This window comes from Algibacter sp. YIN40 (assembly GCF_057219435.1).
Window position 1 is genome coordinate 807,397 of the sequence record NZ_JBXVVC010000001.1, and the last position, 57,671, is coordinate 865,067.

A 57,671-nucleotide genomic window follows, 5' to 3' on the forward strand; every position below is an offset into this window, starting at 1 on the left:
ACGTTCAAACAACGCATTTGTGCCAATAATTGGCAATGCTATAAATACACCTGTTAAAACACCATGGAGTGCCCCGTGTTTAAAAGTTCTAAAAGCTTCTCCGTAATCTGCCATAAGGGTTTCATAAGACGGTAAGGCTACTGAAGGGTCTCCACCTACAAGGCTAAATACACCCATTTGATGAATAACAATTCCTGGAAGTGCGGTTGCTAATAAAAAAGCAAAAAGTAGCGCTAATCCAAAAATCTTAGCCATATTACCTCCTTTTACTTGCTCATCGGTCATGCCTGCGGCATGCATCCAAGCATTTCCAAAAACTTTAGGATTGTACCAAATGAAGCCAACAACTAATGCTGAAATTGCTGCAACTAACATTGCAAGCGGGTTTAAAAATTCCATAATAAATAGTTTTAGTTAGAAGTTAAATATAACTAAAATACAAACAGCGGTTGTTTTTTTAACATTATTAAAGGGTTCTATACTGGCTAAATAACGCTAACCTCAGCAACCAACAATTCGTTTTTATCCTGTAAGGCTTTATTTATAAACGCATTAATTTCATCGTTTTTCGGTTGTCCGTTTTGCAACAATACATTTAATGTAAGCGCCACAGCAATACGCGTTCCAACCTTTTTTACAGCCGTATTAAATAAAGGCTCTAACTCATTATAACTTACATCTTTTGCAAGTTCTTGTATTTCAGTTTTTACTTTTTGTTGTTTTGCCTCAGGTAAGTTTGTGTATTTCTTACCTAACTTCTGAATGATATCAATAGCCTTTCTTTGTGTTTGTTGGTGGTGTTTTTGTTGATTATTATTATGGTTTGGCTGTTGTTTTGGTTTAACCTTAGCCCATGAATCTCTAAGTCCAACTGTTTTATTGAACACTAATTTATCAGAAGATGAATCATTATCCATATTAAAATATCCTAAACGTTGAAACTGAAACCTTTCGCCAGCTTTAGCATTCTGTAAACTAGGTTCTACAAATGCTTCAATAATTTTTAAGGAATTCGGATTAATAAAATCCATAAAGTCCTTGTCTTGATGGCTATCAGGAGCTTCATCCATAAACAATCTATCATATTCTCTAACTTCAGCTTTTATGGCATGCTTAATTGACACCCAATGCAAAGTCCCTTTTACTCGTCTTGAGGTATCTTCAGAATAGGTACAGTGAACTTCCTTTACTTCTCCTTTTTTATCCTTTACAACGCTTTCAGCTTTTATAATATACGCGTTTTTCAACCTTACCTCTCCTCCTAATTTCAGCCTAAAAAACTTATTACCAGCTTCCTCTTTAAAATCTTCCTTTTCAATATATAACTCGCGTGAGAAAGGTACTTTTCTAAATCCTGCGCTTGTATCTTCCTGATTATTTTCAGCTTCTAACCATTCTTCTTTGCCCTCTGGATAATTAGTGATAACCAATTTTACTGGATTTAAAACCGCCATAACACGTGGCGCCGTTTTATTTAAATCTTCACGAATACAAAATTCTAAAAGCGATACATCTATTACGTTATCTCTTTTCGCAACACCAACGGTTTCAACAAACTTTCTAATTGCTGTCGGTGTATAGCCTCTGCGTCTTAAGCCAGAAATTGTTGGCATTCTCGGGTCGTCCCACCCAGTAACAATACCATCTTCTACAAGTTTTAACAACTTACGCTTACTCATAATCGTATAGCTTAAATTTAAGCGCGCAAATTCACGTTGCTTAGGTCTAAGCAGAATTGGATCAATAACTTGGTCTAAAAACCAATTATATAGCTCTCTATGAGGTTTAAATTCTAAAGAACAAAGCGAATGTGAGATTTGCTCAATATAATCGCTTTCGCCGTGTGTCCAATCGTACATAGGATAAATGCACCAGTCGTTTCCTGTTCTATGATGGCGCTTCTTTAAAACACGATACATAATAGGATCTCGCATCAACATATTGGTGTGTTGCATATCAATTTTAGCGCGTAGAATATGTTCTCCTTCGTCAAACTCCCCCTGCTTCATGCGTTCAAATAAATCTAAATTTTCAGCAACACTTCTGTTTCTAAATGGTCCATCAACCCCTGGTTGGGTTGGTGTTCCTTTTTGTATAGCCATAGCCTCACTTGCCTGTGAGTCAACATAAGCCTTTCCTTCTTTTATAAGCTGAATCGCCCAATCATACAACTGTTGAAAATAATCTGAAGAAAACAGCTCTTTATCCCATTTATATCCTAACCAAGCAATATCACGTTTTATAGCATCAACATATTCTTGTTCTTCCTTTGCTGGGTTGGTGTCATCAAATCTAAGATTTACAGGAGCATTATAGTATTCACCTAAACCAAAACTAATTCCGATAGCTTTTGTATGCCCTATATGCAAGTACCCGTTTGGCTCTGGCGGAAATCTAAAACGTAATTCGTTTTTAGACATTCCGTTTGCCAAATCTTCTTCTATAATATGTTCAATAAAATTTAATGATTTTCTATCTTCAGACATGCTATTCTTTATTTCATCAAAATAAGTCTCAAAATTACGGAAATTCCATTTATTTTATCCTAATTACTTGAATAAGCGTAACAAATAATAATTGATAATGACTTATAAATTAAAAGTTACAAATCTTTAAATATATATAACATGCAAAAAATAAAATATGTTTGCCCTAAATGTGCTAATACAACATGTGACATAGGTGAAATGCGTGCAACAGGCGGTACGCTTTCTAAGATATTCGATGTTCAAAATAAAAAATTTACTTCGGTAACTTGTTTAAGATGTACTTATACCGAATTTTATAAAACAAAAACTAGCGCTATTAGCAATATTTTTGATTTCTTTACAGGATAATGGGAACAATTAAAGTTAAAAATATTCGCGTATTTGCTTATCATGGCTGCTTAAAAGAAGAAACCAAAATAGGGAGCGATTACCGTGTTGATTTAAAGGTGAAAGCGAACTTACAAAAGTCAGCTAAAAGTGATAGGTTAGGGGATACTGTTGATTATGTTTTTCTTAATCGAATTATAACCGAGGAAATGAGCATCGCATCTAAACTCCTCGAGACAGTTTGCAGGCGTATACTTGATAGAGTTTTTAATGAAGATGATTTAGTTACAAAAGCTACTGTTTATGTTAGTAAATTAAACCCGCCTATTGGTGGTGATGTAGAACGTGTAACTATAAAAATGAGTGATAAGCGTAAAAAATAGTTTTAAGGCTTAAAAAGTGTTATTTTTTTTTACATTTGCACAAAATAATGGCGTCATGGCCGAGTGGCTAGGCAGAGGTCTGCAAAACCTTCTACAGCGGTTCGAATCCGCTTGACGCCTCTTAAAACCTTCAAGTTTTCTTGAGGGTTTTTTTTGTTGTAATTTTATGTAAAAAAGGAGGAAAGTCTCTGTAATATATTATTAGTGTGTTTTAACACAATCTGAAGCCGTTATTTAATTGGAGTTATTTGTTCTAATTTTTCCTTATTCTTTTCATAAGCCTCTGGAAATAGCCCTTGCACAAACAGTAGGACACCAAAACCAAGTATTACCATAGCAATTACTTTTTTTGTTTTAAATATAAGCCTAGGGGTTAATTGTGCTTTAAGCTTTTTTGCAGCTAGTATTTTGAATAAATCTGTAACAAAATAAGCTGCCAACATAGCAACTATAAATATGATGTCACCATTTTTTGAAGTTGTAAGCGAGTCTCCAAGAACCATAAAACCTAACCAACCTAACAAAACACCAATATTTATAAAATTGAGTAGAAAGCCTTTTATAAATAGTTTCCCATAGTCCTTTTGTATTTCTACCTTATGGTATTCTTTTACAATGGCTCGAAACGATTTTGAAGTTTTTATAAATGAAATAACGCCATATACCATTAGCAAAACACCACCAAAAATTAAAAAACTAGGGTCGTCACCAATTTTACCCCTAAGGTTATTGGTACTATAAAACGCAATAATAATGAAGATAATATCTGCCAGAATAACACCCAGATCGAATATTATAGCACTTCTAAAGCCTTTAGTAGCACTGGTTTCTAAAAGCACAAAAAAGACTGGACCTATTGTGAATGCTAGAATAATACCAAAAGGAATGGCTGTTAAAATATCGTCAAACATAAATTTGTGATGCTTTTCACAAAGTAAAGAAATATTTTAATTAGGAGAGAGTCTTTATAAAGTAAAAAACCTCGGAGCAAGCCTCGAAGTATTTGACCTGAGATCCCTCTATAAAAGTGGGATTAGTTCAAATAACTATTTTAAACTTGTTGCTTTGCAACTTTTTAAAACAGAGTTTCACTAATAAAAAAAGGCACTTTTATAATAAAAGCGCCTTTTGCAAACAACTAAACTAAACAGTGTTACTGCTTAATAAGTTTTAAACTACTTATACCAGATGCTGTTTTAATTTGGGCAAAATATAAACCTTTATTTAAACTTGTTCCATCAATGGTTGCTTCGTTTCTGTTAGGTGATAATGATAGGACATTTTTACCCAATACATCGAAAACTCTAATTGAAGATATGCTAGCGCTTTGTGTCTTAACCGTCCAACTATCTTGGGTTGGGTTTGGATAGGCTTTGAATGATGTTAATGCGAAATCATCTGTTCCTAATACAGCCAAATTTACTATATTATCTACCCAAATGGTTATATCGGGAGAACTATTTGCTCCTCCATCAAAACATCCAACATTACAAGCACCGGTACTATTCCAAGGAAGAAAAAATAAAACTCTAGTGTAAGTATCTGAGGCTACTGCGCTGCCGTCTTTATTTTGAGTAAAATCAAAATTAAGAGTTGCCCAACCTCCTCCTGGATGCACAGCATCAGTGGCTGATTCTGTAGCAGCGCCACCTGCACCATCAACAACCTTAACAAGAATAGGTGTACTAGGTGTAGAAAACACATCAATTTGAAGCGTTTTATTGCCTTCCGTTAAGTCTATTGAACGATTAAGTAGTTGGTGACTTTGCCATGGCTGTCCAGCCACGTCAGTGATTAATTCTATGGCGTTATTTGAAGTGTTAATGCCAGTATTATCTGGGTTAGGTTTCCAGAGGATTGTTCCGCCACTAGCGGTATTCCCTTCACCACCATTATCCCATACTAAGTCACCAGTAACATCCGTTTCAAAATCGTCAATGACAACTTGTGAATATCCTAAAGACACAGCTAAAAGGATAAATAGAAAAGTAATTTTTTTCATAAATTTAAGTTTTATTTTAGTTATAACATTTCGTAACAAATTACAAATATTCTTGCACTATCTCTAATTTTTAGCACTACAAACATTATACATAGCAAAAAAAATTAAATTTATTTTCATATTTCGAAATATATTTCGTTTTATCGATAGAAATACGCATTTAATCGATTAAAATTAGGCCTTGTTGTAAACTATTGTTAACTAAGCAAGAAATCAAAAATTAAACAAATACATAAATGTTGTGGTAATGTTGTGGTAAAAAAAGAAATGTGTGTAAGTTTTTATGGGTTTAAACTAAAAAAACACGCTTAAAAGGCTATTTGCTAGTAAGATAACGGTTAAAACCATCTAATTACTATTTGTCCTGAAAACATCAAATGTTGTATTATTGTTTGTTACTACAACTAGATAATTATTGCTGCTTTGCTTAATTACTGAAATAAATCTACTATCGTGTGGTGTATAAAAACCGCTTTCCTTAGGGGGTAAAAATTCAAAATTGTTCTCTCCATCGCCTAAAAGTAATGCGCCATAGCCTGCATCGTATCGTGTAGTTTCAACTTCTACGCCATAATGATTACCAACAATTAAAATGTCTTTGAAGCCATCACCATTAAAATCATTCACTAAAGATGACTTAATAGGGCTAATTTGGGCCTCAATTGGTAACGGTTTGGGTATTAATTTTCCATTCTCATTTATTAAAATAATGCTTTCAAAATTAGTTATCTCATATACCACGGCACCCCCTAACGTATCCTCTGGTAAAATATCCAGTAATTTAGAAGATGCAAAACTATGGTAGTCCTTAAATTTTTCAGCTACGTAAGGCATTTGCTGGCTGGTACACTCTCTTCCTCTTAACGGCACATAATCGTCTTTATAAAATTTAGCCAATACAACATCGTTAGTTCCATTATTATCAAAATCATTAGCATATACCTTAAATGGATGCTCTTCAGACGCCTTGAATTTATTGTTTTTACCCAGGTTTCCAATAATATAGTCGTCATCTCCATCATTATCTATATCACTACCAGTAATAGACCACCACATACCCCTTGTTTTTTCTAAGCCATAGTCCTTGGTCTTGTTAATAAACTTCCCACTATCATTTAGTAGAATCGTAATATTCATCCATTCTCCTACAACAATTAGGTCTTCATCATTATCCAAATCAATATCCGTAAAAACAGCGTCTGTTACCATGCCAATATTTACTAAGTCTGGTGCTATACTTTCTTGAGCCCTTTTAAAAACTCCATTTTCATTAAATAATAAATAACTACTTGCTGGAAAAGGATATTGGCCTGAAATTAGTCTATTACCAATAAATAAATCTAAATCGCCATCATTATCTATATCTGATGCTTTCACGGTTTGTGTACTTTCATAAATATTAGGAATGGCTTTATTGCTTTTTTCAAAAACTCCAGATCCATTGTTTAAATAAAGTCTATCTTTTAGTACAGGATTACCACTCTTAAATTCATTCCCACCACTAGTCACATAAAGATCAATATCATTATCACCGTCTGCGTCAAAAAATAAAGAACCCAAATCTTCAGATGCTTTATCTAAGGCCCAAGGTTGAGACTCGCTCTTTATAAAACCCCCTGCGCTTGTTTGTATATATAAAACTCCTGATTGACTAGCAGCACCCCCTACAAATAAATCATCAAATCCATCATTATTAACATCTTCTGCAACAGAGAATGGCCCATTAATTGATAGTTTATGAGGCAAAAGGATTTCCTCTTTAAAATCGTTATATTCATTCTCTTTATGAACAAAATCAAGCCCAATACTTTCTGACTTTACTTTTGTTATTACTGTTTTTATATCTTCTGTTTTTGACGATATTGAACTTGCATTATTATATTTAGCAACAATAGTTTTATTCGCTTCTATATTTTTAAAGGTATTCACTTTTCCATCATGCCAAATCACTTCAACCTTATCAACTTCAATATCATTACCTAGTCCAAAAAACAAACCTGGTTCTACAGAAGATATAAAGCCTCGCGTTACACTACTTTCTGCAACTTGTACTTTACCATTATAATAAATAATGGCTTTTGCACCATAGCCAAAGGTATTATTATCTGACCCCTCCAAGCTAATTTTTAAGAAATTACCAGTAGCATTATTTTTGTAAATAAATGCAGGGGCATCCATATTATTCGTTATCACGTCTAAATCGCCGTCATTGTCCAAATCACCATAAGCCATGCCGCTTGAAAAACTTAGAGTATTAAAACCCCAATCTTCTGTTACCTTTTCAAACTGTAAACCACCCGTATTTCTAAATGCATAATTAGAAATAGCTTGAGATGGCGCTTCTTGACTTATGCGAAATAACTCTTCAGCTGTTGTTTTTTTTGGATTAAGATTCTGTAAAATTGCCAAATAGTCATTATTGTCTACATCCTTTTTAATCCCGTTTGATACTATAATATCTTTCCAGCCATCATTATCCAAATCTACTAACAAGCTCGCCCAACTCCAATCGGTATTTGAAATCCCTGCCATGTTAGCTATATCAGAAAAACTACCTTCCCCAGTGTTTATTTGTAAGGCATTTGCCATATATTGGTAATGGGCACCAGCTTCTACTAATGTATTAAATGATTCTGTGCTCATAGAAGCCATATTGGTTTTAGAACGGTAATGATCTTCTGGCGTCATATCGGTAGTAATTAAATCTATTAAACCATCATTATTAACGTCTCCAGTATCTGAACCCATACTCAAATTCGTTATATGTTTTAGTTGTTCGTTTATTACATTTCTATAAGTACCATCACCATTATTTAAGTACATAAAATCCGGTTCAGCATAATCATTAGCTACATATAAATCTATCCATCCGTCATTATTAAAATCAGAAGCATTTACGCTTAAACCATAGGCTAAATTTCTTGAAATACCAACTTCATTTGAAACATCTATAAATCGTCCATTTTCATTTCTATATATTCTATCCATATAAAATTTATAGCGATCTGCTGGAATATTATTAATTAAAAATAATTTTTTGTCAGCTGGCTGATTCACCTGATACATATCCAAATCACCGTCGTTATCCATATCGAAAAACACAGCTTGGGTAGAAAAACCAACATCTGCTAATCCATATTTCAAAGCAGATTCGGTAAACGTTAAATCTTGATTATTTATATATAGCTGGTTTCTTCGGTCTTCAAGATTTAAAGAATTCCCATTTCTGCTCACGTAAATATCAAGGTATCCATCCGCATTAACATCTGCCATTGTTACACCCCAAGTCCATCCATCATGTATAGCAACGCGAGATTTTTTTGTAATATCATCGAATTGAAAATTTCCTTTATTGAGATATAGTCTATCTGAAACTTGATTACCTCCAAAAAACACATCCGATAAACCATCGTTATTTATGTCTCCTATTGCCACCCCAGAACCCACATACATTTGACTATAAAAATAATGATTGAATGTTTTTGATTCGGTCATTGTATTACTAAAATCAATACCTGTTTGCTCTGGTGGTAATAATTCAAAACCGCCTGCTAAGAGCCCTTTTGACAATGGGCGATTAGAATCTTGGCAAGAACTCATCAAGTAAAACACAGCTAGTAACAGTCCAAAAAAAGAAATATTTATTTTCATAATTGCAAAAACTTACACGTTTTCAATATAATAAAAAACTGTAAGAAGGTTTTAATGGTTATTAAAAAATATTGTTTGAGCAGAATTATTATTTGTTATAATTATTTTCTGTCCGCTATTCTACGTTTGTTAGATACTTAAGGACTTGTATTCGTCATTCGCAAGAAGTGAACAATATAATTTTGAGTACACTAATTTTAGAATACATGGAATTTACCTTCATTTCATTCGTTGTATTTTAATTGAAAGCAGAAAATTTTGTATAAAAATTTATAATACTAAAAGTATCAAAAAAATCAGAGCATACGACATAAACGGAATTTGATTATTGCGTTTTACATGAATAATTTGTTCTTCTTAAATTTTAGTGGATTCGAGTAAAACTTTGGCTTTTCATTCATATCCCATAAACCCCAGTATGCACCAACATCTCCTTCGGCACCGACTTTCCATGATTCGTCAAATGAAGAAAAGTAAAAGATGTCGATATCATCTTCTTGTGACCAATGTTGTGAGTTGATGAAATATTTGATTGCATTCTGATAGGAGGGAAGCGCCCCATTTAAGCCTTCACCATCACTAGGCCATCCTGTTTCAGTAATTATTACCTTTTTACCCATTCCTGCCTTTACCGCCTGATTATACATATCCTTCATGTAAATTAAAGAATACTCAATACTGCATCCTTCCCAATAGGGATAGCAGTTTGCCAATATAACATCACATGCTTCAGTTATTTTAGGCCTGTGCACAAATTCATAGTAAGCATCTACATAGCCCATGGGTACATTAGATGGCAATTCCTCTTTAACATGACGCATAAATCCAAGCAATTCATCTTCAGTAAGGTCGCCTCTGTACATGACTTCATTTCCAACAGCTGCTACATCAACATGACCTTCGTTAGCTAATTTTATTAAGCCCTCCACCTCTCTTTTATTAATTTCAGCATCGTCTCCCAACCAAGCACCTACTAAAGTTTTCATTCCCATTTCCTTAGCAATAACAGGAATTAATTCATTACCATCTGTACATGAAAATGATCGAACCCATTTTGTATAAGGTTGAATAATTTTTAATCTGCGTTTTATCTGTTTTTCTGTTAATTGATCTCCTGGTTCCTGACCTTCTTGATAAGGGCTAAAACATAAACCGTGCATGCCACTTTTAAGCATGCGTTTATAAATATTTTGTAATCCCTTTTTCGTCTTATTGTCCAGATTCAACCCAGAAAGCGCTAATATTTTATCCCTTCTAAACGACATTATACTTCTTGTTTACTCTATATATTATAATTTCTATTGTTTTTTTCTTTTATCAAGCTGTGCTCGAATTTGGTTTGCCTTTTCTTCTGTAACATCATAATCTCGCATAATATACATAGCAACTAGAGTACCTGCCATAGGGAAAAAACAAAAGAAAGCGTGTAGCCCATCGACAGCCGATTGTTGTTCTGTAGTAACAAGCTCTGGGTTAAACCCAACAAAAGCAATAATAACGCCGCTTAATCCTCCTGCAATTGCAAAGCCAACTTTAACCATCCACCAATAAATAGCGCCAAAAATACCTTCTCTGCGCAAACCGGACTTTAATTCATCAATGTCAATCACATCTGCAGTCATTGACATCATTATTGTAAATAAGCTCCCGATACCGAAAGAAAAAAATGGTAACGCGATAATATACAACCACGGTTTACCCGGCACAAATAGGAACCACAGCATAATATATCCTATAACCGAAATTCCTTGAGATATTAAAAAAGCATTTTTCTTTCCAACAGCCTTAGACATCCAAGTTACTATTGGTATAACGATAAACGTCGTCCCTAATGCTCCCAAACAACCAAATAACGAAACCCAGATACCGCTAGCAGCTGTATCTCCATTAAATAATTTATATACTATAACAAAAAAAGTAAGTGCCGCAACTGTATTAAAAGCATTAAACACTAAAAATGTTGCAGCGCATAATTTCCTGAATTCCTTAATCTTAAATGCTTCGATAAAACTAATATATATGTTTTTCAAACTGCTGCCTACATTTGCCATATTTAACGGCTTATAGTCTTCATTTAAGGTGGATTTACTCTTTATGAATATTGCAGGAACCATAGCGCAAATGGCACAGGGTATCGCAACCCATACTGCCAACTGTCTCACAGCTACTTCTGCGGAAGGAAACCATTCTGGGTCATACATGATAATCCAAAATAATGGTGCTATTACCCAAGCCCATTGGCCAATCCACTGAGCTATAGCCATAATATTAGTGCGTTCATGAAAATCATCGCTCATTTCATAACCCATAGCTACATATGGCACACTAAATAACGTAAGGCCTAAATAAAAGACAACAGACCACAAAAAGAAATACCAGAAATTAAATTGTAAGGAATTTTCTTTAAAAAGTTGCCACATGAATATGTAGGCAATACCCATCATTATTGCGCCAAAAAAAACATATTGTCTTCTCCGACCCCATTTTGATTTTGTATTATCCGAAATATAACCCATTATGGGATCTGTAATGGCGTCGAGTATTCTTGGAAAAAAATAAATAAGAGACCACATCCAACCAGGAAAACCAAGGTCTTGTACTAACACTACCATAAAAATACCAAGAATAGCAGGAAACATTTGGTTGGCGAGCATGCCAACACCAAAAGCTACTTTTTGCCCAAAGTGGACTTTATTTCTGGATACTGCCCTTGTTAGTGCCATTAATTTGTATTAGTTAATCAAATCTTCATATTATGCATTTGGCAACATTACGTTTAAGCCATATGTTCATATTTTTATATAATAAATCTTGTCAAGATATACACTTCAAAATTTTCTCTTAAAATTTTAAGTTCTCATGCTTATCCCATAATCCCCAATAGGCACCAACATCTCCCTCGTCTCCCGTTTTCCACGACTCATCAAATGATGAGAAATAAAACAGGGGTATTTCATTCTCTTTGGTCCAACGTACGGTATCTATAAAATACTTCATAGCGGCATCATCGGCAGCAACAGCTCCATCTAGACCACCGCCTTGACTTGGCCATCCCGTTTCAGTAATAATTATAGGTTTTCCTTGTGCTGCATCTACAACAGAGCCAAACATGGCCTGCATGTGTCCTAAAGCATACTCTATTGGACAGCCTTCCCAGTATGGATATAGATTAGCCAAAACAACATCTGTACTTTCAACTAAAATAGGGTGTCTTGAAAATTCGTAGTAGGCATCCACATAGCCTACGGGAATGTCTAATCCGGCTAAAGCTTCTTTTACACGATTTATGTAACCGACTAATTCATCTAAAGTCAAATCATTGCGATACAATACTTCGTTGCCTACAGCTGCAACATCTACATTACCTGCTTTAGCGAGTGCAATTAAGCCTTCTATTTCCCTTTCATTATCTTCTTTATCATTACTAAGCCAAGCGCCTACCAAAGTTTTAAGACCATGCTTTTTAGCCATCATTGGCACATACTCGTTTCCTTCTATACATGAAAACGATCGGATTGCACCTGCATAAGGTTTTATTATTTTAACACGTTGCTCAACTTGTTCCATGCTAATATCATCACCTGGTGATTGCCCATCCTTGTACATACTAAAGCATATTCCATGAAAACCATCGTTCATGGTTTTATGCCATAACGCTTTTAATTCTTCTAACGAATAATCTGAAAGGTTAATACCCTTAGTTGCTATTTGATTATATTTTGATCTATAATATGATTCTTCTCTATAAGACATCTTCTTGTTTTTATTTGTTTATTTCTTTATTTTACAATCTAATTAGTTACGCGTACTTGATTTAATTTTTTTAAACTCACAGAATGTATCACTAAAACACCCCTCTACAATTCTTTCTAGTATATATTTTGATTCTATCTACTTCTTTTGCGCCGGCAGGTAATTCTTCAAGTTCTAATCCTGGATAGTTGTCTTCTTCTTTCCATTTTGCTATAGTGGAACTAAAAAATGCTGAAGCGGTGGATTCTGTTTCATAAATAATCAAATCATAGGCTTCGCCTTTATCTCCACCAAAACGTGTAACAACTTGCCATTCGCCGTCTCTTTTGTATGAAGTATTCGTATGATCTGATTGTGGGTAATATCGATCATCTGTTGGACGAATCAGTACCCAAATATCGTTTTCATTTGATTCTGGATAAACACCCATTGTCAAAATTCTACAATCAACAGAATCCTTGTCTACAGGAGAAATTACTTTAGTCGATTTTATCTTGCCTTCGATTCTTAGCCTATTTCCAATTGAAACCTGTTCAATTTGTCTATTGTATTTAACCAAATCTGATGAATAACTCGCGTAAATCATCATTAAAACTCCTATTATTCCTGCAGGCACTCCAACTTTAGTACTAATAAGTCTAGAACCTGAACTTCTGTTTATGCTACTAAGGATTGCAATTAATATAAGTACAACTCCTATTATTATGATTATGTTTGCTGACATTTTACTATTTTTTTAATTATATCTTTTACTTTACAATTTAGCATTGTTATAGTACACCTCTTCTTTCTTCTAATTGCGCTTTAATATCTTTTGCTCTTTCTTCAGACAGACCGTATTTCCACATAATCCAAATAGCCAAACCTGCAGTTACAACTGGAATAACTATATCGGCGATTCTTAATTTTGTCATTGTATCAACCGTTTGCGTTGCTGCATTACCGTCGAATCCAATTAACTTTAATACTAAACCACCTAAAACTAGAGCTAATCCTTGACCAAGTTTAACAACCCACCAGTATAATGCACCGAAAGTACCCTCTTTCCTTGGCATTCCGTTAACAAGCTCATCCAAATCACAAACATCAGCAGTCATACTCATCATCAGAGTAAATAAACTTCCTAAACCAAATGACATTAAAGGTATTGGAACAAAAGAAAGCCAAATATTATCAGGAGTAAAAGCCCACCACTTCATAGCATATCCAACTATAGAAAGGGCGGTTGAAATGATGAACGCATTCTTTTTTCCCCATTTTTCAGCCATTTTTGATACGATTGGAATTACTAAGAATGCTGAGACTAATGCTCCAATTGAGCTAAACCAAGCTGGCCAAGTAGACGTAGCCTCATAGCTTCCGTTAAAAATGTAAAAAACGAAAATGAAAAAACTAAAAGACGCCACAATTTGATAACCATTAAATATTAAAAAAGTAGCACCACATAATTTCATAAAAGGCTTGTTTTTTACGGCTTCTTTTATACTGACTAATAAATCTTTTAAATTGCTAAATACAGTCTTAAAACTTAATTTCTTTCTATTGTCCATATTGGCAGAGTCCATACCTCTACAAAAAATAGCCGGCAAAAGGCCAAGGAACAAACAAACTATTCCAACATACATAGCCATTGTTCTCACACCTTCAGCTTGATTACTAAAAAAATTTGGGTCTGCAATAATTACCCAAAACCAAGGTACAATTACCCAAGCTAATAGACCAACAGTTTGTGAAAATGCCATTAAACGAGTTCGCTCGTTATAGTCAGAAGTCATTTCATAGCCTAAGCCAACCAAAGGTGTAGCAAACATGGTGTTTCCTATGAGAAAAACCATAGACATAATTAGGAAGTACCAAAAATTATAATCTGCAGAATTGTTTTCATCAAGTTGCCATAGAAGTACAAACGTAATGGCACTTAAAATACCTCCCACTAAGATATATGGCCTCCTTCTTCCCCATTTAGAGCTAGTGTTATCGGAAATAAACCCCATAATTGGATCGGTTACTGCATCAAAAAATCGAGGCAATCCTCCTAAAAGTCCTGCTAGAAATGGATCCATCCCAAAAGCTGTTAATAAGAAGAACATAAAGAAACCTAAGGCTCCAGGATATAAGTTCAAAACTAAATGTCCAGCACCAAAGGCAGCTTTTTGACCTAATGGCACTCTACTTGTTGCGGCTGTTTTTACGTTTGGCATAATTTAATTTTTAGTAAGTATTAGTTAAGGTATTGGAATTACAATAGTTTGAATTGCTCGTGAGTCTATCGAAAATTCAATATTCTTTTCATTTAGTGATAGGTCTATCTTTTTTGGGGTATCATGTTCATTAAAAAGGACTATAGCAATAGAGCCATCAAGGTTCTTTGCTGCAGTTGCAAGAAGCTTATCATCAGAATTTTCTAATCCAATAACTTTAGCTTCAGGTCGAATAAACTTACTAAAATGAGCCATGGTATGATAAAGTGGTGTAAAATACACTTCATCCTTATCTGGGTCGACAATTACTGGGGCAATACACCAGTTTTTAAACCAGTTAGGGCCTCCTTTTGTGTCAAGAACCATATTCCAATCTACCCAGCCATCAACCCAATTATTTAAGCAGCCAATAATATCTCTAGCATATCGATTAACGGGTGCATACTTAGGATGCATATGCCTGTCTTTTTCGGGCGCCCATTCAAAGCCCCAGTCTGTAGCTCCTTTTTTCCAGTACCAAGCATCATCTTCCCAAACAGGAACTTCCGCGTCTACGCACGCTTCAGATTGTATTAAAAGCTTATTTGGTGCTTTATTATGTGCATATTGCAATTCTTCAGGAAATACTTCAAACGTACTTGCATACCAGTGAATGGCCGTGCCATCAAAGTACTTGGATGTTTCTTCATTTTTAAATTGAGAGTCTATCCACTCTTTTAAGTGTTCTCTGTTTTGATCGTAACCCAAAATTTTTAAGTCCCCTTTACCATCAGCTTCTAATTTCGGTCCTAAATGATTCTGAACAAAATTGGTCATTTCATCTGGCGTATAATGCATGCTCTCCCAGTTGTTACCATTACCTAGAGGTTCGTTTTCAACGGTAAAGCCCCATATATCAATACCCTCCGCTTTATAAGCATCTACATACTTTGAGAAAAACAGAGCCCATGTGTCATAATATTCTGGTAGTAATTTGCCTCCAACCCAATTATTATTATCTTTCATCCAAGGCGCAGCTGTCCATGGGGAACCAAAAATTTTAAATCCATCTGTAGATGCCGCCATGGCATCTTTAATGAAAGGGATTAAATCATCTTTATCTTCCTTAATAGTAAAATGCTCAAGCTCTTTGTCACCTTCAATAGGGGTATAAGAATAATTTGAAACAGAAAAATCGCAGGAATTCATGTGTGATCTTGTTAATGAGTAATGCGCACCTTCTTTACTAAAGTACGCGTCTATAATTTTATTCCGATTTTCTTTACTTAACTTATTCAATAAATATGCAGACGACTCTGTAAAAGCCCCTCCAAACCCAGTAATTGTTTGAAATGTTTCTTCTGGTTTTAATTTAAGTGAAACTTTCAATTCTGAGTTTTGAAACTCTGTTATTTTAGAAAGTTTGTTACCCGCTGCTGAAGTTTCAAAAACTTCAACCACAAGTGTTTTGTCATCATTATTACAACTTATCATAATTAATGCTCCAACGAATAATATTATATTTTTTATAGTGCTCATGTGAATTAATAATGTTAATGATTATTTTGGTTCGCATGCCATTCTTCAGAGGTAGGAGCTACCTCAACATCGTTCATCAAGGCTTCTTTATCACCATCATATGTTTTAGTAATGGGGTTTCCGTTTCTTGTTAGCCCTGTAAAAGTTCCTTTATCCACCTCATTCCAAAGTGCATATTTTGCTTTTCCGTCTACTGTAAATAAACCAAAGTGTTTTTCTGAATTTCCTGAATTATCGCCACCTTTCCAAGGTTCATCAAATCCTTCGAAATAAAAACACGACATTCCTGCTTGGTTAGTCCAATCTCTCATGTGTTTGTAATAAAGAGCTTCTTTGAACTCATCACATGCTTTAGACCCAGTAGCGCCAAAATACCCAGTTGACACCGTTGCCCATCCTGTTTCACCAATATGAATTGGCTTATCGACTCCTAAATTCTTCATATAATCTTTAACCGATTGATATTGAGATATTGCATAATTTTTTGCCCTCAACATAGATGCATCGATTTTTTCGAAATCTGTCATTTTTTTTTGACCTTCTTCTGCTTTTAACCAAAAATCAGGATTATGATGTGTATCATGCATTGGATAGGTATGCATAGAAATAAAATCTACCGCATTGATTAATTTATTTAAATCTTCAACGTGATATTCTTCGCCACCACCGCCCCAAGAAGCAAAATTATCAGAACTTGTAATCCATAAATCTTTAGATAATTTCCCTTCTTTCTTTAAGTCTTGAAGGTAGTTTACCCATTTTAAGATTACCCAGGGTTCTACATAATAAGTTGCAGCCCATTTAACCATAGCCTCATTACCAACGGCAATAACTTTTACGATATCTGGATATTGATTTGCTAATGCAGCTGCTTTTTCAATCTGTGGTTTGTTATCTGCACTTTCTTCATTATGAATAGGTGCCTGATCTGTCCAAGCGTTTTTGCAATCTATCCAAGCGCCAAGCATCACATACATTTCAAAACTAGGTTCTTGTTTTTTTAATTCACTTATAACTTTCAAAAGGTTTTCAGCTTGAGGCAAATGCACTTTATAGGTACGCAGCATCCTAACACCTAGGGCATGTAAAAGTTTTACGTCCTCTTTTAGTTCTTCTAGAGTCGGTTCAATACTATGATCCGCATGCCTATAAGCACCAAAAGACATGGCTAAGTAATCCGGGTTTCCTAAAATATCCTTAGCTGAAACTTCCTTTGTTGAAACTTCTTCTTTCACGTCATTCTTTTTAACTTTAGCACAAGACCCTATAAAACAGATTAAAAAAATCAGTATACAATTTCTTGCGATTGACACATAATTTCTCATAATTAATAATTAATAATTAAAAGTTACTTCTCGTATTAATGGCGGAGCTAAAACCTCTAACAGTAAATCCTTTTTTACACCACCATATGTTTTAGTTATTGATTTACCATCTCTAGTTAGGTTCTTAAAAACGTCTTTATCAACTAAATTCCATAAGCCATATTTTGCTTCTCCTTTAAGGTTTATTAGTCCGAAATGGTTTTCAGAACCCCCATCGTTATTAGCATCTTTCCACTGTTCATCAAACGCTTCGAAATAAAAACATGAAACCTTTTCTTTTTTACTCCATTGTCTCATGAGTTGAAAATACCTGCCAGATTTATATTCGTCTGCTGCTTTTGACCCACTTGCGCCATAGTGCTCATTAGAGACCGTTGCCCAGCCAGTTTCTCCAATATGTACAGGCTTATCAACACCTAAAGTTTTCATATAGTTTACAACACCAGCGTATTGATTTGTTGCAAAATCTAAGGCTCGATGCATTACAGATTCAATTTTTTCTGAATCTGATAATCCATATTCACTTTCAGGCACTAACCAAAAGGCAGGATTATAGTGAGAGTTATGCATAGGATATGTATGCATAGATATATAATCTACTGCCTTAATAAGGTTAGTTAAGTCTTCACAATGATAACTAGGGTCTCCTGCGCCCCAAGATGAAAAATCATCCGAACTTGTAACCCATAAATCTTTAGGAAGCTCGCTCTTCTTTTTTAAATCCTGCAAATGATTTACCCATTTTAAAATAACGTTAGGACGCACAAAATAGCTTGTAGCCCAGCGCACCATAGCTTCATTACCAACAGCTATAATCTTAACAATATCTGGATAAGCTTTTGCTAAAGCAACAGCCCTGTCAATCTCCTCAGCGTTCTGCGCGCTTTCAACTTCATGATTAGGCTCAAATTCAGTCCAAGCGTTGTGGCAATCAATCCAAGCACCTAGCATGACATACATTTCAAAAGAAGGGTCTTCTTTTTTCAGTTCGCTTATAGCTTTCAGTAAGTTAGGAGCCTGTTGCAATTGGACGTTATATGTTCTTAATATCTTAACACCCATAGCAGCCAATATTTTCATATCTTCTTTTAACTGTGGAATTGTAGGTTGTATATCTCTCGACTTCTGCCTATAACCTCCATAGGAAATTGCTAAATAATCTGGGTTACTTAAAATTTCTGCTGCTGTTATATTTCTTTCTTTATTCACGTGTCTTTTTAACTTTTTAACTTTTTTGCCTGTCTTATAATGGCAATCAAAAGTAATTTTAGAATATTATTATAATTTCTAATGTGTCTATTTCTTTAAAGAAACAATTATTTGACTAATCTCTCCTGTTCTTTCAAAAACCTTCTTACTTGTTTGTGAATCCAGCTGTAAAGTATCGTACTCTAAAACTGATTCTTGACTAAACACTATTTTTAAGCCCTCATTCTCAGATAATTTGTAAACAATTGGAATTTGGCAATACGTAAAGCAAAGAGAACCTTCGTTTAACTCGATGCTTTTTATATCCTTATTAACATCAACATATTTAAAGGTTTTTGGGGTTTTCAAAAACTCCCCTATTCTTAATAGTCTTGGGTTGAATAACAATTTTCCTTCAACCACATATACTCCTAGCTCTCCAAACCGACTTAAAATATCTTCTTTCACCTGTCCCGTCATTCCAGGTTGTTGTGCTCCTTTTGTTGCAGGTGTATGTGAATACGGGTCTGTAGGCACCGCTCCATATAACTCTGGAGATTTATGGACACCTATACCCTCATTTATTTCGTAATAATGGTCTAATAGTTTGCCTATTGTAACTTCATTTTCATTGTTTTCAACAGCAAGTAAACAGGTTTCTTGAACCGCAAGCAATAATTTAGAAACCATATGCCAATAAATTGAGCCTAATCCCTCATAACCAAAAAAGGTTCCTGAGCGTCCTGTGAAAGCTTTATGATCAAAAATTTCTTCAAAAACATCTAATATTAATTTCGTGTCTTTTTCAATTAGATCTCCGTAAGTTTCTTGTGGCAAATTCAATAACGCCTCTTTTAAACTATCCGCATTATTAAATGTTCCATTAAAATGATAAAGCCCTTGAACATCTTTTAGAATAATTTGTTTGTTTCCATCTTTAACCAATTGACTTAATAGTAAAGACCCCTCAACTTTATTAGCAGCAATATTGTTTTTAACATCGAAACGCTGTAGCTCCTTATCTGGATAAAGGATATAGCTGTATTGGTCTGGTCTAAACAAGGTGCTAGCCTTAAGAGCATCTAGAACTTCTAACGAGGTGTCTCCTGAAATATAACCAGAACTTAATACAGCCACTTGGCCTTCCAACATTTCTGGTAAATATGAAATAGAAACTTCCGATTCGTTATCAACGGTCATTAAATTATATGCATGGAATAAATTGTCGTCTCTTTTATTTGCATCGATACTATGGTCTAAATACTTCTTAGAAATGTCTAAAAATTGCAATAAATCATTTTTAGAAATAACTGCTTTATCACTTGTAAAACCGTTTTCATAAATATTTAATCTATAATCACTCCCTGCAACTCCTAAGGCGTCTAAAACACTTTTTCTGTCTTTATTAGAAACCTTTCCTGAAAGAATATGGGTGTTTTTATTAAATGTGCTTTGCACCACATTAAAGAATTCAACCAATTCTTTAGAAACTTCATTTTCTTCGAATGATGCCTTTTTAACAACATTTTCGAAAAAATTCAAGAAGCGCCTTAGGTAATATAAAGTAACCATAGAAACTCCATTTCCTACTAAAGCATTATTAGCATCGTTCCATTCAGGTCGTTGTGTGTTCATCCAAATACCACCTTCTGGAATAAAGTTAGAAAGCTTAGCAAGTACAGTAGCTAATAATTTTTCTATAAGGTTTACTTTATAAATAAAGTAAGTTTGATCTCTTAGTAATGCGCCATCAGCTCCTAGCTCTAATCTCTTTTGTTCAATTTTGTCTTGAGATTCCTGATCGAAATCTATGGTATCCTTCGGATTAATTAAAATATCTGAATAACTTTTTATTCTATATGGAACGTTTGCATAAACGAAAATATCTTGATTGAAAGACTTGGCTAATTTATTAGGATAGTGGTTTTCAATAAACTCTAAAAATTTAAGTAAATAAATTATTTGATGATCTCCCCAATATCCAATATAAGACCAAGGGTCGTCTGGTTCAATTGTTTCCCAATCAAATCCGTCTTTTGTAACACGGTAAGGATTATAACCATCGAAAGTAGTAGCATTCAAAAACTTATGAATCATGCTTTCAATAAACTCCGGATAAGAGTGTGCCAAGGCCTCCCAGTTTTGGAATATATCTCTCCAGTTACCTTCGTAATCTAATATTTTTGTACCGTCAATTTCACTTGTTGTGTTAATTGAGAATTTGTTCCATGGCCTACTAGGGTCGCCATGTCTTCGGCTAAACTTAAGCGGCATATATTCTATCGCGAGTCTTTTAAAGTTTTTATCCTCATCTTGCTCAGCTAATCCTTTTAAATGATTAAGCGTGAATTTTTCAGGAAGATTACTAAGAAGCCCTTCCTTTTTCTTAAATACTTTTTTGTTTGCAGTTTCTAAATACTTTACGAAATCCCATTTTTCAATATGGTAGCCATCATCAAAAATACCGCCACGCATAATATTGTATAAGGTGTTAGAGAAGTGTCTCGTATTTCTTAATTTATCAGCAGTTAATTGTATTGCATCTGAAGCTGCATTCAATTCTAATAGCTTTTTAGACCCTAATTCAATATCATTCCGTATTAAGGCGCTAAGGTTTTCTTCATTTTTAATTAGTTGGGAAACCTCAGATATGTTTGTTATTGATTGATTTACATCTGCTACTATAATCCAATCTTGTTCAGATTCGGATTTCAAATTAATATTTGCACATATAAAATAAGCGCCTTTTTCAGCTTTTACATCTACTTCCTGTTTAATTTGAATTCCTTTTCTAAAATTATCAAGCTGTGTAGACGATACTAAATATTTAGCGTCATTAATTCCCACAGACCAAGCAATAGTAGCTTTTAAAGCTTCACTAGGTTCTGCTTTGTCAACAATCATGGAACTTAATGCATAGGTGCCAATACCTGTATTTATATCTAGTTCACATTTCTTATAAGCGTCAACTAAATTGCTTCGTACATTTTGCAAATTTTCAGAAACACCATAAGGAAGCATGTTTTGAATCCCATCTAATACTGTTAGTTCAATATTCTTGTTTGTGTTATTTATAATCGTTGATTGTTTAACAAACCCAAATTGATCGCTAGAATTCCATTGGTATCTATATGTTATCCCTAAGTCGCTATTTACTTCTTCAAAAACAACTTTATTCCCTAGGCTGTTTTTGTATAAATTTCTTTTCGTTTTATAAACACCTTCATATTTATCGGCTAAAGGTTCCCATAAAAACGTTTTTCCTTTGACATGAACTTGGATTATGGTTTTACTTCCTGTAATATCTGCAGATTCGGTTATTTTATCATCTGTATAATATGGAAAAAGTGATGAGTTACTATCTTTTCTACCTGCAGATAATCCGCCATTGCTCGAAATAAACATCCAATGGTTTGAATCGCTTACCACGCTCATAAAGAATGGTCTCATAGCGTCACAATTTGATATTTTATAGTAATTCTCGTTATTAAAGTTTATAAGCTTTCCCTTGATTTCCTTGGTTTCAAAAAATGCTTTTTTATCCCCTATATATATTTCACTATTACTCATTAATTTTAACGTTTGTATTGGTTATCGAATATCGATTCAAGTTAAGCAATATTGTTTTCTTTTTTCTTACAATTAATACCCCAAAAAAATCGAACAGCAATCCATTAATATTTTTGTTATTAGTTTTTTATTAATATTTTCTCTAGTTCTTCCAATGTTTTACCTTTGGTTTCAATTACATATTTGTAAACAAAAATTAAAGCAAAAAATGACAACAATGCGTAAATTGCAAATGTAGTTGTAGGGCCTAAATTCGACAATTCCCAGGGAAATATTTGGGTTACCGAAAAACTAACCAGTGAGTTAAAAAACCCGACTACCGATATGGCTATTCCTTTTATTTTGTTTGGAAAAACTTCCGAAATTAAAGTCCACATTACTGGCCCTAATGAAATAGCAAATGATGCTACATAAAGCAATATAGCAATTAAAACCAAGGTTGCGTTTATGTCTATAAAGTTTGTAATTTCATTACGCTTAAAAACTAAAAATTTATCCTCACTTAATTTAGATTGAACTGCTTGAAACAGTTCAGATTGACTAGTAAATGTATTACCATTAAGATCAATTAAGGACGTCTTTATTTCAGTATCATTAATCTTGCTAATGGTTTCTGAGTTAAAGTTATAGGTAGCATTATTAAAAGCAAAAGCAGCCATTAATAACGCTATTGTCATAAAGGTTGTTCCAATTAGTAAAAGAGGTCTTCTTCCTAGTCTATCAATTAACCAAATAGCAACAAGTGTAAATACTAAATTAGTAAGTCCAACAACAATTGCCTGAAGAAATGATGAATCTGTACTTCCTCCAGCTTGTTCGAATATTGTAGGTGCATAGTAAAAGATAGCATTAATCCCTGTTATCTGTTGAAAAAAAGCAATGCCTAAAGCAATTATCATAATTGTTGCGTACTTGCTTTTCAATAAATCTGCTAATCTTCCTTTCGATTCTTTTTTTGAAGCACCCCTTTGGATTTCATCTATTGTGGTTTGAGCATAACCTTCACCACCAATCTTTACTAGTATTTCTTGGGCAGAGGCTACTTTGTTTAGTTTCGTTACTAACCACCTTGGGCTTCTAGGAACAGTAAATAATGCTACAAAATATATAAAAGCCGGAATCGCTTCAACACCAAGCATCCAGCGCCAACTTTCCCCCTCCATATTTACTAAAAAGTAATTCGAAAAATACGCAACCGAAATGCCTATTACAATATTTAGCTGGTTAAAAGATACCAGACTACCTCGTAATTTAGGCGGTGCAATTTCTGCAATGTATATAGGGGCTATTAAAATAGCGCCTCCAATACCAATGCCTCCAATTATTCTAGCAATAATAAACTCTGTATACCCTGTCGCTAATGCTGACCAAGTCGCCGAAATTGTAAATAATAACGCTACTATTATAAGTATTTTTTTTCTACCATAACGATCACTTAATGGCCCTGCCAGTAAGTTACCCGCCATCGCTCCAAAAATGACACAACCTACCGCAAAACCAAGCATTTCATCGGTCATTTCAAAATAAACGGTTATGCCTTTTATGGCTCCAGAAATAACTGCACTATCAAACCCCAAAAGAAAACCACCTAAAGCCACAATAAGGCTAATTAGTATGGTGTAACTTTTATTCATTTGGGTCTTTTGGTTGGTTTCTTTCATAAACTATATCTCTTTAAAACATTGTTCCAAATTAACCGATGTTTGTTTTTGCTTGAGGTTTAAAAAGACTAGCTAAAATAAAATGAAGCTAGTCTTTTAATGTCTTTTATTAAAAAATTATAACTGTTTAACTACTACATCATCAATATATACAACACCGCCACCATCAGCATTCCCACTTCCAGTTAACTGAAGTAGTAATGAAATACCTTCTACAATATCTCCAGCAGTTACAAATGTACCTGTAAACGTATTCCAAGTATTTAAAGGTTGATCTGTTGCGTTGCCCATATTATGCTCAACAGCGCCTTCCGTTTTTTCTGAAAACGCCAAGACTTGTAATATAGACCCTGTTCCAAGTGCAGTTGTAAACCTATATTTAAAAGTTACTTCTACTGTAGTTCCTGGGGCAATAGTTGATGCAAAACGCTCCCATTTAATATTTGGTGCTTGATTAGCTCCAGTAGTTAATTTTGCAGAATACGTACCCGTGTTTGCTTGTTCGGTACTAACAACAGCAGTACCGCCGTTTAAATTAAACTGCCAACAAGCGCCATCGCCATTATTAGCTTCAAAACCACCATTAGCCAGCAACTCTCCAGAAGGTGGAGCAGGACAATCTCCTGTTCCGCCGCCGCCGCCGCCGCCAGAGCCGCCACCGTCAACTTTAGTAATATCATCTATATAAAGAAAACCAGTATTTGGCTTAAATCCAGTTTGATCTCCTACATCTGGACGAATCAATATTCTGTTCACTCCACCTGGAACGTTTGCTAATGTAAAAGTAAGTTCTACCCACTCGTTGGCAGTAGTAATTTCTTGTACAGCACCAACAGGCTGGTTTGTTCCATCTACTTCTACTTGAAATAATACATTGGTTGGTGCCACAGTAGAATAGAATTTCGCTTTGTAAACGGTAGTTGCTTGATCTAAACCGGCATCAAAAACGAATCCTACACCGCCCCACCAATCGTTAGCAGTGCCATACGCCGCTTCGTATACATTAGGACTCGTATTTATTCCTCCAGAAACTGGGTTAGCAATTAACATGCCTCCTGTGTTAAATTCTGAAGCCGTTACTCCTGCTAGATTGTTCTCAAAATTTAAAAGAACCGTTTCATCAGAACCTCCGCCGCCACCAGACGCTTCAGAAGTTTGAACAATATCATCAAAATAATATATGTCTCCATCGCAATTAGCATCTCTTTCAAAGTATATAATCATACTTTTGTACGTTCCTGTTGTAACATCTGAAAAATCAAAGGTTAATTCTTGCCATTCGCCTACCGCTGTAATCGATGCAACTTTATCAACTGCAGGATCAACATCTGGAGAAGGTAATCGCTCTAAACGCAAGGTAACATCTGTTATTTGAGTTTCAGCTAAAACTTTCATTTTGAATACATTATTAATACGCGCAGTAAAATCTAATGCAGTTGCTAATTCGGTACCCATTCCAGACCATGTTTGGCAAGGATCGGTTTTTATAAATTGCTGTACATTACAACTCGTATTTATCCCTTCTAATAACGGATTGGCTACTATACTAGCTGATGTATTACCGAATGCCTCAAATGTATGTGTTATATCATTGGTTAAAAATGTCCAATTAAGATCTCCATTGGCTGGATCTATATTTTCTACAGTCTCTGGGTCACATGTTATCGCTGTAACAATAACAGTTCTTTGAACTTCTTCTGCTGCATTACCTTGTGCATCAGAGACATTATAAGTGATTACATAAGTACCCTCTGCACTAGTGTCTACCGTATCGCCTCCAACAACTATGTTTGCCGTTATATCACCATCAACCTCGTCAAGAGCCGTAGCGCCAGGATCTGTAAACGTATCCCCTAGTGTTACATTTATTGTTGAGTCTCCTACTAAAGCAATTAGCGGTGCATCTTTGTCCAACACCATGATTATTGACTCAAACGTGTCTGACGCTCCAGCAACATTAATTGCAGTTAATTTTACCGTATAAGAACCAATATCATAAGCAAATACAGGATCAATTAAACTTGAAGTTGTATTGTTTTGATCACCAAAACTCCAAGTGTATTTATTAGCATTCTCTGATGTGTTAATAAATGTTGCCACGCCTGCATCACTTAGCGCAACATTAAAGCCCGCAGTAACTGTTGGTAAAACCGCATCATCGTCTTCGCAACCTATAAAAGCTATCGCTAAAATTAGTATTGAAATTTGTTTAAATTTTCTAAATAATTGTTTCATTGTTCTTTTTTTTAGTTGTTACTGTTTGTATACTCGCACGTAATCTACAAGCATGGTTTGTGGGAATATCTCATCGTCGTCTGGAGCTCCAGGGAAATTCCCTCCGACTGCTAAATTTATTATAATGTAATATGGTTTATTAAATACCCATTCGCCTAGCTTGCCAGTTTCATTTGCTGGTGTTACTATAAGATCAGCAGGCGTTATTTGATTATATAATACATCGTCTACGTAGAAATTGATATATTCTGGACCCCACTCAATACCATATATGTGAAATCCTGCATCTAGACGCTCTCCTAAATCATAACTTTTTGTGATTTGCCCTTGAGGCGTGGTTAAACCTGAATACCCTGGTCCATGAACCGTACCACTAATTGTTGTAGGTTCTTGTCTTCTATACTCCATTATATCAATTTCTCCACATTGTGGCCAAATAACTCCATCTATTGGATCTATGCAAACCTCTTGCTCTTGTCCAGGACAGGTTGCAAGATTTTTGTTTCCATCTGGACACTCAAATTGGGTTTCAACACAACAATTCTCTCCGAGCAACCAAAATGCTGGCCATAGTCCTGAACCGGCAGGTAGCTTTATACGCGCTTCGAAACGCCCATACTGTTGTTCAAATAACCCCTTTGTAGAAAGTCTTGCCGAGGTATATGCAGAATTTTCAAAATTCTCCTTCTGCGCTGTAATAAGCAACATCCCATTCTGCACAGTTACATTCTGTGAACGACTTGTATAATACTGTAATTCATTATTTCCCCATCCATCAAAACCAGTCCCAATATCGTAACCCCAAATTGCAGAGTTAGGTGCACCATCTGTATCAAACTCGTCTGCTATTACAAGTTCTTTAAAAGTAGCCACTGTTTGTGTTTCTTCGGTGTCACAACTAGAGATAACTAAAACCGCTATCAATAGAAAAGACATGAACAGTAAGGTTTTTGTGTTTCTTGTATGTTTCATTGTTTTATTCATATTTTGAATTTTAATTATCTAACTTATTCTTTATAGAAGTAAATATTATCTAAAATAAAATCTGGTCCTCCAGCTAAAATGAGAGCTCCCAAATTGTTCTTCTGAGCCGCAAGGTCTCCATCTAAAGGAATATCTACAGATGTCCAAGCCCCAACCGTTAATCCAGTAGCATCAAATCTTTTATCCTTGTCATCACCATCTGGGAAACCAGTAAAGATATTAGTTTCTATCTCGCCATTCGTTCCAATGTCTCTAATTTGGATGTTAACATTGGTTCCTGGTTTATCAGTAAAAATATCTACATGTAAGTGCGTTAAAGTTGACGCATCCACGGTATTATCAAAAATAATTCCTGTGAAATTATTATTGGTATAAATTCGAACCAACTCTCCTGAGGCACCAACCTCTGTAGTTTCTGTGGTTGAACCACCAAACCCTGGATTGAAGTTACTTCCAGTATCTTCTGCATATGTATCACTAAAGATAGATTTAACATCGGCAGCAGGCCTTATTGGTACTGGGGCTAGAGGTAATGCACCGCTAGAGGTTACGGTTAAAGATCCGAACGCTTTGACACCAGCTAACTCCGCAGTTATTTCAGAGGAACCTTCTCCAATAACACTAGCAATACCAAATTGATTTACAATTGCAACATCGGTGTTTGAAGAAACAAAATTGAAATAAGCAGGCGCCCCGACAACTTCTAAGTTTTCACCATCAACATCGTATTTTATTGCTAGACCTTGAGCCACAATATTTATTTCGCTTCCTGTAAATGTTTGTATGGCTATATCCTGACCATTGAAGGCGACTGGTCTTGGTTGCGAAACAGTACCTAATTTTTCAAATTTTAACTCATCGATCCAGAATGTCCAAGCTATTTCATTTCCATTCGGGCCGTCTCCAAGAGGATCAAAACCGCCCGCAGCAAATAAGAACATTCCCGTTTCTTGAATTAACTTTGAAGGATCTGGTATTGGAATAATATATTTCTTCCATCCAGATGTCATTTGTACAGAGGTAGCAACATCGTAAGAAGGCTCACCTTCCAATGTATCAAAATCGGTTCCAAAACCAACTGCTATGGTTCCAGATGTAGTTCCTTGTGCCCAAAACGTCAGTGCGTCGTATCCCGTCAGATTTCTTCCTGCTCCACGGTCTTCAAAAACACCCCCTATAAAGTTTCCCTCAGGATCATTAGAGGCAGGTACATCAATTCTAATTGACGTGGTTCCTTTGTAGACTGTGTTATTATCCACACCAAAACCACTAGTATTTGCTCCTTCTGCAGGATCAAAAGATCTAAAAAATTGATCGGTAAGTCCTACAGGAGCATCAATAAAGATTTCTGCTGTTGTTGGAAATGTCGCAAAGGATGTATCATCTGAAAGCTCTCTTTCACAACTAAGAACAAGAGCCATTGTACACACTAAAATGAATGTGTACTTAAAATATGTGAATTTTATATTTTTCATTTTCATCTTATTTACCAATGTTAATATGTATATATGTTCTAATCTCCCATTCATTTCCATCGTCGAACCCAACAGGACTTAACACTGGAACTGCTGGAACCGTATTTGGCGGAACTGCCGTAGGCGCGTATCTTGGTGAGTTCTCATTTAAAGAACGCCATATGCCTCTAAGACCAATCTTAGTGCTAGGCAGAATAAACCAATCTGGTTTCCCTATTGAGGTTGAAATGTCAATCATGTTTTGAACAGGAAACGTTAAGTTAAAATCGCGGTGATAATCAAAAGGCCCCCAATCGTTAATCTTAACTTGGTATTCTATTTTCCATTTTTTGTAAATCATTTTGATGTCGCCACCAAAACGTTCTATGGTTCTATCGCTATCACCATTAGCCTGGGCATTACCCCCATAAAAGTTTCCAATAATACCTATATCTGGACTAACTTTGGAAACAACACGAGAACTTATTTCCCATAAATCTTGTGCTGGTGCAGCTTGTGGGAATGCGAAAAACTGTCGATTGGCCAAAAATCCAATATGTGCGTCTTGCGCTGTTGGATGGTGCCTATATACGAAACCTAAATTAAAGGCTATTTTTGCATCCTCCGCACGGTCATTATCCCACTCATAAAACCATGAGCCCGGTGTTGGGTCAAAAGTTAAAAGTAATTCTCCCGCAGTAGTCTCTCTATTCCCTCTTACAGCGAAAGGATCATCAATAAAGTTTCGTAATCTCCCTGGAGCCGTAACATCATTTGGCATGGCGGCTATCAAAGGTTTTTGCCATAAAAAGTTTGGCGCAATTTGCCAGTCGCCCGCTGAGAAAGTAAAACCAGAAAGTATGTTGGTTTGGTTACCGCTTCCCGAATCTTTTAGTTTCCAGCCTGTAAATGTTCTCGTAGCATCTGGTCCTCCATTAGCAACTAAGCCCATGTAAGCTGCTTGCGCATACCAATTAAACTTACCGCCTTTGTAGGTGATTTTTGCTTTTCCACCCCAATTATCATCAGAATTTATTTTGTCTTGATAAACGGTGTAATTTCCTGGTTCTCCTCTCACATCTTGAAATGTGCTTCCATTTAACGGTCTTCCGCCCCAGATACCTCCTAAAGAAATACCTAGTTTACCAAATTCTTTCTCTACAGCCAAGGAAGCTCTTTCCATTGGCCACCCTGGAATTATACCACTGGCAACCTGATTTTGGTTTAAAACACGCTGACCATTTTCATCAAATCTTAGTTCTGTTATAAAGTCTCTATGATATATACCTGTAATGTCCCAATGTTTTAATTTCGTGCTATACTTTAAAAGTGCTGTTGGGTTAGCTCCCCACCATAATTGCGGTCCAAAAGCAGCTTTAAGTCCTTTTAAAGAACCCTTACCGTCTACTTCCATTCCTAGAATTTCACCGTTGTATATGTCTAAATTTGGGCCGTAATTTGCTTCAGGGTATAAACCAAAGAAATCACCCTCATATCCCCAGTGGTAATGACCTGTTCTGTAAAAACCTCTAATATCGGCCACTTTAGTATTCCACTCATATTCTGCGTTATAAACCCTAAGTCTATTGTTATCTGTTATGGTAACTTCTTCACCGTTAGAGTTGACAACTGTAATAGGACGTCCTACGTTTTCATAAAAAATCTCATTTATTGGGTTTTGAGCAACATTACCAATTATATTGAAGTTTACTTCTGCCTTCATCCCTGGCGATGGGCTTCCAGCTACCCCAACGTAATATGATTGCATATGGTCAAACCCTAATTGATTCGGGAATGTTTCTTCATCTGGATTTGCTGTTTCTGGTGTTGTGATTAAAGAACCTCCAGTATTAAAGGTTGTAAACTCTGCTCTTAAATTACTTATTCTAATTTTTCCGCCTGATTGTGCGTCTAATGCTGCTTTGTCGCCACGGGCTTTTAACATGGCTTCTGTTATGTTGATATTATTAAAATAATTGTCAAGGAATTCAGGGGTCATGCCTTCATCGTACGGATTGAGCGCATGTGCGTCCTTAAGTGTGTAATATGACGCACGAGGATACAAATCATAAAGCCCTCTCTCGCTTGTTGGTCCTTTGGCACAAATACCAAACCACTCCTCGTTCATGTTATTTGAACCGTTTTTGGTGTCATGATAATACCCTCCGTTGCTCCATGAAGCTCCTGTTTCGTGAGAATCGGCATTCTCTCTATCATCAAAACCTAATTTCCACCAGCCATCACTAAATTGAAATGTAAAACCTCCAATAGAATTTCCTACTTTACCTAAACCAGCAGCGTTTTCATATATTTCTTTCCAGTTTGATAAATTATAGTGTGCTTGCCAGTATTGGTCTTCCTTATTTTCAAGAGCGTTATAAGCATCTGCACCAAACTCTGTGAACATAAGCGGTATACCAAGCTTGTCTTTAACCACTTGAAAGAAATCTCCAAATGATTCTCCTCTATAAGTATTAGCTCCATATACATCAATGTCTTTACATTCTTCTGCTATGATATCAATGAACAACACATCTCCGTTACAAATTGCAACCGGGTGATTTGGATCCATTGCTTTCATTTTGAGAGCAACCTCGTTCATGAGCTTGTACATAGGGCGTCCACGAAGTTCTCCAACCGCATTAATTTTTTCTTCACCATCAGGAAAATCTTCTGTTTCTGCTCCTTGCCAAAATAGTCCGTAGTTATTTTCATTCCCCATCATGTACATTAAAATACCAGGGGTGTCTTTATAGTCTTCGACTAATTTCATCATTGCAGATACCAGATGTTCTTGAGTTTTTTCATCCGAATAGATTGTAACGGGTGTCCAGACACCATCTAATGTTAGTCCATACCTACCAAATGAATGATTTAACAGAGTATAAACTCCATATTTTTCATAGACATAGGTTACCCATTTAGCTGGCACACCTACATATTGTCTTATAACATTAACATTCATGTTTTTCAAAAGACCCATTTCGGTATCTAATCCTGCTTTGATGATATCATCCGATTGTTCATAAAAATTGGCATTTGTAACATCGGTACCTATGGGAACATAATCCCAGTTTACACCATTAAGCATAAAGTCTTTGCCGTCGACCACCAGTTTCTGGCCTTCTTCACTACTGACAATCTCTACTTTATTTGCCTGAGCAAATATTGAGACCGTAAATAAAAAGAATAATAATCTTAGAAAGTTGTTTTTCATAGTTTTACTTGTTTTGAGTAGTTTGTTCTTAGTTGTTCTCAATTTTTGAGGTTGAGTGCTTTTAATAAATTTCCAGTAGATTTGGGATTAATAAAAATAGGACAACATATTGCGAACTTGGCAAAAAATACCCCAACAAAAAACATACACAACAAAAAAACACTGTAAAGATTAACAAAACCTTAGTAAGGCAAAGGTTTTGTTGGGGTGTTAGCATTATTAAACTGAGGTAATAAATTTGTCAACCATTTAATTTGTATGGGCAATGTATAGGTAACCACCAGTAGTGTTGTGCCTTACTAATTGTGTTTATTTAAACAAATAGCCGAAAACAGTAGGTTTTTAAAAATGAGGCTCAAATATGTAGTGGGGTAAAAAATAATTAATTTTGATGCTCACACTTAATATATTAAATAAAACTAGTTTACCGAATGTCCAAAACCTGAGCGCTTTATTAGTGGCTATGGATAAAACACTAAGAGGCTATGTCTTCAAAATATTATTGATACACCCTTACATAATCTATTTCCATTGCACTTTGGTTAAAAGCAGGATCAATACTAAACCAATCTCCCCCTAAAGCTATATTCAATAAAATAAACTGATTCTTAGAGAATGGCCAATTTACCGATGTCTTAGTTGCTGGATTATAAGTATATAAAAGCTGATCGTCCAAATAAATTTTTATAAAATCAGAGGTCCATTCTGCTGCATACAAATGGAAAACTGAATCGTAATCAGCTACAACTTTCTCGCCTATTTTAGCATCTTGACAATTACTCACCCCTGAACACGCCATAGTATGTATGGCACTAGAAACTATAGTTGGATTGTGTCCCCAGTGTTCCATAATGTCAATTTCTCCACAAGCAGGCCAACCAACTTCATTTATATTAGAGCCTAAGGTCCAAATGGCCGGCCAAGTACCAGCACCTTTTGGCAATTTAGCTTTTACTTCAATTTTACCATAAGTAAAATTAAATTTAGAATTCAATCTTGCAGATGTGTAGTTTTTAGTTGATCCCGCAAACGTATAGTTTTCTTTTTTTGCAACTATTTTTAATGTGCCATTAGACACATAAGCATTATCCAATCTATCAGTATAATGTTGTTTTTCACCATTCCACCAACTTCCATTATTTGGAGGCACTGTTTCAAATAGCCACTTAGAGGAATCGACCCCTCCATCTTGGTCAAACTCATCTGAAAAAATCAACGTATCTGATGTATCTGATTGAAACACCTTAACCGATTGTGTCATGTTTATTGACTCTCCCGTACTTGAATATGCAATAACCAAAACAGCATAAGTATTAGTGCCTTTTTTAGTAAAAGTATGCTCTATAGTTCCATCAGTACTTTCAACTAAAGAACCTCCGTCAAACTTGAATGCATAGCGTACCGCATTATTTGCAGTTGCAACACATGAAATGCTTCCAGAACCATTGCCATTAGGGTTATTAGTGTCAGCCCCCTGAATAATTATAGATAAGCTCAAGTTGGATGGTGACCCAGAAATATCGTCACTTCCCCCGCAAGAATGTACAAAAAAAGGAGACACCATTAATCCTATTATTAAAACAAGAAAGGAGGTAAATTTTTTAACAGAAGTTTTTAATTTTAAGTTCATCTTGATGTATGATATAATTAAGGTTCGATAAAAGATTATTATAATAGAAAAACCCCTTTCTTTTGATTCTATATCGAAAGGGGTCTTAAGTTCTAATTTAACTCTATTAATGGAAATAAATATTATCTAAATAAATAGTTCCATTACCATCGAACTTCATTTGAAAAACATCCGTTAAATCAACAACACTTATGAACTCCGATAAAGGAATATCAACACTTACCCATTGCCCTGTAGTTACTTCAAAAGCATGTGGGGTTTCTGCAGGTCCAGGACTAATTAAGAATGCATTAAATCCTGTAGAATCTGCTGTCCAATAATCTACATGTAGCATAGTCATTCCAGAAACATCTATAGCATCAAATTGAGTGCCTTGATAATTTAAATTCTCGTATTTTAAGGTATTATTTCCTTCAATAGTTTCTTCAGTCACAACTGTAGCTTGTCCCCAGTTTGGATTATAATCTATTCCAGATACAGTTGTATACGCATCGCTAAATAAAGAAATCACATCAGAGTCTGGAAGTGTAGGTGTTGGTGCAGCTACTGTTGGCTCTGTTGGTGGTTGTCCGTTGTGGAAATAAATATTATCTAAATAAATGGTTCCATTACCATCGAACTTCATTTGAAAAACATCCGTTAAATCAACAACACTTATGAACTCCGATAAAGGAATATCAACACTTACCCATTGCTCTGTAGTTACTTCAAAAGCATGTGGGGTTTCTGCAGGTCCAGGACTAATTAAGAATGCATTAAATCCTGTAGAATCTGCCGTCCAATAATCAATATGTAGCATAGTCATTCCAGAAACATCTATAGCATCAAATTGAGTGCCTTGATAATTTAAATTCTCATATTTTAAGGTATTATTTCCTTCAATAGTTTCTTCAGTCACAACTGTAGCTTGTCCCCAGTTTGGATTATAATCTATTCCAGATACAGTTGTATACGCATCGCTAAATAAAGAAATCACATCAGAGTCTGGAAGTGTAGGTGTTGGTGCAGCTGTAGTTGGACCAGTAGGCTGACCATTGTGGAAATAAATATTATCTAAATAAATAGTTCCATTACCATCGAACTTCATTTGTATAACGTCCGTAAGTTCTACAACACTTGAAAATGTTGACAAGGGAATGTCTACACTTACCCATTCTCCAGTAGTTACCGCAAAAGCATGTTCTGTCTCTGAAGGACCAGGGCTAATAAGGAAACCATTAAATCCTGTAGAATCTGCTGTCCAATAATCTACATGTAGAAAAGACATTCCAGACACATCTGTTGAACTTCCCAATACGGTTCCCTGATAATTTAAATTCTCATATTTTAAAGTGTTATTCCCGGCAATATCTTCTTGTGTTACAACTGTTGCTTGTCCCCAATCTGGATTAAAATCTGTTCCTGCAACATCGGTATAGGCATCACTGAATATAGAGATAACATCTGATTCTGGTAATACGGGTGCTGGCGCTGCCATAGTTGGTGCATCTGTATTTCCACCGCCGCCACCAGACCCATCTCCCTCTAAAAGCACAATATCATCAAAATAATGCGTTGTATCTGCATCCTTATCTCCTAAAAAGTTAAAGAATAAAACAGCTCTATCAAATTTAGCATCATCCCCCGGAGAGAATACAAATGAAAGTTCTTCCCATTCATTGGCCACAGTAGTAAGTTCTGATTTTTCATTTTTTATATCACCGTCTTCTTTATCTTCTAATTTTAGCGTAATATTCTGCCCAACTTCAGGAGAATATACTTTTATTTTTATGGTTCTATTAACAGAAAAATCAACTTTCTCTGCTAAATCAAAGAAGAACCCAGCCCATGGCTCTGTTCCTGCTATGTATTTCACTTCCACAACCTTTCCAGATGTGTTAATTCCTCCTGAAACAGGGTTTTCAACAACAGTAATGACGACATCGCCATCTTTTTCTCCAAATATCTCAAACTCCGGATTTGATGTTTCAAAATCGACAGGCACCTCGCTAAAAACAGGAGCTTCTATTGTATTTTCGCCAGGCTCTGGTGGCGGTGGCTCAACATAAGCAGAAACAGGTGGAATATCATCCTCCTGAACACAAGAAGAGAATAGCGCAGTAAAAAGTAGTGATGTTAACATCAAGAAAGACATGATGTTAAATCGCGACAAAAAGCGTGTGGTTATATTTTTCATTTTTTTAATTTTTTTAATTTATATTTTGAGCAATTAGTTATATCCATCATTTTGAGGATAGTCTGGTCCCAATAGTTCTATTTGACCTTGCGGTATAGGCCAATTTTGCATGTACTCACGCAATATATCTTTTGGATTTCCTTCTGGATAAGACTCATTCATATTATCGTTATTCATATGGTCTAATAGAAATTCAAATAATTTGCCTGTTCTTTTTAGCGTAAACCAGCGCTGTCCTTCAAAAGCCAATTCTCTAGCTCTTTCGTCTAAAATAGTTTGTAAATCTAAAGTGGTTTTAGAAGCCGCGTTTGCGCGGTTTCTCACCTCATTAAGATACTCTAGGCCTTTATCGGGCTCTCCTAGCATCAAGTGGGCTTCTGCGCCAATTAAGTATGTTTCGGCCAATCTATAAACCATGATGTTTTTATAATGAGCTCGATCAGTTGGCTCCGCATTTTCATCAAGAAACTTAATTACTCCTGGGTTTTGCCTTCTGTAGTACAACATAAATTGGTTTTGATCTGTTGGGTGGTTTACATACAAATCCAGTGGGTCACCAATATTCTTGCCTGCGGGCAATGACGCTTCATCATTATACAAATACTCAAATATATAATAAGTGCCATCTTTTCTGTCGTCATTAGGGTCCTCATTTAAAAGATTAATTACATAATCGTTTAAAGACAGAAACCCAACTCCAGCCCCACCGTTTTCAACGGAATGAACAACCCCGTCTGCAGCATGAGATTCTGAAACAATATTCCAATTTAAAATATGCTCTCCACCACCACCGATGGTTTCTCTCTCAAAATTTGAAGTAAACAAAGTCTCAGAATGGTTTAAATCGCCCGCGAACACTTCTTTTGATGTAGGCACCAAGCTATGATTACCACTCTCGATTATAGCATCTGTTTGAGCCGCTGCTTCCGCCCAGTCTTCTTCCCACATAGCCACCTTTGCTCGTATATGCCTTGCAGTACCTTGTGTAAACCTACCGAACTCAGGTGTTGTGTAATCTAAATTTGCGATCGCAAAATCTAAATCACTTTTTAAAAGGTCAAATATATCCTCTTTAGGTGTTTTGTCTTGAGGTTTATCAAACGCGTTATCCGGGTTTGTTGGGGTGGTACTCACAAATATATTGTTAAAAAGACGATATAAAGTGAAAAAAGAGTTGGCCCTCATACATTTAGCTTCTGACAAAATTTGATTTTTTCTATTTTCATCAATGCCATCAAGATTTTCCGCTGATTGTATAATAGCATTACTTCTATCTACTATTTTGTAGTAATGAACCCAGTACTTATTAATACCAGATGCGGTTCCAAAATCGCCTAAGCTAAATCCCCATAATAATCTACTGTATAGGGATGCTTCTCCAGTAATACCAACAGCTAAATCGCTTTTAGCCTGAAGTATCAAGGGATATGCGCCGTTTAAACTTCTGTCTTCATACAACTGGCGATTCAATGTGTATAAGCCAACCACGGCCGACTCCAAGCCTTCTGGTGTGGTATATAGGAAATCTACAGAGGTGTCAGAAAGCAATTCGTCCTTTAAAAATTCATCGCTACAAGAAATTGTGAAAAGTAGCGCGATAAAGAGAGCCCAAACGCATCTCTTAGAGTAAAATATATTATATATTGTTTTCATATTTGATTTTATTTTTAATTAAAAACCTAGCTTAACACCAACCGTTAATGCTCTTGTTTCAGGAAATGCACTACTACCGTTTTCAATTGGGTTCTGCTCTGGGCTATAAGATTGGTAGTCCGTAAAGGTTAACAGGTTGGTCCCTGTCATATAAACTTTGGCGCTATTAAGCCCAATTCCAGACAAAGCTTTTTCTGGTAAATTATACCCTAAAGTCAAGGTTCTTAACCTTACGTATGATGCGTCTCTGACAGCAAAAGAAAAAAGGTGCACATGTGTATCTGGTTTAGGTCTTGGGTATTGTGTTGAAGGTTGTTCTGGAGTATAATATTTGGTACGAACGCCGTTAATTGCTCCTTTCCATAGTTCGCCATTGGCTAAAACTGGATTTACTTTTGTAGCACCTTCAACAATATACACATCCGCAAACAACTCAAACCCTTTATAATTTAAAGTGGTGTTAATAGACCCGTACCAATCTGGATCCGCTTCTGTAAAAACATTATCCCTATCATCAATCTGACCATCTTCATTTTGATCTATAACCCTCACATCTCCTGGGCTCGCTAAAGGGGTTCCAGAACCGGCAATATCATCTCCTTCTTGAAAGATGCCATCATACTTTGGTAACCATATGTTATTTATTGATTGACCTATAGACAAACGACGTCCGTCACTCAATGGAATATCAATAAGGTTTCCGTCATTGTCTGTTTCGCCTGTTAAAGAAATTACCCTGTTGTTGTTACTTGAAACTGTTAAGCCAACAGACCATCGTAAATCATTCTTTCTAATAATATTCGTGTTAAGGCTTGCTTCGAATCCTTTATTCTCTATTTCGCCAACATTAAAACGAGTAACCGAAAAACCAGTAACTCCTGCAATAGATCGATCCAATAATAAATCTTTAGTGTTTGATTTGTAATACTCTACAGTTCCTTCAAATAAATTATTAAATAGCTTAAAATCTAAACCTGTATTAAATGTTGTGGTGGTCTCCCATTTTAAATTTGGGTTAGGCAGCCTTGAGGAGGCTACAAATCCAGCTACCGTCTCACCTCCAAATATGTACGGAGTGTCATCAGCTCTTCCTAGAGATTCTAAAGAATTTATACCTTGATTACCTGTTGCCCCATAACTTAATCTTAATTTTAGCTCATTAATATTATCAACATTTTCTAAAAAAGATTCTTTGTGCATTTTCCAGGCAAAAGAAGCTGCAGGGAAATACCCCCATTTATTATTTTCAGCAAAAACCGAAGCCCCATCCGCTCTAGCGGTAAATTCAAATAAATATTTATCCAAATAACCATAACGTAGTCTTCCTAAAAAAGAAACTAATCTTCTCTGTGAAACGTTTCTGGTATCAGATAATAATTTTGTTGCGATACCATTAAAACTTAGAGCGTCATTTGCAAAACCGGCCTTTTGGACTTGTGTAAATTCATTTCTTTGTTCATCAAGAGCATGAACAGCTGTAAAATCTAGGCTATGCTTGTCATTTATTTCTGGTTTATAGTTTATAATATTTTCTATTAAAGATTGTTTATATAATATCCCGCCTATAAAAGCTCGGCCATCAACACCTTCGTCACCGGCTGAGTGAGACAATGAGCGGTATACGCCCCAGTTTGTGTTTCTATTTCTTAAAAAAGTTTTTAATGTATATGAAAGACTCTGGGAAAAATTATACGTTAAACTAAGGTTTAAATCCGTAAGGTTTATTTTAGCTTCATCAATTGATTCTTGTTGGTCCCATAAAGGGTTAACACTTGTGTTTGTGGGCCCTAAGTAGAATTTAAGAAGCTCTCCGTTTTCATCGAAAGGTCTCGCTAACGGTGTAATAGTGGTAAAGTTAAGCCCTCCTGTTTCTCTGTTTTGAGTAGTGTTTTGATAATTTATAATAGCTTTTAAGCTTAACTTATCATTAATCTGTTGGTCTAAGTTTAACTTGAAGGCCCCTCTGTTGAATCCTGAATTTGGTATAATACCATCCTGAGCAAAGTAATTAATACTTGAAAAAACTTTTGTTTTTTCGCTACCAGCCGTAACACTAAGTGCGTGGCTTTGTATGGTTGCATCGCTTAATACTAGATCTTCCCAATCCACAAACTCCTTATTGTCGATGGCTTCTAATTCAAATGGTGTGAAAATATTTTCATCTCTGAGATACTCTCCTGTAAATCTATTTCTATTAGCTTCTCTTTTCAAATCTATATATTGTTGACCCGTGTACTGATTAAAGTTTTTAGTTAAACTTTGTACGGTTGTGTATCCATGATAGTTTACCAATATCTTGCCCGCCTTACCTCTTTTTGTTGTTACTAAGATAACACCATTAGACGCTCTAGACCCATAAATTGCTGTCGAAGAAGCGTCTTTTAAAACCTCTATGTTTGCAATATCATCTGGAGCTATATCATTTAAACTATCAAATGGCAACCCGTCTACAATAATAAGTGGTCCATTACCATTTGGAGCAACTGAAACACTACCTCTAATTATAATATTAGAGTTTCCTCCAGGTCTAGCATCGGCTAGATTAACCTGAACTCCTGCAGCCCTACCCCTAAGCATTTCTGACACATTAGTTGTGGGTGTTGCTGTTGCTTCTTCTAAATCAACACTTACCACTGATCCTACCACGTTACTCTTTTTCTGTGTTCCATAACCAACCACAATTACTTCGTCTAATTGCGCGAGGTCTTCGTCTAGTTGAATGGTTAATGTTGATCCGTCCTTGACAACTACTTCTTTTGAAATGTAACCGATGTAACTAAAAACAAGGGTAGAGCCAACATCTGTCCCTAAAATTGTAAAATTGCCATCAAAGTCGGTTACCGCTCCCTTTGATGTGTTCTTGACGAGCACATTAACTCCTGGAATAGGAAACCCTGTATTGTCTTGCACATTACCACTTACGTCCACACTTTGGGCGTTAGTAAATGAAAACAATAAAATTGTTAAAATTGTTAAGAGAATTTGTCTCATATTTAGTTAGTTTTTGTTTGAGCATAAAAATAACGACGAGAATTAAAGAATCCATGGTTTTTACCTCAACAAAAAACATACAAAATAAAGAAAAGAAAAGAAAATTACCAGAATCCTAATAAAACTATTAAAATATTAGTTATTTCATAATATTGTGCAGTGGTTTAGATGTTTTTTAATGAATTATGTATTGATTTCGTTTTATTAAAAAAAACCTTGAGAGAAATTTATTGAATATGTTGTGGTCTTGTATAGGTAAATATTGTTCAAGTAGTCTTATATATAACTATTATTATATTTCTAGAATATAATCAGATAGGTTAGATTCATGTGTCAATCCTATTTTTTTGCGCAACCTATATCGCTTAACCTCAACACTTCTAGGGGATATGTTGAGCAATGGCGCAATTTCTTTTGATGATAAATTCAATCTTAAATAAGCACAGAGCCTTAAGTCGTTTGAAGTTAAGTTCTGGTGTAACTCCTTTATTTTTTTAAGAAAATCCTTATCTGCATTATTAAAAGCCACCTGGAATACATTCCAGTCATCATTGTTGTTAAGGTTTCTATCAATTATTTTTACAATTTGTTTTAGACCTCTTGTTCCATCCGAATCCATTAACTCTTTCTTAATAGAGCCCAAAAATTCATTCTTCTTAATTAGGTTCATGGTTGAAATCCCTAGTTCCCTGTTTTTGTTTTCAATGTCTTCTCTAAGCTTATCATTTCTGAAACGCATAAGTTGTTGTTTGTTTTCAAGCTCCTTCAACTCTAACTCTCTACTAGCCTTTTGCATTAGCCTTTTTCTCTGATTTCTATAATACGTTGTGTAAATCTTATGCGTAAAAAAAGAGATCAAAATAACGCCCAGTATATATAGGCCAATAGCCACATTTGAAAGAAACCATGGTCTTTTTATACTGAATGAATAACGCTCTGTGTTTGAAGTCATTTCGTTACCTACACGACCGTTTACAACAAACGTATACTTTCCATATGGCAAATTCTCAAATAGAACGCTGCCTGTTGTTGTCCAATCACTCCAAGAATCATATATTCCCACTAGCTTGTAACGATATTCGGGTTTTTTGGTTTTTAAAAACTCCGAAATACTGTATGTAATCTTTAAGTTGTTTTCATTGGTACTAAACTCAGATGGTCTTGTTAAATCCACCAAGCTTTTTACGTTATTGCCTTTTAATTCACTTATCGTTATTTGATTAATATTAATTATAGGTTCGTGGCTAATAGTGCTACTTAAATCTAAAATAACATAGCCCGTGGAAGACCCAAGTATGAATTTTTCACCCTCAAGATGTGTTACATTTTCGTAACCTATTACATCTTTTCTAACGTCGACAGGAAAAGGAATATTTTTAATCTTTTTTTCTCCTATTAAGTTTGACTCTGTCAAAAAACTTATTCCTTTAGAAGAAAAACCCCACAATTTATCTGTTTTATTGTCCCATACTAATTTTCCAGAAGTAAAATTTTCTATATCAAGAAGCATGCTTAGAATGCTGTCTTTTTCAAATCGTCTTGAAACTAAATCAAACTTAAAAATTCCCTTTCTATTAGTATAAAGCAAATCCTTGTCCGTCTTGGTTAGACTTGAATACAAGCCTTTTTCCATTAGTGTGTCTTGACTAAAAGATTCAACCTTAGTTAATTCTTTATCCACCTTTAATCTAAACAATCCTTTATATTCGTGATTCACATAAATTTCTTCATTGGTTGTAAATTCAAAAAATCGGCTTGAAGTGTTAAACCCTTCTAACTTATTTCTTAATTGCCATTTTCCGTTTACTTTATGTAACACATAGAAGCCATTATAATTTCCTTGAATTAATAAATTCTCGTTGTCGTTAACTGTTTTGATCTGCCATGTGCCTTGAATATCAATAATTTGTTCTACACTTTTATTATTAACCACAAAAGTACCTCTGTTGTGGCCACAGAACAACACGCCATTAATCACCCCTAGAAACCAAACCTGTCCTTGAGTGTTTTCAATAAAACCAAACTCATTTTCACTATATAAATCTCTATAAAACAAGCCTTGATTTGTTCCTAAATATAAAATACCATTATTGATTACCGAGGTATACACGCTACCAATATCTCCATTAGTGTCATAGTAAATTTTATATGGTGATTTAATATTTATGCAATTAATTCCATTGTCTAAGCCAAGCCAAATATTATTATCTAAGTCCTCGTGCAAAAACAACACGGTATTATTACTTAAACCATCCGACTGGCTTATTTTATAGTTAATTGTGCCATCATTTTTAAGGTGTATTATCCCATCAGAAATAGTTCCCAGCATAAAGCTTCTGTCCTGTAGTTTTATTGCGCTAAATACACTCACTTCTGCTAAATCGGAATTGGCCGAAATATCCCAACGTATTAATTTATTATCATTAAGATTATAAAAACCATTATCTTGAGTTAATATTAGAACACCATCGTTGTGACTGAAAACATTAACTATAACATTGTTTCTTATTACCTCATCTTCTGACACCAAAATATCAGCTCCATTTTCAATTTGATATAAACCACTATTTAAGCTTTGGAAATAAAAACTTTCGCCAGCTTTAAATAATCTTGAAATTTTAGTTCTAGAATTTACTACACTATAAGCTTTTGTTTTTTTGTTATAAATATGAATTCTGTCTAACGATTGAAAAAGAATCCAATTTTCATAATTTAGGATATTCCAAAACTCTTCATCTTCTAGTGGTTTAATTCCTAATTCATCTGAAAGAGAGGTATAATTTAATACCCCATAATCATCCTTTTCCCAATACCCAAATTCATTATAACTTCCTGTATAGATTAAATCATCTATAACTTTTACCGTACGAATAATAGTTTGATTCGGCGAATCATATAGCGTCCAATTTGCGCCATTAAATTCTAAAAGCCCTTTATTATTAGCTACATAAACATATCGGTAGCTTGATTGAGAAATGGACCAGTTTTGAGATTCTCCTTGATAATCACTGGGTAGATAAACATTTATTGGAGGTCTTTCTTGAGTGTACAGTATGAATGAAAAACACACAAATAACCATGACAGATGTCGGTGTATAGGTCTCAAAATATTTTTGTTTATTAGTTGTTGCGGTACTAATGTACTAAAAATATAAACTTAAACAGCTATTGTATTATTAAAGTATGGGTTTAAAAATACTTTTTGTAACAAAAAAACCACTACATGTAGTGGTTTTTCTGACTTTATAATTTATTTCTTTTACTCCTCCATACGCTTTATTCTACCCCCTAGAACTCTGTTTTCATTAACAGTCTCTGGGTTACCATAAATAAACACATCGCCACCTGCTCTAATTTTAACATCTACCAATTTTGACGCATTAACATAGGCCTCTCCAGCTGCGTTAATAGACACCTTTGTCTTGTTAGTCTCAAGTTCGGCTCCTTTATAAACACCTCCTGTTAATAATGATATTTTTTGACTTTCTGATTTTCCAGTGGTTTTTATAACACCCCCGGTTACAGATTTTATATTTGCATAGGTAACCTTTAAATCTAAATTAATATATCCACCTTCCTGTGCTTTCAAATCTATTTCAAACTGTTTTATTTTGTCTTTAGAGTGTACCTTAGCGCCTTCATTTACATCGATAACATCAACTTCTGTGTAGTGTAATACAACCTTTGTCTTGTTTCCATCAAAAATTTCTTCGAGATTCATTTTTATTTTCAGCTTACCATTTTTGTTATTAACTAGAACATCACTAGCGTTTTCACCTGTAATTAAAACTTTATTTTCTTTAGATTTAACTAGTTCTACTTCAATTAAATCATAAACCTTAAGCTCGTTAAACTCTCCAATAGATTTTTTAATTGGATTTTGCGCTGTTAATACTATTGATATTAAAAATGTGAGGGATACTAATAATCGTTTCATTTGTTTTGGATTGTTTTTATAATTAAAACGTAAAATTATCAATAATTATTCCGTATTGGATTTTCTTTATGAAAATATTATAATTATTAAACTACTTTAACAGCTGTTCCGGTAATTGAAACGAAAAAATAAGAATTTGAAGTCATTTCAATATCTAAATTAATACCGACAACAGCATTAGCGTTTAGCTTAGCAGCATTCGACTTTAAATCCTGAAAAGCTTCTTCTTTTGCCTCATTTATAAAATCTTTATACAAAGATTTATTCTTTTCTGTTTTAAAAGAAAAAGAGGTTTTTATATTAGTGGACACCCCAGTAATAATACCTAAGTAATCTTCAATTGGGTGCCCTTCAATAGAGTTTGTTGTTGTTAATATCATGATTTATTATTTAGTTATTTGTATGAAAAACAAATCCAATTTTACACTGTTTAAATTAATTCTCAGGTTTTCCAATTAAATTAAAATCTAGGTGTTTTTTAACTAAATCGGTGTTTTTTACTTTTACTATAACTTCATCTCCTAATTGATAGACTAACCCATTACTTCTCCCTACCATAGCATATAAATCTTGATCAAAGGCATAATGATCATCCTTCATGTCTCGAACGCTTACCATACCTTCGCATTTATTTTTAATAATTTCTACATAAATACCCCAATCAGTCACACCTGTAATAACACCTACAAATTCTTCATCTTTATGGTCTTCCATAAAACGAATTTGCATGTATTTAATAGAGTCGCGTTCTGCACGTGTTGCTAATCCTTCCATGTTACTGGAATGGTTACACTTATCTTCATAAAGGTCTTCATTAACAGATTTACCACCATCTAAATAATGTTGTAATAGACGATGTGCCATCACATCTGGATAACGACGAATAGGTGACGTGAAGTGGCTATAATAATTAAAAGCTAATCCGTAATGACCGATATTACGTGTCGTATACTCTGCTTTACTCATGCTTCGTATTGTAAGTGTATCTACTAGATTTTGTTCTTTTTTGCCGTTTACTTCTTGTAATAAATTATTTAAAGAAGCTGTAGTACTCTTTCGGTCTTTAAAATCTAGTTTATACCCGAAACGACTTACTACATTTTGCAACGAGGCTAATTTACTTTCATCTGGTTCGTCATGCACACGATACACAAAGGTTTTCTTTGGGTCTTGTTTTCCAATAAATTCTGATACTTTTCTGTTTGCTAAAAGCATAAATTCTTCAATTAACTTATTAGCATCTTTACTGGTTTTAAAGAATACACCCGCTGGATTATTATTTTCATCTAAATTGAATTTTACTTCAACTTTATCAAAAGAAATAGCACCATCTCGCATGCGTTGATTACGCATAATTTTAGCTAATTCGTCCATTTTCAGAATGGCGTCTGCTAATTTTTGATCGGTTTCATATGTTTTTCCTGTTAGAGATACTTCTTTAGGAATGGTGTTGGTTTTAAATTCTATAACAGCTTGTGCTTCTTCGTAAGCATAGCGTGCATCACTATACGTTACTGTACGACCAAACCATTCATTTTTAATTTCTGCTTTATCATTTATTTGAAACACAGCAGAAAAGGTGTATTTCTCTTCGTGCGGACGTAATGAACAGGCGTTGTTTGATAATACTTCTGGAAGCATAGGAACAACTCTATCAACTAAATAAACCGATGTTGCGCGCTCGTAAGCTTCATCATCCAGAATAGTACCTTCTTGTAAATAATGAGATACATCTGCAATATGAATTCCTATTTCATATAAACCATTATCTAATACTTCAAAAGACAAGGCGTCATCAAAATCTTTAGCATCTTTTGGATCTATAGTAAAGGTTAAATCTTTACGCATATCTCTACGTTTAGTAATTTCTGCTTCTGTAATAGACGTATTTATTTGATTTGCAAAATATTCAACTTCGTGAGGAAATTCATAAGGTAAACCATATTCTGCTAAAATTGAATGTATTTCTGTATTGTGTTCTCCTGGTTTCCCAAGTACTTGAATCACTTTTCCGTTAGGAGAATCGGATTTTTCTGGCCATTCTTCAATTGATACTAATACTTTATCTCCATCTTTTGCTTTATTTATTTTATTAATAGGCACAAAAATATCAGTATACATTTTGTTACTATCTGGTATTACAAAAGCAAAATTCTTTTTCTCATGAATTTGAATAACACCTACATATTCTGATTTTGCACGTTTAATAATATTAGTGATTTCACCTTCAGTTTTACCACGTTTTCTGCGTTTGTAAGCATAAAATTCAACTTCATCGCCATGTAACGCTTTATTAATATTATTAGATGCTATAAATACATCATCATCAAAATCATTAGCTATAATATATCCTGATCCTTTTGTCGACATATCTAAAATACCTGTATGATATTCTGTATTTATAACAGCTTTAAATTTACCGCGTTCAACTTGTATAATTTCTTCTTTAGCAGCAAGTTTAGCTAAAGTTTTTATAATTTGATTCCTGCTACTAGCATCATTAACATCAAATTTAGCAGCAATTTGTTTATAATTAAAGGTTTGGTTTCTTTCTTTTTTTAATATACTTAAGATTGTATTTGTTAGGTTGGAAATTCCTTTATTTCTGGATTTTCCTTTTCTCTTTTTACTCATGTAATTTTATGTAATCATTATATTTCCATAATAACACGATAGTTATCGTGAGGAAATTTTGTTATTTAATAGCAATATAATATTAAGGTGAAGAATTTGCTATTTGTTTCTGCAAAACTACAACTTTAATATTTAATACCGCATCTACCATGTTAAATTGAAGTTATCCACATTATATATTATATAATTATTTTTCTTTTAAAATTTAAAAAACAAATGATGGTTATTATAGTGTGTTAATAACGGTATAACTTTTATAGGTAATATTTTGATATATATCTTATTTAATTTTATTTATAGGAAATGAACAAGTATATAGTTGCTAACTAATTTAATTTGAGTTGATTTAATATTTCTATAAACAATTGTTAGAAACCAATATTAACAACTATTTTTAATAACTATTTTATTTTATAAACTTAAAACTTGCTTTAATTCTGCTTATAAGTTAACTAAAAATTTATAGTAATTTATTTGTAGGTTATTTAAATGTTATTGATTAAAAAAAAAGTTGATATCTCCTAATTTTAATTTCATTAACTAACAAACAGTTATTAACAAGTAATGAATAAACTAATACACATTATATATAATTTTAAAGCAAGTAAATTATAAGTGTTAATTACTACCTTTGTTTAATTAAATTCTAAGATATTAAATAATGACTATTTCTATAGGAAACGACCACGCAGGAACCGACTATAAATTCGCTATAAAAGAACAACTAGAGGCGAAAGGCTATATAGTTAACAACTATGGAACAGATACTGATAACAGTGTAGATTATGCTGATTTTGTACACCCAGTAGCCGAAGATGTTGAAACTAATAAATCTGATTTTGGAATCTTAATATGTGGTAGTGCTAATGGTGTAGCTATGACCGCTAATAAACATCAAAAAATACGCGCTGGGCTATGTTGGAATAATGAAATAGTAGAGTTAATACGGCAACATAATAATGCTAATATATTATGTATACCAGCAAGATTTACTGCTATTCCTCAAGCATTAAAAATGGTAGAAACTTTTTTAAACACCGATTTTGAAGGAGGTCGCCACCAAAATAGAATAGATAAAATTCCATTATCTTGTTAAATGGGTCACAACCATTCTCATAATCATTCACATTCTCATAACGACTTAAAAGGGCGAAATCTTTTTATATCTATTTTATTAAATATTCTTATTACAGTGTCGCAAGTAATAGGTGGTGTTATTTCTGGTAGTTTAGCACTTTTAAGTGATGCCTTACATAATTTTAGCGATGTTCTTTCTTTAGTAGTAAGTTATATTGCTAATAAGTTATCTAAAAAAAAAGCATCTATTCATAGAACATTTGGATATAAACGTGCAGAAATTTTAGCGGCTTTTATAAATGCATCTACATTAATTATTGTTGCAGTCTTATTAATTATAGAAGCAATAAAGCGTTTTCAAAACCCACAAGAAATAGAGTCTAATTTAGTTATTTGGTTATCGTTAATTGCTGTTTTAGGAAACGGTTTTAGTGTGTTGTTGTTAAAAAAAGACGCTGAAGCTAATATGAATATGAAAAGCGCTTATTTACATCTTCTAACAGATATGATGGCTAGTGTAGCTGTTTTAATTGGTGGGCTATTAATGAAATATTATGCAATGTTTTGGGTTGATAGTGTTTTAACTTTTGTTATTGCTATATATTTAATTTGGATGGGGTTTGATTTATTAAAAAACTCTACTAAAGTACTTATGCTATTTACTCCAGATGATATTCCTATACAAAAAATAGTAGACGAAATTAACACTTTTAAGAGTATAAAAAATGTCCACCACGTGCATGTATGGCAATTAAACGAAGAGGAAATTCATTTAGAAGCACACATCGATTTTAATAATGATATCACACTTTCTGAATTTGATTTTATTTTACATGAAATTGAAGATTTGGTTTTTGATAAATATGATATTAACCATGTAAATATTCAACCTGAGTTTGGAAAGGATGATGCGAAAGAAGTTATTGTGCAAGATTAATTTCTAAAAAGAAATTAATCGTTTTTTGTTAAGACGTTTATTTGTTTATAAAATGCTAGAAATTAAAGTAAAATCATTTGAAGAACTTACAAAACAAGAACTCTATGATTTATTACAACTTCGCAGTGAGGTTTTTGTTGTAGAGCAGGATTGTGTATATCAAGATGTTGATGGTAAAGACCAAAAAGCACTACATGTTTTAGGTATAAAAAATAACAAGCTTGTTGCATATACGCGTATTTTTGAACCAGGCGATTATTTTAACGAATCTAGTATAGGTAGGGTAGTGGTTTCTAAACAAGAGCGTCAATATAAATATGGGTATGATATTATGACAGCGTCAATTGAAGCTATAAGCAAGCATTATAATACAACAGGTATTAAAATTTCAGCGCAGTGTTACTTGAAGAAGTTTTACTCTAATTTAGGTTTTGAAGCAGTGGGAGAGGAGTATTTAGAAGATGATATTCCACATATTGCGATGATGAGATATTAGTTTACATTTACATAAGTTATTAATATTTCTACCCGTCTATCAAATTGAGGATCACCACCAAGAGGAAATTTACGACGCATACCCACATATTTCATACGTTTTTTATCAACCCCTTTTTTAGCAAAATAATCGTAAACATATTTAGCTCTTGCTAAAGAGAGATTTCTCTTTTTTGTTTTCCTATCAATAGCATCACGACTAAACTTAGTACAACACACATGCCCTTGAATGGTAAAATAGACATCTTCGCGATCTATTAAAGATTTTGCAATATTCTCTAGTGTTTTTTTAGAGTCTTTAGTAACTGTGCTATAACCTGTTTTAAACAAAATATTATCAAAAACTATCTTATCGCCAATTTTTAATTCACCTTTAATAATTTCTGGAATATCTCGTTTTTTTTCAACTTCTTTTAGTTTTTCTTCCTTTGTTTTTGGTGGCTTTGGTTTTACAATAATTTCAACTTTTCTATTAAGCCCTCTAATTTTAGCAATGTTTTTTTCATTCACTATTTTTAACAACACCTCTCCTTTACCGTCAACATTTGTTATTAGAGATTCACTTATTTCATTATTAGAAAAAATAGTTTTTATAGCATCTGCGCGTTGTTGCGAGAGTTTTAAATTATATGTGTCTGCGCCTCTATCATCACAAAAACCAAATATTGAAATTGTTTCAATATCTACATCTACCAAATCAGAAATAAAAAGTAATAAGCGGTTTTCCTCTGTTATAGGCACCTCATATTTATCAGTATTAAAATAAACATCATGAACTAGTTTGTTTTGAGAAAAAACAAAGCATGTATTTAAAATTAATATTAAAAAAATAATTAATTTTTTCATGGTGCTATTAATATAAATCAGTTTTTAAATATACTCATTTTTGATGTTAATAGAAACACCTCTTTATCTCAAGTAATTTAAATAAGTAACAGGATTATTTAATATTTCTGTTGCTTTTTTAATAGGTTCATCATGTGTTTTATAGTAATCATACAAACCTTCTCTGTAAACATAACGTTTTACAATTTCGTTTGTTAGCGATTTTAATAAGTGCGCTTTGTTTTCATCAATAATACTGTTTTTAGAAATATTTAAATTCTGTATTAATGTTTGAAAATCTTTTTCTATTTCATCATCCAATTCCTCTTTTTGGGCAGTTTCAAGCGCCTTATAAAGACTTTTTTCCGTGTCAGTTTCGAAAGAATAATTGTTTGTTTTTAAATAACTTTTGAAATCCGAAAAATCGGAAGAAGAAAGTTTAAAGTTATTTATATCTTCAATTTTATGGTTGTAATAGTAATTAGTTGCATAGTTAAAAACCAGGTTGTCTTTTTCGATGGAGTTAACAATCGCGGCGTTTTTAGAAGCGCCTAAATTCACATCTGGAAAAACACCGCCACCATCAAAAACTTTACGCCCACTTTTAGTTTTAAACTCGTTGTAGTTTTCTTGTTTTACTCTTATTGCCTCACCTTTATCGTTTCTATTCCAATAATCTAAAGCTTGAATGCAACGACCAGAAGGTGTGTAATACCTAGAAATGGTAATTTTAACCTGAGTACCATAAGTCAATTGTTTTGGACGCTGAACTAAACCTTTTCCGAAGCTTCTTGAACCAACCACAACCGCGCGGTCTAAGTCTTGAAGTGAGCCTGAAACAATTTCACTTGCTGAAGCACTACCTCCATCAATTAAAACTACAATAGGAATTTCGGTGTCAATCGGGTTGTTTTTGGTATAATAGGTTCTGTTATATTTTTTTACCTTAGATTTTGTGGTTACAACAAGCTGGCCTTTTGGAACAAAAAGATTAACAATATTCACAGCTTCATTTAATAAGCCGCCAGGGTTTCCTCTTAAATCTAATATAATACGTTCTGCACCTTGAGCTTTTAAATCTCGAAGTGCGTAACTAGTTTCAGAAGATGCTTTTCGGTTAAACTGACTTAGAACAATGTAACCAGTTTTGTCGTTAACTAAAGAGAAATGAGGCACCGCTTTAATCTCTACCTCGGCTCGTTTAATAGTTGCGGTTTGTTGTTTACCCTGCCTGTTAAAGGTCACGTTTATTAATGACCCAGGAGTACCCTGAAGCAAATTACCAGCCTCATCTTTATAGGTTTCTACAACAACATCACCAACCTTAATAATCTCGTCCCCTGCTTTTAAACCAGCGTCATCGGCAGGATATCCTTTATATGGTTCTACAATAACCAATCGATCTTTAAGCGTTCTTACTTTAGCGCCAATTCCAGTATAATCACCCGTGTTATTAATTCTTGACGCTTCAACATCTTGCTCGTTCATAAATCTGGTATACGGATCTAAATCGGCAAGCATACTTTTAATTGCGTGATCCATTAAATCACCAGGATTTGTTTCATCAACATAATTCATGTTGAGTTCTTTAAACAAAGTGGTGAAAATTTCAATTTGTTTTGCGATTTCAAAAAAATCATTTTTGAATGCAGTAGTGCTTAAAAATATAATTCCAGCTAGCACAGGAATTACAATTCTTTTTTTAAGTAGTAATCTCATAAGTGATATGTATTATGATTTGGAAGTTTTGTTTAAAAACTTTTCAAACAACGTATTCATTTTAGCTTCTACCTCAACAAAAGAGGGTTTATCCTTGCCAATGTACAAAATCATAAACGCATATTGTGTTGTAATGTTGTTAAAATATGCCGATTTGTTTAAACGATAAACCTCTCTTAATAAACGTTTTATGCGGTTTCTATCAACAGCAGTTTTAAAATTTCGCTTACTTACCGAAACGCCAGTTTTAGCAATTATATCTTCATCAAAATCTGCAGACAAGTAGACTAAGCGAAGAGGAAAAGCGGAAACAGATTGTCCTTCAGTAAATAAGGCTTCAATAAGCTTTTTGCTTTTTAGCTTTTCTTTCTTTGAATATGTCCTGGATAATGTTTTCATCGGTTTACAAAAGTAGCAATAAGAATTAACAACATTGGAGCCTCTTATCGGCATGATAAAAATCATAATTTATAAAGCAACAATAGAGTAATTTCATATCCTGATAACACCTAAAAACAAGGCGTCATGGGAGAGTTAAATGTAACCAAGCTTTCAAAAGAGAAAGATCGAGCAAATTACATACATCACTTATTAAACGATATCAAAGCGCTTGATATCATGATTAATAAAGGCATGATTGAAGAAGTCCCAATTCGAATAGGAGCAGAACAGGAGTTTTGTCTTGTTGATAAGGCTTTTTTGCCTCATAATAACGCGTTAAAAATACTAGAAAACCTTAATGATGACCATTTTACTACCGAGATAGGAAATTATAATTTAGAAATAAACTTAGATCCTCTTAAATTAGAAGGCAACTGCTTTAGTAGGCTGCACAATCAGCTAAATAGATTGATTAAAAAAGCTAAAATAGCAGCTCAAAAAGAAAAAACTAAAATTGTGCTAGCAGGGATATTGCCGTCCCTAACTTTAGATAGTGTTAGTTTGGATAAAATGACACCAATTAAGCGCTACGAAGTATTAAATGAAGCTATAAAAGGATCGCGAAAAGAAGATTTCAACATCCACATAAAAGGCGTTGATGAAATTAACTTTTTACATGATTCTGTAATGCTTGAAGGCTGTAACACAAGTTTTCAAATGCATTTACAGGTGGACCCTAAAAACTTTACAGATACTTATAATTGGGCGCAAGCAATTTCAGGACCTGTTTTAAGCGTCTGCGCAAATTCGCCTATGTTGTTTGGTAAAGAACTTTGGAATGAGACACGAATAGCCTTGTTTACACAGAGTATTGACACGAGAACAAACTCATTTGTTTTAAATGAAAATCAGTCGCGTGTAAGTTTTGGAAACCAATGGCACACAGGAAGTATTACAGACATATTTAAGGACAACATCTCAAGATTTCGAAGTTTTCTAACCACAGAGTTTACCAAGGATAGCGTGGATATGATTGACAAGGGAAAGACGCCAAAATTAAGAGCCTTAGGGCTTCATAATGGAACCGTTTATCCTTGGAATCGCGTTTGCTACGGTGTTTCTAAAAACAAACCGCATTTACGTATTGAAAACCGATATATTCCAGCTGGACCGACAACAACCGACGAGGTTGCAAACATGGTGTTTTGGGTTGGAATTATGCATGGGAAACCAAAGCGATATAACAACATTCATAAAACATGGGATTTTAAAGACGTTAAGTCTAATTTTTTTAACGCGGCCAGATACGGTATGGCAACTCAATTTTATTGGGATGGCAAATATGTATCGAGTCATAATTTAATTTTAGATGAATTGTTACCGATGGCATATAAAGGACTATACAGTATGGGTGTTTCTCCAAAAGATGCTGAGTATTACTTAAAAATTATAAAAGACCGAGTTAGGGGCTTAAATGGTTCGGAATGGTTAATTAGAAGTTATCGCCATTTAAAAAAATCTCATAAGCGCTACGAGGCCATGCAAATACTTACTTCTAAGTTGTACGAAAAACAGGAAAAAGGTTATCCTGTTTCAACCTGGCGCGTGCTTGACGAAAGGGAGGGTTTACCTTCTGAAAAAGATCGTATTGTCAAACACATTATGAATACCGATATTTTTTCAGTCGATAAGGACGACAGTGTTGAGCTGGTATTAAATATGATGCAATGGAAAGATATTCATCATTTACCAGTTATTAATCATGAAAAAGAAATTATTGGAGTATTATCATGGAATGACGTAAAACCACTTTTAGACCAAAAAAACAAACACGATATGTCTGTTGGTAGAATTATGAAACAAGATCTAGTAATTATTAAAGAAGATTGTTCTATTAGTGAAGCTAAGCGGCTTATGAAGGACTACAATATTAGCTTTCTACCAGTAGCAAAACATAATAAACTAATAGGGCTTATAACCAATAGCGATTTTTAATAAGAAGTGAATATTAAACATACACAAATAAAGAAGCAAGAGGTTTCTGTAGAAAGAATTATCAAAGAAATTCATGGCGAAGAAAAGGGACCAACCTTGGTTTTTTTTGGAGGTATTCATGGTAATGAAAAAGCAGGTGTTATTGCATTACAAGAGGCTTTAGAGAATATAAAGCCACATAAACTAAAAGGGTCTATATATGCGATTTCTGGTAATTTAAAGGCTTTAGAAGAGAACCAAAGATACATTGATCAAGACCTGAACAGGCTCTGGACTAGAGACAATATAGATGCTATTAAAAACAAAAAGACTTTAAATAACGAGGAAAAAGAGCTTTTAGAACTGCTCTTTTTTTTAGAGTATGTTTTAAAAACGAAATCTGGACCATTTTATTTTTTCGACCTTCATACAACTTCAAGTAAAACACTACCATTTATAACTATTAACGACGCTTTAATAAATCGTAAGTTTTCTATATTATTTCCAGTACCTATTGTTTTAGGAATAGAGGAATATTTAAATGGACCGCTTTTAAGCTATATCAACACGCTAGGTTATGTTTCGTTGGGTTTTGAGTCTGGTCAACACGTCGATGTTCGTTCTATAGAAAACAACTTAGCATTTGTTAATTTAGTTTTGCAGTATACGGGCGTTGTAAATAAAAAAGAAACAATTATCCTTGAGTATTATAATCAACTAAAAGAGGAAAGTAAATCGTTAAATCGGTTTTTTGAAATCACACACTTACATAATATAAACACAAAAGACTCTTTTAAAATGTATGAAGGTTTTAAAAGCTTTCAAAAGATTGATAGAGGAGTTAAAATAGCCAGAAACAACAAAGAGGTTATCTATTCTAAACACGATGCGCGTATTTTTATGCCACTATATCAAAAAAAGGGAGCCGAAGGCTTTTTCATTATTAGAGACATAAAACCATTTTATTTAAAATTATCAATCTTTTTAAGACGCATAAAAATTGATAACTTGTTAGTCTTGTTTCCAGGTATTTCTTGGAAAAACAAAGCCAAGGGGGTTTTGAGAGTTAATTTGAAGATAGCAAAATTCTTTGCGAAACCTATTTTTCATGCATTGGGTTACCGAAGCAGACAAGTAAACCAAACGCATCTGAATTTGTATAATCGAGAACGAGTTGCTAAGACTATGATGTATAAAGAGGAGTCTTGGTATTGAGTAATAAATTTAAGGTTTGTAAGGATAACTTATTAAGTCTATTTTTTATTATTCTCTAAATTAATATCTGCCATTAGCCCGCTTGGGTCTATTTGTACAGAGGTAATTTCTTTCTTGGCTTCAAGAGTATAGGTTGGATACGCCCAAGCCCAATCGGGTTTTAAAGTAGCGTCGGTTGGTTTTTCACCACGCATCATTTGTAACGGGATATAAAAATCTTCAGTTGTCCCATCGGCATAGCTTACAGCAACATCTATTGGCATTGGCATGAGTCCAATACGTTCAAGTGTTACAGAATTACCATCAATTGCTTTAACGCCGTAATCAATGGTGTTGGTGGTTTGTGCAAAATCCATTAAGTACCAATCTAGTTCTAAACCAGAAACTTTTTCAGCAACTCTTATAAAATCATTTGGAGTTGGATGTTTAAACACCCAAGAATCAAAATAGCTTTTTAAAGTTTTTATTAGATTTTCTTCACCAATTATATAACTTAATTGAGACAAAAACACGCAACCTTTATAATAAGCAGCAATACTATATGCTTGTCTGTACCTATACCTGTCTGAATGTGTGGTTTGAGGCTGCTCTGCTCCTGATTTTGCTAGTGCGAAATAAGCGCTATATGGTTTTTCCCATGGGTTTTGCATGTTTTTGTTGAACATATCGTTCATGGCTTTATATTCTATGTAAGTAGCGAAGCCTTCATCCATCCACTCATGTTTTAGTTCGTTTGTTGCCAATAAAAACTGAAACCAAGCGTGTGCAACTTCATGCGAAATAGTGCCTTTAAATAGACCGTCAAAAGTACCTTCACCCAAAACTAATGTACACATGCCGTATTCCATACCACCATCACCACCCTGAATAATGGAATACTGCTTGTAGGGATATTTACCAACCAGATCTCCATAATATTGTATTAACTCAACAGACTTCGGTTGTATCTGTTTCCAAATATTGATATTTTCCTTTGGCATGGTTCCTTTATAAAGAAAGTGGAGCATCGGACCGTTTGGAACTTGAGTTGTATCATGAATATAATCTGGGTCAGCTGCCCATGTAAAATCGTGTACGTTGGGTGCCACAAAATGCCATGTTAGCTTATCTCCAAAAGTGCGATTAACTTCTCCTGTCTCGTAACCATGACCTATTTCGTTTGGGTTTTGTAAATAACCTGTACCACCAACAACATAGTTTTTATCAATGGTTAGTTTTACATCAAAATCACCCCAAACACCATGAAATTCACGACCAATGTATGGATCTGCATGCCAACCCTCAAAGTCATATTCCGCTAATTTAGGATACCATTGTGCCATAGAAAGCGCCACACCCTCCCTGTTGTTTCTCCCAGAACGACGAATTTGGATAGGCACTTGCGCCTCAAAATCCATATTAAAAGTTACTTTTTCTCCTGATTGAATAGGTTTAGCAAGTTTAACCTCTAGAACAGTTCCAACCGTTTCATGTTCTAGAACGACACCATTTTGTTTTAATGAATTAACGCGTATATACCCAATTTCGTCTGGTTTTAGTTTACCTATTCTATCGCCAATTCTTGCGTCTGGTTTAGGAATATTTTGAGATCTAACATCCATTTCACTTCCCGGTTGAAACGCATTAAAATATAAATGATAAAACACTTTGTTTAAAACATCAGGTGAATTATTTGTGTATACCAGAGTTTGCTTTCCCTTGTATTGATATGTGTTAACATCCATATCAATGACCATCTTATAATCAATATGTTGTTGCCAATATCCAGACTTTATAACATTATTATATGATGTCTGATTGGAAACAGATTCATTTTGAGTTTTACAAGAAAAAATAATACTTGTGAATCCAAGAAAGAAAAGAATAAGACGCTTCATGATTTATTTAGACAGTTTTTGAGCCATTAAAAGGGCATTATACGCGTTAACGATTTTACCTGAGCTTGTTAATTCTGTAAATGATTTAATGTTTGATGTGTCGCCACCTACTATAACCTTGGTTTTTACTTCAAGGCCAGAATCCATTAATAATTTTTTCACCTGTGCAGCACTTAAACTAGGGTAATAAGA

39 protein-coding genes and 1 tRNA gene (2 of these 40 only partly in view) are annotated in these 57,671 nt (G+C 34.3%); 8 read left to right on the plus strand and 32 right to left on the minus strand.

The genetic code is table 11. From position 1 onward, the window contains the following. Both AC2D6V_RS03930 and AC2D6V_RS03935 read right to left on the minus strand, forming a co-directional pair. Positions 1 to 399 carry the 5' portion of a DUF1761 domain-containing protein gene (locus tag AC2D6V_RS03930; RefSeq protein ID WP_484646747.1) on the minus strand. Its footprint begins 87 nt before the window's first position, so the window shows 399 of its 486 coding nt (coding positions 1–399); its start codon is at positions 397 to 399; its stop codon lies off the left edge, out of view. A gap of 86 nt (positions 400 to 485) precedes the next feature. Next, positions 486 to 2,486, minus strand: coding sequence for a glutamine--tRNA ligase/YqeY domain fusion protein (locus AC2D6V_RS03935; RefSeq protein ID WP_484646748.1), 2,001 nt, complete (start codon positions 2,484 to 2,486; stop codon positions 486 to 488). 141 nt (positions 2,487 to 2,627) lie between these two features. Between AC2D6V_RS03935 and AC2D6V_RS03940 the strand changes: the two genes are divergently transcribed. The 3 genes from AC2D6V_RS03940 to AC2D6V_RS03950 all read left to right on the plus strand — a co-directional run bounded on the left by AC2D6V_RS03940 (position 2,628) and on the right by AC2D6V_RS03950 (position 3,319). Beyond that, entirely contained in the window at positions 2,628 to 2,837 is a 210-nt protein-coding gene (locus tag AC2D6V_RS03940) for a zinc ribbon domain-containing protein (protein WP_484646749.1), read from the plus strand. After that, complete coding sequence (gene folB / locus AC2D6V_RS03945; RefSeq protein WP_484646750.1) at positions 2,837 to 3,199, plus strand: dihydroneopterin aldolase; 363 nt, start codon at positions 2,837 to 2,839, stop codon at positions 3,197 to 3,199. Before AC2D6V_RS03940 ends, folB begins: the two co-directional genes overlap by 1 nt. Before the next feature lie 49 nt (positions 3,200 to 3,248). Then, a tRNA-Cys gene (locus AC2D6V_RS03950) sits at positions 3,249 to 3,319 on the plus strand. Between the two features lie 110 nt (positions 3,320 to 3,429). Here AC2D6V_RS03950 and AC2D6V_RS03955 read toward each other — a convergent pair. The 25 genes from AC2D6V_RS03955 to rnr form a co-directional block, all read right to left on the minus strand. After that, complete coding sequence (locus AC2D6V_RS03955; protein ID WP_484646751.1) at positions 3,430 to 4,110, minus strand: LysE family translocator; 681 nt, start codon at positions 4,108 to 4,110, stop codon at positions 3,430 to 3,432. A gap of 242 nt (positions 4,111 to 4,352) precedes the next feature. Continuing rightward, positions 4,353 to 5,201, minus strand: a complete 849-nt coding sequence (locus AC2D6V_RS03960; RefSeq protein ID WP_484646752.1) for a T9SS type A sorting domain-containing protein — start codon at positions 5,199 to 5,201, stop codon at positions 4,353 to 4,355. Positions 5,202 to 5,549: 348 nt separating this feature from the next. Continuing rightward, positions 5,550 to 8,852 (minus strand): VCBS repeat-containing protein, encoded by a 3,303-nt coding sequence (locus AC2D6V_RS03965; protein ID WP_484646753.1) that lies wholly within the window; start codon positions 8,850 to 8,852, stop codon positions 5,550 to 5,552. A gap of 335 nt (positions 8,853 to 9,187) precedes the next feature. Beyond that, positions 9,188 to 10,117: a glycoside hydrolase family 17 protein gene (locus AC2D6V_RS03970; protein WP_484646754.1), complete on the minus strand. Its 930-nt coding sequence runs from the start codon at positions 10,115 to 10,117 to the stop codon at positions 9,188 to 9,190. Positions 10,118 to 10,150: 33 nt separating this feature from the next. Then, positions 10,151 to 11,575: an MFS transporter gene (locus AC2D6V_RS03975; protein ID WP_484646755.1), complete on the minus strand. Its 1,425-nt coding sequence runs from the start codon at positions 11,573 to 11,575 to the stop codon at positions 10,151 to 10,153. 118 nt (positions 11,576 to 11,693) lie between these two features. Then, entirely contained in the window at positions 11,694 to 12,605 is a 912-nt protein-coding gene (locus AC2D6V_RS03980; RefSeq protein WP_484646756.1) for a glycoside hydrolase family 17 protein, read from the minus strand. A gap of 91 nt (positions 12,606 to 12,696) precedes the next feature. Then, positions 12,697 to 13,329: a hypothetical protein gene (locus AC2D6V_RS03985; protein ID WP_484646757.1), complete on the minus strand. Its 633-nt coding sequence runs from the start codon at positions 13,327 to 13,329 to the stop codon at positions 12,697 to 12,699. A 46-nt stretch (positions 13,330 to 13,375) separates the two neighbouring features. Continuing rightward, entirely contained in the window at positions 13,376 to 14,806 is a 1,431-nt protein-coding gene (locus AC2D6V_RS03990) for an MFS transporter (protein WP_484646758.1), read from the minus strand. Between the two features lie 24 nt (positions 14,807 to 14,830). After that, positions 14,831 to 16,324 (minus strand): glycoside hydrolase family 30 protein, encoded by a 1,494-nt coding sequence (locus tag AC2D6V_RS03995; RefSeq protein WP_484646759.1) that lies wholly within the window; start codon positions 16,322 to 16,324, stop codon positions 14,831 to 14,833. A 14-nt stretch (positions 16,325 to 16,338) separates the two neighbouring features. Continuing rightward, the gene (locus AC2D6V_RS04000; protein ID WP_484646760.1) at positions 16,339 to 17,649 is read right to left on the minus strand and encodes a glycosyl hydrolase family 17 protein; all 1,311 of its coding nucleotides are present in this window, start codon (positions 17,647 to 17,649) and stop codon (positions 16,339 to 16,341) included. Positions 17,650 to 17,658: 9 nt separating this feature from the next. Beyond that, positions 17,659 to 18,858, minus strand: a complete 1,200-nt coding sequence (locus tag AC2D6V_RS04005) for a glycoside hydrolase family 17 protein (protein ID WP_484646761.1) — start codon at positions 18,856 to 18,858, stop codon at positions 17,659 to 17,661. Positions 18,859 to 18,945: 87 nt separating this feature from the next. After that, positions 18,946 to 22,407 (minus strand): hypothetical protein, encoded by a 3,462-nt coding sequence (locus AC2D6V_RS04010; protein WP_484646762.1) that lies wholly within the window; start codon positions 22,405 to 22,407, stop codon positions 18,946 to 18,948. Between the two features lie 119 nt (positions 22,408 to 22,526). Continuing rightward, complete coding sequence (locus AC2D6V_RS04015; protein ID WP_484646763.1) at positions 22,527 to 24,068, minus strand: sugar porter family MFS transporter; 1,542 nt, start codon at positions 24,066 to 24,068, stop codon at positions 22,527 to 22,529. Between the two features lie 117 nt (positions 24,069 to 24,185). Continuing rightward, a complete protein-coding gene (locus tag AC2D6V_RS04020; protein ID WP_484646764.1) occupies positions 24,186 to 26,303 on the minus strand; it encodes an immunoglobulin-like domain-containing protein in 2,118 nt (705 codons plus the stop codon). 18 nt (positions 26,304 to 26,321) lie between these two features. Next, entirely contained in the window at positions 26,322 to 27,275 is a 954-nt protein-coding gene (locus AC2D6V_RS04025; RefSeq protein WP_484646765.1) for a glycoside hydrolase family 16 protein, read from the minus strand. A gap of 35 nt (positions 27,276 to 27,310) precedes the next feature. Further along, on the minus strand, positions 27,311 to 28,762 hold the full coding sequence (locus tag AC2D6V_RS04030; protein WP_484646766.1) for a glycosyl hydrolase family 16: 1,452 nt from the start codon (positions 28,760 to 28,762) through the stop codon (positions 27,311 to 27,313). 7 nt (positions 28,763 to 28,769) lie between these two features. Continuing rightward, entirely contained in the window at positions 28,770 to 31,958 is a 3,189-nt protein-coding gene (locus tag AC2D6V_RS04035) for a glycoside hydrolase 5 family protein (RefSeq protein ID WP_484646767.1), read from the minus strand. 499 nt (positions 31,959 to 32,457) lie between these two features. Beyond that, positions 32,458 to 33,588, minus strand: coding sequence for a glycoside hydrolase family 16 protein (locus tag AC2D6V_RS04040; RefSeq protein WP_484646768.1), 1,131 nt, complete (start codon positions 33,586 to 33,588; stop codon positions 32,458 to 32,460). A 106-nt stretch (positions 33,589 to 33,694) separates the two neighbouring features. Continuing rightward, complete coding sequence (locus tag AC2D6V_RS04045; RefSeq protein ID WP_484646769.1) at positions 33,695 to 35,764, minus strand: carbohydrate binding domain-containing protein; 2,070 nt, start codon at positions 35,762 to 35,764, stop codon at positions 33,695 to 33,697. 33 nt (positions 35,765 to 35,797) lie between these two features. Next, a complete protein-coding gene (locus AC2D6V_RS04050) occupies positions 35,798 to 37,417 on the minus strand; it encodes a RagB/SusD family nutrient uptake outer membrane protein (RefSeq protein WP_484646770.1) in 1,620 nt (539 codons plus the stop codon). Positions 37,418 to 37,435: 18 nt separating this feature from the next. After that, positions 37,436 to 40,408, minus strand: coding sequence for a SusC/RagA family TonB-linked outer membrane protein (locus AC2D6V_RS04055; protein ID WP_484646771.1), 2,973 nt, complete (start codon positions 40,406 to 40,408; stop codon positions 37,436 to 37,438). Between the two features lie 292 nt (positions 40,409 to 40,700). Further along, entirely contained in the window at positions 40,701 to 43,514 is a 2,814-nt protein-coding gene (locus tag AC2D6V_RS04060; RefSeq protein WP_484646772.1) for a helix-turn-helix and ligand-binding sensor domain-containing protein, read from the minus strand. Positions 43,515 to 43,667: 153 nt separating this feature from the next. After that, positions 43,668 to 44,345: a head GIN domain-containing protein gene (locus AC2D6V_RS04065; RefSeq protein ID WP_484646773.1), complete on the minus strand. Its 678-nt coding sequence runs from the start codon at positions 44,343 to 44,345 to the stop codon at positions 43,668 to 43,670. Between the two features lie 86 nt (positions 44,346 to 44,431). Beyond that, entirely contained in the window at positions 44,432 to 44,725 is a 294-nt protein-coding gene (locus tag AC2D6V_RS04070) for a heavy metal-binding domain-containing protein (protein WP_484646774.1), read from the minus strand. 55 nt (positions 44,726 to 44,780) lie between these two features. Beyond that, complete coding sequence (gene rnr / locus AC2D6V_RS04075) at positions 44,781 to 46,979, minus strand: ribonuclease R (protein WP_484646775.1); 2,199 nt, start codon at positions 46,977 to 46,979, stop codon at positions 44,781 to 44,783. Positions 46,980 to 47,640: 661 nt separating this feature from the next. Between rnr and AC2D6V_RS04080 the strand changes: the two genes are divergently transcribed. Genes AC2D6V_RS04080 through AC2D6V_RS04090 form a run of 3 tightly spaced genes read left to right on the plus strand, consistent with a single transcriptional unit; the run spans position 47,641 to position 49,489 of the window. Further along, positions 47,641 to 48,075 carry an RpiB/LacA/LacB family sugar-phosphate isomerase gene (locus AC2D6V_RS04080; protein ID WP_484646776.1) on the plus strand — a complete coding sequence of 145 codons (435 nt, stop codon included), beginning with the start codon at positions 47,641 to 47,643 and terminating at the stop codon, positions 48,073 to 48,075. Then, positions 48,076 to 48,993 (plus strand): cation diffusion facilitator family transporter, encoded by a 918-nt coding sequence (locus tag AC2D6V_RS04085; protein ID WP_484646777.1) that lies wholly within the window; start codon positions 48,076 to 48,078, stop codon positions 48,991 to 48,993. Positions 48,994 to 49,045: 52 nt separating this feature from the next. Continuing rightward, entirely contained in the window at positions 49,046 to 49,489 is a 444-nt protein-coding gene (locus AC2D6V_RS04090) for a GNAT family N-acetyltransferase (protein WP_484646778.1), read from the plus strand. On the opposite strand, the gene AC2D6V_RS04095 is transcribed toward AC2D6V_RS04090, so the two are convergent. The 3 genes from AC2D6V_RS04095 to rnpA all read right to left on the minus strand — a co-directional run bounded on the left by AC2D6V_RS04095 (position 49,486) and on the right by rnpA (position 52,431). Further along, entirely contained in the window at positions 49,486 to 50,334 is an 849-nt protein-coding gene (locus AC2D6V_RS04095; protein WP_484646779.1) for an OmpA family protein, read from the minus strand. The two genes, AC2D6V_RS04090 and AC2D6V_RS04095, sit on opposite strands and share 4 nt — an antisense overlap. A gap of 63 nt (positions 50,335 to 50,397) precedes the next feature. Beyond that, a complete protein-coding gene (locus tag AC2D6V_RS04100; RefSeq protein ID WP_484646780.1) occupies positions 50,398 to 52,032 on the minus strand; it encodes a S41 family peptidase in 1,635 nt (544 codons plus the stop codon). A gap of 12 nt (positions 52,033 to 52,044) precedes the next feature. Next, the gene (rnpA, locus tag AC2D6V_RS04105; RefSeq protein WP_484646781.1) at positions 52,045 to 52,431 is read right to left on the minus strand and encodes a ribonuclease P protein component; all 387 of its coding nucleotides are present in this window, start codon (positions 52,429 to 52,431) and stop codon (positions 52,045 to 52,047) included. 126 nt (positions 52,432 to 52,557) lie between these two features. Between rnpA and AC2D6V_RS04110 the strand changes: the two genes are divergently transcribed. After that, positions 52,558 to 54,408, plus strand: coding sequence for a glutamate-cysteine ligase family protein (locus tag AC2D6V_RS04110; protein WP_484646782.1), 1,851 nt, complete (start codon positions 52,558 to 52,560; stop codon positions 54,406 to 54,408). A 6-nt stretch (positions 54,409 to 54,414) separates the two neighbouring features. Beyond that, entirely contained in the window at positions 54,415 to 55,602 is a 1,188-nt protein-coding gene (locus AC2D6V_RS04115; protein ID WP_484646783.1) for a succinylglutamate desuccinylase/aspartoacylase family protein, read from the plus strand. Positions 55,603 to 55,640: 38 nt separating this feature from the next. Here the strand turns inward: AC2D6V_RS04115 and AC2D6V_RS04120 are convergent, their stop codons facing one another. Further along, entirely contained in the window at positions 55,641 to 57,479 is a 1,839-nt protein-coding gene (locus AC2D6V_RS04120; RefSeq protein ID WP_484646784.1) for a M1 family metallopeptidase, read from the minus strand. Between the two features lie 3 nt (positions 57,480 to 57,482). Continuing rightward, positions 57,483 to 57,671, minus strand: partial view of a S8 family peptidase gene (locus AC2D6V_RS04125; RefSeq protein WP_484646785.1) — the end only. 1,419 nt of this gene lie beyond the right edge of the window; the window shows 189 of its 1,608 coding nt (coding positions 1,420–1,608); its start codon lies beyond the right edge, outside the window — the gene reads right to left on this strand; it ends in the stop codon at positions 57,483 to 57,485.

Bases quoted from the DNA above. Each gene is read 5' to 3' on its own strand.
- AC2D6V_RS03935 (WP_484646748.1), bottom strand. From the start codon at position 2,486: ATGTCTGAAGATAGAAAATCATTAAATTTTATTGAACATATTATAGAA.
- AC2D6V_RS03940 (WP_484646749.1), top strand. From the start codon at position 2,628: ATGCAAAAAATAAAATATGTTTGCCCTAAATGTGCTAATACAACATGT.
- folB (WP_484646750.1), top strand. From the start codon at position 2,837: ATGGGAACAATTAAAGTTAAAAATATTCGCGTATTTGCTTATCATGGC.
- AC2D6V_RS03955 (WP_484646751.1), bottom strand. From the start codon at position 4,110: ATGTTTGACGATATTTTAACAGCCATTCCTTTTGGTATTATTCTAGCA.
- AC2D6V_RS03960 (WP_484646752.1), bottom strand. From the start codon at position 5,201: ATGAAAAAAATTACTTTTCTATTTATCCTTTTAGCTGTGTCTTTAGGA.
- AC2D6V_RS03965 (WP_484646753.1), bottom strand. From the start codon at position 8,852: ATGAAAATAAATATTTCTTTTTTTGGACTGTTACTAGCTGTGTTTTAC.
- AC2D6V_RS03970 (WP_484646754.1), bottom strand. From the start codon at position 10,117: ATGTCGTTTAGAAGGGATAAAATATTAGCGCTTTCTGGGTTGAATCTG.
- AC2D6V_RS03975 (WP_484646755.1), bottom strand. From the start codon at position 11,575: ATGGCACTAACAAGGGCAGTATCCAGAAATAAAGTCCACTTTGGGCAA.
- AC2D6V_RS03980 (WP_484646756.1), bottom strand. From the start codon at position 12,605: ATGTCTTATAGAGAAGAATCATATTATAGATCAAAATATAATCAAATA.
- AC2D6V_RS03985 (WP_484646757.1), bottom strand. From the start codon at position 13,329: ATGTCAGCAAACATAATCATAATAATAGGAGTTGTACTTATATTAATT.
- AC2D6V_RS03990 (WP_484646758.1), bottom strand. From the start codon at position 14,806: ATGCCAAACGTAAAAACAGCCGCAACAAGTAGAGTGCCATTAGGTCAA.
- AC2D6V_RS03995 (WP_484646759.1), bottom strand. From the start codon at position 16,324: ATGAGCACTATAAAAAATATAATATTATTCGTTGGAGCATTAATTATG.
- AC2D6V_RS04000 (WP_484646760.1), bottom strand. From the start codon at position 17,649: ATGAGAAATTATGTGTCAATCGCAAGAAATTGTATACTGATTTTTTTA.
- AC2D6V_RS04010 (WP_484646762.1), bottom strand. From the start codon at position 22,407: ATGAGTAATAGTGAAATATATATAGGGGATAAAAAAGCATTTTTTGAA.
- AC2D6V_RS04015 (WP_484646763.1), bottom strand. From the start codon at position 24,068: ATGAAAGAAACCAACCAAAAGACCCAAATGAATAAAAGTTACACCATA.
- AC2D6V_RS04020 (WP_484646764.1), bottom strand. From the start codon at position 26,303: ATGAAACAATTATTTAGAAAATTTAAACAAATTTCAATACTAATTTTA.
- AC2D6V_RS04025 (WP_484646765.1), bottom strand. From the start codon at position 27,275: ATGAAACATACAAGAAACACAAAAACCTTACTGTTCATGTCTTTTCTA.
- AC2D6V_RS04030 (WP_484646766.1), bottom strand. From the start codon at position 28,762: ATGAAAAATATAAAATTCACATATTTTAAGTACACATTCATTTTAGTG.
- AC2D6V_RS04035 (WP_484646767.1), bottom strand. From the start codon at position 31,958: ATGAAAAACAACTTTCTAAGATTATTATTCTTTTTATTTACGGTCTCA.
- AC2D6V_RS04040 (WP_484646768.1), bottom strand. From the start codon at position 33,588: ATGAACTTAAAATTAAAAACTTCTGTTAAAAAATTTACCTCCTTTCTT.
- AC2D6V_RS04045 (WP_484646769.1), bottom strand. From the start codon at position 35,764: ATGAAAAATATAACCACACGCTTTTTGTCGCGATTTAACATCATGTCT.
- AC2D6V_RS04050 (WP_484646770.1), bottom strand. From the start codon at position 37,417: ATGAAAACAATATATAATATATTTTACTCTAAGAGATGCGTTTGGGCT.
- AC2D6V_RS04055 (WP_484646771.1), bottom strand. From the start codon at position 40,408: ATGAGACAAATTCTCTTAACAATTTTAACAATTTTATTGTTTTCATTT.
- AC2D6V_RS04065 (WP_484646773.1), bottom strand. From the start codon at position 44,345: ATGAAACGATTATTAGTATCCCTCACATTTTTAATATCAATAGTATTA.
- AC2D6V_RS04070 (WP_484646774.1), bottom strand. From the start codon at position 44,725: ATGATATTAACAACAACAAACTCTATTGAAGGGCACCCAATTGAAGAT.
- rnr (WP_484646775.1), bottom strand. From the start codon at position 46,979: ATGAGTAAAAAGAGAAAAGGAAAATCCAGAAATAAAGGAATTTCCAAC.
- AC2D6V_RS04080 (WP_484646776.1), top strand. From the start codon at position 47,641: ATGACTATTTCTATAGGAAACGACCACGCAGGAACCGACTATAAATTC.
- AC2D6V_RS04085 (WP_484646777.1), top strand. From the start codon at position 48,076: ATGGGTCACAACCATTCTCATAATCATTCACATTCTCATAACGACTTA.
- AC2D6V_RS04090 (WP_484646778.1), top strand. From the start codon at position 49,046: ATGCTAGAAATTAAAGTAAAATCATTTGAAGAACTTACAAAACAAGAA.
- AC2D6V_RS04095 (WP_484646779.1), bottom strand. From the start codon at position 50,334: ATGAAAAAATTAATTATTTTTTTAATATTAATTTTAAATACATGCTTT.
- AC2D6V_RS04100 (WP_484646780.1), bottom strand. From the start codon at position 52,032: ATGAGATTACTACTTAAAAAAAGAATTGTAATTCCTGTGCTAGCTGGA.
- rnpA (WP_484646781.1), bottom strand. From the start codon at position 52,431: ATGAAAACATTATCCAGGACATATTCAAAGAAAGAAAAGCTAAAAAGC.
- AC2D6V_RS04110 (WP_484646782.1), top strand. From the start codon at position 52,558: ATGGGAGAGTTAAATGTAACCAAGCTTTCAAAAGAGAAAGATCGAGCA.
- AC2D6V_RS04120 (WP_484646784.1), bottom strand. From the start codon at position 57,479: ATGAAGCGTCTTATTCTTTTCTTTCTTGGATTCACAAGTATTATTTTT.